The sequence below is a fragment of the Streptomyces sp. XM4193 genome, assembly GCF_023072595.1.
Classification (GTDB): Bacteria; Actinomycetota; Actinomycetes; order Streptomycetales; family Streptomycetaceae; genus Streptomyces.
Genome location: NZ_JALLGK010000013.1, coordinates 1 through 57,671 on the forward strand (window position 1 = coordinate 1; position 57,671 = coordinate 57,671).

Annotated in this window: 45 protein-coding genes and 1 rRNA gene (1 of these 46 running past the window's edge); 31 read left to right on the plus strand and 15 right to left on the minus strand. The window is 72.8% G+C overall.

What is annotated here, in order from left to right:
* Window positions 1-199: 199 nt before the first annotated feature.
* Both rrf and MTQ01_RS23985 read left to right on the plus strand, forming a co-directional pair.
* Window positions 200-316, plus strand: a 5S ribosomal RNA gene (gene rrf, locus MTQ01_RS23975).
* Window positions 317-1,672: 1,356 nt separating this feature from the next.
* Complete coding sequence (locus MTQ01_RS23985; protein ID WP_247493035.1) at window positions 1,673-2,398, plus strand: hypothetical protein; 726 nt, start codon at window positions 1,673-1,675, stop codon at window positions 2,396-2,398.
* 240 nt (window positions 2,399-2,638) lie between these two features.
* Here MTQ01_RS23985 and MTQ01_RS23990 read toward each other — a convergent pair whose 3' ends face one another.
* From MTQ01_RS23990 to MTQ01_RS24010, 5 genes are all read right to left on the minus strand, one after another.
* The gene (locus MTQ01_RS23990; protein WP_247492965.1) at window positions 2,639-4,453 is read right to left on the minus strand and encodes an IucA/IucC family siderophore biosynthesis protein; all 1,815 of its coding nucleotides are present in this window, start codon (window positions 4,451-4,453) and stop codon (window positions 2,639-2,641) included.
* Complete coding sequence (locus MTQ01_RS23995; RefSeq protein WP_247492966.1) at window positions 4,450-5,073, minus strand: GNAT family N-acetyltransferase; 624 nt, start codon at window positions 5,071-5,073, stop codon at window positions 4,450-4,452. The genes MTQ01_RS23990 and MTQ01_RS23995 overlap by 4 nt, the downstream gene beginning before the upstream one ends.
* Window positions 5,070-6,392: a lysine N(6)-hydroxylase/L-ornithine N(5)-oxygenase family protein gene (locus tag MTQ01_RS24000; protein WP_247492967.1), complete on the minus strand. Its 1,323-nt coding sequence runs from the start codon at window positions 6,390-6,392 to the stop codon at window positions 5,070-5,072. The genes MTQ01_RS23995 and MTQ01_RS24000 overlap by 4 nt, the downstream gene beginning before the upstream one ends.
* A gap of 29 nt (window positions 6,393-6,421) precedes the next feature.
* Window positions 6,422-8,086, minus strand: a complete 1,665-nt coding sequence (locus tag MTQ01_RS24005; RefSeq protein ID WP_308294439.1) for an aspartate aminotransferase family protein — start codon at window positions 8,084-8,086, stop codon at window positions 6,422-6,424.
* Window positions 8,087-8,663: 577 nt separating this feature from the next.
* Window positions 8,664-9,929 carry a DUF1015 family protein gene (locus tag MTQ01_RS24010; protein ID WP_247492968.1) on the minus strand — a complete coding sequence of 422 codons (1,266 nt, stop codon included), beginning with the start codon at window positions 9,927-9,929 and terminating at the stop codon, window positions 8,664-8,666.
* 217 nt (window positions 9,930-10,146) lie between these two features.
* Between MTQ01_RS24010 and MTQ01_RS24015 the strand changes: the two genes are divergently transcribed.
* Complete coding sequence (locus MTQ01_RS24015; RefSeq protein WP_247492969.1) at window positions 10,147-11,187, plus strand: HAD hydrolase-like protein; 1,041 nt, start codon at window positions 10,147-10,149, stop codon at window positions 11,185-11,187.
* Between the two features lie 200 nt (window positions 11,188-11,387).
* Here MTQ01_RS24015 and MTQ01_RS24020 read toward each other — a convergent pair whose 3' ends face one another.
* Both MTQ01_RS24020 and MTQ01_RS24025 read right to left on the minus strand, forming a co-directional pair.
* Window positions 11,388-12,251: a siderophore-interacting protein gene (locus MTQ01_RS24020; RefSeq protein ID WP_247492970.1), complete on the minus strand. Its 864-nt coding sequence runs from the start codon at window positions 12,249-12,251 to the stop codon at window positions 11,388-11,390.
* A gap of 164 nt (window positions 12,252-12,415) precedes the next feature.
* A complete protein-coding gene (locus MTQ01_RS24025) occupies window positions 12,416-13,474 on the minus strand; it encodes an ABC transporter substrate-binding protein (protein ID WP_247492971.1) in 1,059 nt (352 codons plus the stop codon).
* Window positions 13,475-13,641: 167 nt separating this feature from the next.
* On the opposite strand from MTQ01_RS24025, the gene MTQ01_RS24030 reads away from it, so the two are divergent.
* The 8 genes from MTQ01_RS24030 (at window position 13,642) to MTQ01_RS24065 (ending at window position 22,439) form a co-directional block, all read left to right on the plus strand.
* A complete protein-coding gene (locus tag MTQ01_RS24030; RefSeq protein ID WP_247492972.1) occupies window positions 13,642-14,703 on the plus strand; it encodes an iron ABC transporter permease in 1,062 nt (353 codons plus the stop codon).
* Entirely contained in the window at window positions 14,700-15,728 is a 1,029-nt protein-coding gene (locus tag MTQ01_RS24035) for an iron chelate uptake ABC transporter family permease subunit (RefSeq protein ID WP_247492973.1), read from the plus strand. Before MTQ01_RS24030 ends, MTQ01_RS24035 begins: the two co-directional genes overlap by 4 nt.
* Window positions 15,729-15,876: 148 nt before the next feature.
* Window positions 15,877-16,647 (plus strand): ABC transporter ATP-binding protein, encoded by a 771-nt coding sequence (locus MTQ01_RS24040; protein ID WP_247493037.1) that lies wholly within the window; start codon window positions 15,877-15,879, stop codon window positions 16,645-16,647.
* Window positions 16,648-16,656: 9 nt separating this feature from the next.
* A complete protein-coding gene (locus tag MTQ01_RS24045) occupies window positions 16,657-17,142 on the plus strand; it encodes a hypothetical protein (RefSeq protein ID WP_247492974.1) in 486 nt (161 codons plus the stop codon).
* A gap of 21 nt (window positions 17,143-17,163) precedes the next feature.
* The gene (locus tag MTQ01_RS24050) at window positions 17,164-17,970 is read left to right on the plus strand and encodes a TlyA family RNA methyltransferase (RefSeq protein WP_247493038.1); all 807 of its coding nucleotides are present in this window, start codon (window positions 17,164-17,166) and stop codon (window positions 17,968-17,970) included.
* A complete protein-coding gene (locus tag MTQ01_RS24055; protein WP_247492975.1) occupies window positions 17,967-18,893 on the plus strand; it encodes an NAD kinase in 927 nt (308 codons plus the stop codon). The genes MTQ01_RS24050 and MTQ01_RS24055 overlap by 4 nt, the downstream gene beginning before the upstream one ends.
* A gap of 102 nt (window positions 18,894-18,995) precedes the next feature.
* The gene (gene recN, locus MTQ01_RS24060) at window positions 18,996-20,741 is read left to right on the plus strand and encodes a DNA repair protein RecN (protein WP_247492976.1); all 1,746 of its coding nucleotides are present in this window, start codon (window positions 18,996-18,998) and stop codon (window positions 20,739-20,741) included.
* A 543-nt stretch (window positions 20,742-21,284) separates the two neighbouring features.
* Window positions 21,285-22,439 (plus strand): glycosyltransferase family 4 protein, encoded by a 1,155-nt coding sequence (locus MTQ01_RS24065; protein ID WP_247493039.1) that lies wholly within the window; start codon window positions 21,285-21,287, stop codon window positions 22,437-22,439.
* A 157-nt stretch (window positions 22,440-22,596) separates the two neighbouring features.
* On the opposite strand, the gene MTQ01_RS24070 is transcribed toward MTQ01_RS24065, so the two are convergent.
* The 3 genes from MTQ01_RS24070 to MTQ01_RS24080 all read right to left on the minus strand — a co-directional run bounded on the left by MTQ01_RS24070 (window position 22,597) and on the right by MTQ01_RS24080 (window position 27,233).
* Window positions 22,597-23,664, minus strand: coding sequence for a LacI family DNA-binding transcriptional regulator (locus MTQ01_RS24070; protein ID WP_247492977.1), 1,068 nt, complete (start codon window positions 23,662-23,664; stop codon window positions 22,597-22,599).
* 619 nt (window positions 23,665-24,283) lie between these two features.
* A complete protein-coding gene (locus tag MTQ01_RS24075; RefSeq protein ID WP_247492978.1) occupies window positions 24,284-25,174 on the minus strand; it encodes a hypothetical protein in 891 nt (296 codons plus the stop codon).
* A 289-nt stretch (window positions 25,175-25,463) separates the two neighbouring features.
* Complete coding sequence (locus MTQ01_RS24080) at window positions 25,464-27,233, minus strand: glycoside hydrolase family 15 protein (protein WP_247493040.1); 1,770 nt, start codon at window positions 27,231-27,233, stop codon at window positions 25,464-25,466.
* Window positions 27,234-27,687: 454 nt separating this feature from the next.
* Here MTQ01_RS24080 and MTQ01_RS24085 point away from each other — a divergent pair, with 454 nt between their 5' ends.
* The 12 genes from MTQ01_RS24085 (at window position 27,688) to der (ending at window position 43,011) form a co-directional block, all read left to right on the plus strand.
* Window positions 27,688-29,334, plus strand: a complete 1,647-nt coding sequence (locus tag MTQ01_RS24085) for a CTP synthase (RefSeq protein ID WP_247492979.1) — start codon at window positions 27,688-27,690, stop codon at window positions 29,332-29,334.
* Window positions 29,335-29,337: 3 nt separating this feature from the next.
* Entirely contained in the window at window positions 29,338-29,979 is a 642-nt protein-coding gene (locus MTQ01_RS24090) for an NUDIX hydrolase (protein ID WP_247492980.1), read from the plus strand.
* Between the two features lie 127 nt (window positions 29,980-30,106).
* The gene (locus MTQ01_RS24095; protein ID WP_247492981.1) at window positions 30,107-32,164 is read left to right on the plus strand and encodes a tetratricopeptide repeat protein; all 2,058 of its coding nucleotides are present in this window, start codon (window positions 30,107-30,109) and stop codon (window positions 32,162-32,164) included.
* A 235-nt stretch (window positions 32,165-32,399) separates the two neighbouring features.
* Window positions 32,400-33,524, plus strand: coding sequence for an alanine dehydrogenase (gene ald / locus MTQ01_RS24100; protein ID WP_247492982.1), 1,125 nt, complete (start codon window positions 32,400-32,402; stop codon window positions 33,522-33,524).
* 541 nt (window positions 33,525-34,065) lie between these two features.
* Window positions 34,066-35,262 carry a ParA family protein gene (locus MTQ01_RS24105; RefSeq protein WP_247492983.1) on the plus strand — a complete coding sequence of 399 codons (1,197 nt, stop codon included), beginning with the start codon at window positions 34,066-34,068 and terminating at the stop codon, window positions 35,260-35,262.
* Complete coding sequence (locus MTQ01_RS24110) at window positions 35,247-35,801, plus strand: hypothetical protein (RefSeq protein ID WP_247492984.1); 555 nt, start codon at window positions 35,247-35,249, stop codon at window positions 35,799-35,801. Before MTQ01_RS24105 ends, MTQ01_RS24110 begins: the two co-directional genes overlap by 16 nt.
* A 114-nt stretch (window positions 35,802-35,915) precedes the next feature.
* A complete protein-coding gene (locus MTQ01_RS24115) occupies window positions 35,916-37,160 on the plus strand; it encodes a ScpA family protein (RefSeq protein ID WP_247492985.1) in 1,245 nt (414 codons plus the stop codon).
* Between the two features lie 10 nt (window positions 37,161-37,170).
* Window positions 37,171-37,896, plus strand: a complete 726-nt coding sequence (gene scpB, locus MTQ01_RS24120; RefSeq protein WP_247492986.1) for an SMC-Scp complex subunit ScpB — start codon at window positions 37,171-37,173, stop codon at window positions 37,894-37,896.
* 27 nt (window positions 37,897-37,923) lie between these two features.
* On the plus strand, window positions 37,924-39,240 hold the full coding sequence (locus MTQ01_RS24125) for a pseudouridine synthase (protein WP_247492987.1): 1,317 nt from the start codon (window positions 37,924-37,926) through the stop codon (window positions 39,238-39,240).
* 145 nt (window positions 39,241-39,385) lie between these two features.
* A complete protein-coding gene (locus MTQ01_RS24130; RefSeq protein WP_247492988.1) occupies window positions 39,386-40,474 on the plus strand; it encodes a prephenate dehydrogenase in 1,089 nt (362 codons plus the stop codon).
* A gap of 158 nt (window positions 40,475-40,632) precedes the next feature.
* A complete protein-coding gene (gene cmk, locus MTQ01_RS24135) occupies window positions 40,633-41,358 on the plus strand; it encodes a (d)CMP kinase (protein WP_247492989.1) in 726 nt (241 codons plus the stop codon).
* Window positions 41,359-41,532: 174 nt separating this feature from the next.
* Entirely contained in the window at window positions 41,533-43,011 is a 1,479-nt protein-coding gene (der, locus tag MTQ01_RS24140; RefSeq protein ID WP_247492990.1) for a ribosome biogenesis GTPase Der, read from the plus strand.
* Between the two features lie 102 nt (window positions 43,012-43,113).
* Here the strand turns inward: der and MTQ01_RS24145 are convergent, their stop codons facing one another.
* Window positions 43,114-43,383 carry a hypothetical protein gene (locus MTQ01_RS24145; RefSeq protein ID WP_282614092.1) on the minus strand — a complete coding sequence of 90 codons (270 nt, stop codon included), beginning with the start codon at window positions 43,381-43,383 and terminating at the stop codon, window positions 43,114-43,116.
* A gap of 133 nt (window positions 43,384-43,516) precedes the next feature.
* Entirely contained in the window at window positions 43,517-44,293 is a 777-nt protein-coding gene (locus tag MTQ01_RS24150) for a hypothetical protein (RefSeq protein WP_247492992.1), read from the minus strand.
* Between the two features lie 425 nt (window positions 44,294-44,718).
* Between MTQ01_RS24150 and MTQ01_RS24155 the strand changes: the two genes are divergently transcribed.
* The 3 genes from MTQ01_RS24155 to MTQ01_RS24165 all read left to right on the plus strand — a co-directional run bounded on the left by MTQ01_RS24155 (window position 44,719) and on the right by MTQ01_RS24165 (window position 47,184).
* A complete protein-coding gene (locus MTQ01_RS24155; protein WP_247492993.1) occupies window positions 44,719-45,597 on the plus strand; it encodes a hypothetical protein in 879 nt (292 codons plus the stop codon).
* 149 nt (window positions 45,598-45,746) lie between these two features.
* Complete coding sequence (locus tag MTQ01_RS24160) at window positions 45,747-46,718, plus strand: YafY family protein (protein ID WP_247492994.1); 972 nt, start codon at window positions 45,747-45,749, stop codon at window positions 46,716-46,718.
* 250 nt (window positions 46,719-46,968) lie between these two features.
* Entirely contained in the window at window positions 46,969-47,184 is a 216-nt protein-coding gene (locus MTQ01_RS24165; protein ID WP_247492995.1) for an I78 family peptidase inhibitor, read from the plus strand.
* 151 nt (window positions 47,185-47,335) lie between these two features.
* Here MTQ01_RS24165 and MTQ01_RS24170 read toward each other — a convergent pair whose 3' ends face one another.
* Both MTQ01_RS24170 and MTQ01_RS24175 read right to left on the minus strand, forming a co-directional pair.
* Window positions 47,336-48,310: a phosphatase PAP2 family protein gene (locus tag MTQ01_RS24170; RefSeq protein ID WP_247492996.1), complete on the minus strand. Its 975-nt coding sequence runs from the start codon at window positions 48,308-48,310 to the stop codon at window positions 47,336-47,338.
* Window positions 48,311-48,551: 241 nt separating this feature from the next.
* Entirely contained in the window at window positions 48,552-49,736 is a 1,185-nt protein-coding gene (locus MTQ01_RS24175) for a mannosyltransferase family protein (protein ID WP_374207854.1), read from the minus strand.
* 396 nt (window positions 49,737-50,132) lie between these two features.
* On the opposite strand from MTQ01_RS24175, the gene MTQ01_RS24180 reads away from it, so the two are divergent.
* Window positions 50,133-51,881 (plus strand): MFS transporter, encoded by a 1,749-nt coding sequence (locus tag MTQ01_RS24180; RefSeq protein WP_247492997.1) that lies wholly within the window; start codon window positions 50,133-50,135, stop codon window positions 51,879-51,881.
* A gap of 44 nt (window positions 51,882-51,925) precedes the next feature.
* Window positions 51,926-53,113 carry an acyl-CoA dehydrogenase family protein gene (locus MTQ01_RS24185; RefSeq protein WP_247492998.1) on the plus strand — a complete coding sequence of 396 codons (1,188 nt, stop codon included), beginning with the start codon at window positions 51,926-51,928 and terminating at the stop codon, window positions 53,111-53,113.
* A gap of 290 nt (window positions 53,114-53,403) precedes the next feature.
* On the opposite strand, the gene MTQ01_RS24190 is transcribed toward MTQ01_RS24185, so the two are convergent.
* Window positions 53,404-53,850 carry a cell division protein SepF gene (locus MTQ01_RS24190; RefSeq protein WP_247492999.1) on the minus strand — a complete coding sequence of 149 codons (447 nt, stop codon included), beginning with the start codon at window positions 53,848-53,850 and terminating at the stop codon, window positions 53,404-53,406.
* Between the two features lie 265 nt (window positions 53,851-54,115).
* Here MTQ01_RS24190 and MTQ01_RS24195 point away from each other — a divergent pair, with 265 nt between their 5' ends.
* The 3 genes from MTQ01_RS24195 to MTQ01_RS24205 all read left to right on the plus strand — a co-directional run.
* Window positions 54,116-55,261: a DUF5685 family protein gene (locus tag MTQ01_RS24195; protein ID WP_247493000.1), complete on the plus strand. Its 1,146-nt coding sequence runs from the start codon at window positions 54,116-54,118 to the stop codon at window positions 55,259-55,261.
* Between the two features lie 248 nt (window positions 55,262-55,509).
* Entirely contained in the window at window positions 55,510-56,307 is a 798-nt protein-coding gene (locus MTQ01_RS24200) for a DUF1684 domain-containing protein (RefSeq protein WP_247493001.1), read from the plus strand.
* Window positions 56,308-57,100: 793 nt separating this feature from the next.
* Window positions 57,101-57,671, plus strand: the 5' portion of a protein-coding gene (locus tag MTQ01_RS24205) for a S1 family peptidase (RefSeq protein WP_247493002.1). The gene runs 506 nt beyond the window's last position; the window shows 571 of its 1,077 coding nt (coding positions 1-571); it begins with the start codon at window positions 57,101-57,103; its stop codon lies beyond the right edge, outside the window.

Genomic DNA, 57,671 nt, shown 5'->3' on the forward strand with positions numbered 1-57,671 from the left:
GGTTGATAGGCCGGATATGGAAGACCTGTGAGGGTTGGAGTTGACCGGTACTAATAGGCCGAGGGCTTGACCATAGATTTGCTCGCGTCCACTGTGTGGTTTCTGAGACAGCAACCCGTTCCGGTTGCTTCCAGAACAACTGAAGAGTGTGCTTGTTCACACCTTGTCAGATTTCCGCCTTGAACGGCGGTGATGGGGTTTCGGTGGTCATAGCGATGGGGAAACGCCCGGTTACATTTCGAACCCGGAAGCTAAGCCTGTCCGCGCCGATGGTACTGCATGCGGGAGCGTGTGGGAGAGTAGGTCGCCGCCGAACAATCATTAGAGGGCCGTTGGTCTCAGCACACTCGTTGCTGAGACCAACGGCCTTTTTGTTTTTCCCGCTCGTATCGCGTTCACGAAAAGTGGACGTGGGCACAGCTGCGCAGAGATTTCAGGACAGGAGCCACACATGTCGAACTCACCCGAGGACCGCAGGTCCCGGCCCGAGCGTTCGGATCGACCCAGGGGGCAACGGCCCGGCGGGGGCGGTGAGTTCCGCGGTGGCGGTCGCGGGGACGAGCGTTCGCGTCCGCGTCGGGACGACGGACACCGAGACTTCCGCCGTGACGCCGGCGACCGTGGTCCGCGTCGTGACGATGAACGTGGTGGGTTCCGTCGTGACCGTGACGACCGGGGCCCGCGTGGTGACGGCGATCGCGGTGGCTACCGGGGTGGTCGGGACGACCGTGGTCCGCGTCGGGACGACCGGCCTTCGAACGGTGGCCCGCGCCGTGACGGTGACCGCGGCGGCTTCCGCAGCGACCGGGGAGACCGGGGAGACCGTCCGACGGGCGGCCCCCGCCGGGACGGCGACCGCGGCGGCTACCGGGGCGGTCGGGACGACCGCGGACCGCGCCGCGACGACCGGCCGTACGGCGGCCCCCGCGGGGACAACGACCGTGGCGGGTTCCGTCGTGACCGGGACGACCGGCCTTCGGGCGGCGGCCCGCGGCGCGACGGCGAGCGTGGTGGCTACCGGAGCGACCGCGGCGACCGTGGTCCGCGTCGTGAGGACGACCGTGGTGGGTTCCGTCGGGATCGTGACGACCGGGGTCCGCGTGGTGACGGTGATCGCGGTGGTTACCGGGGCGGCCGGGACGACCGGGGCCCTCGTCGGGACGACCGGCCGCAGGCAGGTCCGCGTCGTGAGGACGACCGTGGCGGTTTCCGTCGGGATCGTGACGACCGGGGCCCGCGTGGTGACGGCGACCGTGGCGGTTACCGGGGTGGTCGGGACGACCGCGGACCGCGCCGCGACGACCGGCCTTCTGGCGGTGGCCCGCGACGCGACGGTGACCGGGGCGGCTTCCGCAGCGACCGGGGAGACCGTCCGACGGGCGGCCCCCGCCGGGACGGCGACCGCGGCGGCTACCGGGGCGGCCGTGACGACCGCGGACCGCGCCGCGACGACCGGTCCTCGGGCGGTGGTCCGCGCCGTGACGGCGACCGCGGCGGCTTCCGCAGCGACCGGGGAGACCGTGCGTACGCCGGTCCTCGGCGGGACCGGGACGACCGGCCGCGTCGGGACGACGACCGTGGCGGGCGGCGCCCGTACGGTCAGGGGCGGCCCGGTGGCGACCGTGGCGGGTACCGCGGTGGTCGCGAGGGTTTCCAGCGGGACGACCGCCGGATGGACCGTCCGCCGCTGCGTCGGCTGCCGATCCCCGAGGACGTCACCGGTGAGGAGCTGGACGCCTCGGTCCACCAGGAGCTGCGCACCCTGCCCAAGACGCTGGCGGAGGACGTCGCGAAGAACCTGGTGATGGTGGCCAGGACTCTGGACGAGGACCCCGAGGAGGCGTACGGGTACGCCAAGGTCGCGCTCCGGCTGGCGTCCAGGGTGCCGGCGGTGCGGGAGGCGATGGGCTTCGCGGCGTACGGCGCGGAGAAGTACGCGGAGGCGCTTGCGGAGTTCAGGGCGGCGCGGCGGATGACGGGCGCCCAGCACCTGTGGCCCGTGATGGCGGACTGCGAGCGCGGTCTGGGGCGTCCGGAGAAGGCGCTGGCGATGGCCGGCGAGCCCGAGGTACAGAAGCTGGACAAGGCCGGCCAGGTGGAGATGCGTCTGGTCGCGGCGGGTGCGCGGCAGGACATGGGCCAGGCCGAGGCGGCCGTGGTGACCCTGCAGAGCCCCGAGTTGGCGTCCGGTTCGGTTCAGCCGTGGTCGGCGCGGCTGCGTTACGCCTACGCGGACGCGCTGCTGGCGGTCGGCCGTGAGCAGGAGGCGCGGGACTGGTTCGCGAAGGCGGTGGAGGCGGACCAGAGCGGAGTGACGGACGCCTCCGACCGGCTCGCGGAGCTGGACGGCGTCGAGTTCACCGATGCGCTCGACCCCGAGGCGGATGACGAGGCGTGACTCCGGGCGCGTCGCGGACGCGACCGTCCGGTGCGGCTGAGCGTGGGGGCCACGAGTTCTGACGTGTGACGGCGGCTCCGGGTGCGGATACCGGGCCGGTGAGTCGCGGCGACGAGAGTGCAGGGGGCGGGACTTCGCGCTGAAGTCCCGCCCCCTGCTGCTGCGTTGGGCCGCCGTGTCGTGTGTTGGATCTCCGACGGCCGCTGCGACTCCTGCCCGACGGCCGCTGCGACTCCCGGGCTACGCGGCCGAGGGTTCGCGGGTGCGGGCGTGGACGGCGAGGGGGTTGTGCAGGGTTCCGCTGATCTGGATGGCGCTCGCCGGATCCTGGAGGTCGACCATCTGCTTGTTGTCCCTGAGCTGGAGGCGGTTGAGGCAGGAGCGTGCGAACTCTGCCGCGAACAGGTCGTACTGCTCGAACTTCGCGGCGAACTGCGGGGCGGACTCCTGGTAGTCGTGCACGCATTCGGCGACGCCGGCCCAGAACGCGTCCTCGGCCAGGACGCCCTCGGCGTCGAGGGTGGCGCCGAGGAAGCGGAAGAAGCAGTCGAAGACGTCGGTGAAGAGCGAGAGCAGTTTCATCTCGTCCGGGACGTCGGCGCGGATGCGCTCCACCTCGGGCGGCAGTACGGCGGTGGGGTCGAGCACCGCGATCTCCTCGGCGATGTCCTTGAGGATCGCGCTTTCGGGGACGCCGTCCCGCAGGACCAGGATGATGTTCTCGCCGTGCGGCATGTACACCAGGTCGTAGGCGTAGAAGCTGTGCAGGAGCGGGGTGAGGTAGGCCCGCAGATAGTGCCGCAACCACTGGGCCGGCTCCAGCCCCGAGCTGCGGATGAGGGCTGCGGCGAGGGAGTTGCCCTGCTGGTCGGTGTGGAGCAGCGAGGCCATGGTGGCGAGCCGCCGGCCGGGAGCGAGAGCGGGCACCGGACTCTCGCGCCAGAGCGCCGCGAGCATCTTGGGGTAGGGCGAGCTCTTGTCGGCCGCGGCGGCGTACTCGCGGTTTCCGTACCCGATGGCGGCGCGTTCGCGGATGACGCGGACGCCGGTGGCCCGCAGCAGCTCGTCGTCGGCGATCAGACGGGCCAGCCAGTCGTTGATGGCGGGAGTGGCCTTCATGTAGGCGGCGGACAGGCCGCGGACGAAGCCCATGTTGAGCACCGAGAGAGCGGTCTTGACGTAGTGCTTGTCGGGAGCGGTGGTGTTGAAGAAGGTGCGGATCGACTGCTGTGCCTGGTACGTGTCGTCGCCCTCGCCGAGGTGCACCAGCCGCCGGTGGGCCAGTTCGGCGGCGAAGGTGACGGAGATCTTGTGCCGCCACTGCCAGGGGTGGACCGGTATCAGGAGGTAGTCCTCCGGGTCGAGGCCGAGTGCGGTCAGCCGGTCGTGGAAGCAGCGCAGCAGATCCGGGCCGAGCTCCTCGGCGATCAGCGTCCGGTGGTCGAGGTCGTGGGAGCTGGTGAAGGTGGCGCGGTCGCGATGGGCGGCGAGCCAGACCAGACGTACCGGGGAGGCAGTCTCGGGCGCGTAGTCGAGGTACTCGTGGGAGCCGAAGCCGAGTCGGCCGTTGTTGGCGACGAAGCAGGGGTGGCCCTCGGTCATCGCGGCCTCGACGGTCTGGAAGTCCGCCTCGGCGAGCTGGGCGGCGGTGAGCCGGTGGTGCTCCAGTTTGTACGCGGTGCTCGCCAGGGTGGAGCTGATCTCCTCCAGGTAGACCGGCAGTACCTTCTCGGTCAGCCCGAGCGAGCCGCGCAGTTCGAGGAAGAACTCCAGGGCGTCGAGCGGGAGCGGGCCGCCGTCCCGTTCCCGGCTGATGCTGTCGTGATCGATACGCCAGTGGTCGAGTGCGCCGCGCGTCGCGGTGAAGCGGTACGCGGTCCGCCCGTCGTCGCTGGTGAGGACGTAGTGGCCGGTGGATTCCCCGACCGGGTGGAGCAGCCGCTCGTGGGCGAACTCGGCGAGGGCCTTGCGTATCAGCAACCTGCCTGCGCGGGCCCAGAGTTCGGGCGTCAGATGGGGGACGGTCTGCTGGTGCTGGTGCTGGTCGGTGCTCATCGGCTGACTCCTCGTGCTGCCTGGAACTGTTCGCGGGTGCAGGTGCTGAGGTACGCGTCCTTCTCCGGTTTGCTGATGCGTCGCTCGATCCGGAAGCCGACCGCCTCGTTGAGGCGGTGCACCGCCTTGTTGCCGACGTCGGGTTCCACGACGACACGGGCGGTGTCGGGGTCGGAGAAGAGCAGCTCCATCACGGTGGTGATGACCGCTAGGGTGAAGCCGTGCACGGGGGCGTCGGTCGGTGCGACCAGGAAGTGCATGCCCACATCGCCCGGCTGCGGCGGGTAGAGGCCCTTGAGTTCGAGCTCGCGGGGGTCGTATCGCTCGACGAGGAAGGCCGGTTCGCCGCGGTGGTGGCCGAGCCAGGCATCCGTGTGCGGTGAACGGGCGATCGCGCGGTACTCGCGTTCGACGTCGGCCGCGGTGGCGTCCTGCTGGAGCCAGTAGGCGGATTTGGGGTGGGTGAGCCAGCGGTGCAGCAGGGGTGTGTCGCGGTCCGGGTCGACGGGCCGTACGGTCAACTCGCCGACTCCGCCCGCGATGGTGCTGCGGTGGGCCGGCGCGGTGCCGGGCGCGGGTGGGGCGGCGGTGCCGGTGCCCGTGTTCGTGCGGGTGCTCATGCGGGGCTGGCCTCCAGCGGGTGGTCTGCGGCCTGCGGGGCGGCGAACTCCTGGAAGGCGATGGACCGTTCGACCGGGTAGTGCTCCCGGCCGAGCAGCTCGCGGATGATGCAGGAGTTGCGGTACGCCGCCATCCCCAGGTCCGGGGTGACGAAGCCGTGGGTGTGCAGCTCGGCGTTCTGGACGAAGATCTCCTCGCCCCGGTGGTCGATGCTGTAGTTCCGGGCGACGTCGTAGCGCTGTGCGTCGTCCCAGCGGATGCGGTCGGCGACGGGGGAGAGGAACGCCGGCACCTCGTAGCGGTAGCCGGTGGCCAGCACCAGGCCCTCGGTGTCCAGGGTGAAGTCCCGTTCCTGCTCGTGCTGGTGGAGCCGGAGCGTGTAGGTGCCGGTGGCCGGGTCGTGTTCGGCCGACTCCAGCGCGGTGTTGGTCAGCAGCCGGGTGGGGCGGTCGCCGCGCCGCTCGTGGGTGTAGAGCAGATCGAAGATGTCGTTGATCAGAGCCGCGTCGATGCCCTTGTAGAGGTGCTTCTGCTCGGCGTTGAGGCGGTCCCGGGTGCGGGGCGGCAGCGAGTGGAAGTAGTCGACGTACTCCGGCGAGGTCATCTCCAGCGTGAGCTTGGTGTACTCCAGCGGGTAGAACCTGGGGGAGCGGGTCACCCAGTTCAGGCGGTAGCCGTGGACGGAGATGTCCTGGAGCAGGTCGTGGTAGACCTCGGCGGCGCTCTGGCCGCTGCCGACGACGGTGATGCTGCTTTTCGCCCGGAGGGCCTCCCGGTGTGCGAGGTAGTCGGAGTTGTGCACCAGGTCGCCGCCGAGGCCGCGGCAGGAGTCGGGTATGTGGGGCGGAGTGCCGGTGCCGAGCACCAGGCGGCGGGCGTGGTGCACCCGGCGTTCGCCGGTGGCGCTCTCGAGCGTGTGGACCGCGTAGAGCGCGTCCTGCTCCAGATACCCGACCTCGGTGACCTGTTGGCCGAAGCGGACGGTGGACAGCTGGTGCGCCGCCCAGCGGCAGTAGTCGTTGAACTCGTTGCGCAGCGGGTAGAAGCTCTCGCGGATGTAGAAGGGGTAGATGCGTCCGGACTGCTTCAGATAGTTCAGGAAGGAGTACGGCGACGTCGGGTCGGCCAGGGTGACGAGGTCGGCGAGGAACGGGACCTGGAGCGTGCTGTGCTCCAGCAGCATCCCGGGGTGCCAGTCGAAGTCGGGTTTGCTCTCCAGGAAGAGGCCGTCCAGCTCGTCGATGGGTTCGGTCAGTGCGGCCAGGCCGAGGTTGAACGGGCCCAGCCCGATGGCGATGAAGTCGTGCGCGGGGGTCAACTGCTTCTCCAGTCCGGTACGGGCGCGGCTCAGCCGGCGCGGAGCGGGGCGAGCGGGCGGCCGTCCGCGGTGGTGGCCGTGCCCTCGGTCGAGTCGGCGGGTGCGTCGGCGGGTGCCTCGGTCGGCGCGGGCGGGGCGGCCGGTGTCCGCTGTTCCCCGGCGGCGGTGGCCAGACGGTGTTCGGCGTGGCCGGCGAGAAGGTCGAGTACGGCGCCGATGTCCCGCAGCGTGGTCTGCGGGTTGAGCAGGGTGAACTTCAGGTGGTGGGCGCCGTCGACCTTGGTGCCGGCGACCACCGCCAGGCCCGAGTCGAAGAGTGCCTGGCGGGCGTGGAGGTTGACCTCGTCCTGGAGCGCGGGCGGGGTGCCGCCCGGGGTCCGGTAGCGGAAGACCAGCGTGCTGAGGGTGGGGCGGGTGACCACCTCGAAGCGGTCGTCGGACTGCAGCAGGGCCCAGGCGTCGGCAGCCCGGTCCACCACCGAGTCGAAGAGTTCGCCGACGCCGGAGGCGCCCATGGTGCGCAGGGTGAGCCAGAGTTTGAGAGCGTCGAAGCGCCGGGTGGTCTGGATGCTCTTGTCCACCTGGTTGGGCGTCAGCTCACGGTCGGCGGCCTCCGGGTTGAGGTAGTCGGCGTGGTACGTGGCGTGCCGGAGCGTACGGCCGTCCCGTACCAGCAGGGCGCTCGAACTGACCGGCTGGAAGAAGGACTTGTGGTAGTCCACGGTCACCGAGTCCGCGTGCTCGATGCCCCGCAGCAGCGGCCTGCGGGTGCGCGAGACCAGCAGCCCGCAGCCGTAGGCGGCGTCCACGTGCAGCCATGCGCCGTGGCGTGCGCAGAGTTCGGCCAGCTCGGGCAGCGGGTCGATGCTGCCGAAGTCGGTGGTGCCCGCGGTGCCGACCACGGCCATCGGGACCAGGCCCTCGCGGGCGCAGCGCTCCAGCTCCTCGGCGAGGGCGCGGGTCGACATCCGCCGCTGCTCGTCGACGGGCACGGCGATGACCGCGTCGTACCCGAGCCCGAGCAGGGCGGCGGACTTGGCCACGCTGAAGTGGCCGGCCTCGGAGGTCAGGATGCGCAGTCTGGGCAGTGTCTCGGCGGTGCGAAGCGGGCGTTCGCTGCTCCTGGCGACGCGTCGGCAGGCCTCCTCGCGGGCGAGCAGCATGGCCTGGAGGTTGGACTGGGTGCCGCCGGAGGTGAAGACGCCGTCGGCCGCGTCGCCGAGGCCGATCAGCCCGGCGGTCCAGTCGACGAGACGGCGCTCGATGAGGGTGGCGCCGACGCTCTGGTCCCAGGTGTCGAGCGAGGAGTTGACCGAGGACAGCACGGCCTCGCCGAGCAGCGCGGGTATGACCACCGGGCAGTTGAGATGGGCGAGGTAGCGAGGGTGGTGGAAGTAGACGGCGTCGCGCAGATAGAGGGTTTCCAGCTCGTCGAGGGCTGCGCCGGCGTCTCCGAGCGGGGTGTCGAGGTCCACCTCGCGGACGAGGGGGCCGAGTTCGGTGGTGGAGACGCCGGTCAGCGGGCGGGTGGTCCGGGCGATCCTCGACGCGACGCGGTTCACCCCCTCGGTGACGGTGCGCCGGTACTGGTCGGTGGTGGTCGCGGCCAGCAGCTGGTCGCGGGGGTTGTCGTTCCGGCCGGTGGGGTCAGCCGGCGACTTGCGGTCCTCGGCCGGGTGCGCGAGGAAGCTCACGATCGGTCCTCCCGGAAGTGGGCGGGCGCCGTGCGGGCAGCACGAAGTCGCCTCACGGGCACGCGCGTTGACGGAGACGCGAGGTGGGGGAGCCCGTGGGCACGGCGCAGTGGACAGGTTTGAAGTGAGGTTAGCCTTCCCTAATTTGAAAAGCAAAAAGTGGAGCGTGGCGTTCCGCTCGGCCGGGTGACGGGACGCTCAACCGGCGCCCGGCGGCGGCAGGTTCACCCGAAGGTGGCCGGTTCGGGGAGCGTGCTGTCCGGCTCGCGCCCGTCCGCTGCTCCAAGACTGCGTCACCCCGGCAGGCCCGGTCCGGGGCGTCCGGTGCCGAACGGATGGGCTGCCGCGGTGGGTCCGGCGCGGCAGCACGGGGGATCGTGGACGCCGCCCGGCTCGCGGGCCGCGCGGCCTCCCGCGCGAGGACGGCACCTCGCGCGCGTCGCCCCCCGTCGCGCGGTTCGGCCCGGTCTGCCGGTGTGCGGCCGTGTGCCGAAGGGCCGGGAGGGGTACGGCCGTCACCGCCGAGAGCCGGGCCGGGCGGCGGCGCGGGAAGCGTGCACCGGTCGCCGGCGGGGGCTCACTCCGCGTCGGGCCCGTCCAGGGTGCGCAGCACCAGACCGGTCGCGGGCTTCGGGCCGAAGGAGGTGGACTTGCGGGGCATCGAAACGCCCTGGCGGGCCAGCTCCAGTACGGTCGCCTCGGTCACGGCGCGCAGCAGGACCGCGGTGCCCCCGGTGCGGTCGGCCTGCGAGAGCGCCGTGCGCGCGGAGTGCAGATAGCTGATGTCGGAGGGCTGGTCCGGCACCCGCCACACCTCGTCCAGCAGCGCCGAGTGCAGCACCGTCGCGTCCAACTCCCGCCAGGCGGCGGGCCGGTCGGCGCGCACCGTACGGGCGAGCAGCTCGGGCGAGACGCGGTCGACCAGAACGAACTCACCGTCGCCGTAGAGCAGGAACGCATTGCCCTCGGCCTGTTCCAGCTGCTCCAGCGCGTCCTGCGGCTGGCCGGGGAGCGGACGCAGTCGGGCCACGCCCTCCAGCAGCCGCCGGGCCTTGTCGGGGGCGAGGCGGGGCAGCACCCGGTGGATGGCGTGGACCTCCAGCGGATAGCGCTCGTTGTCCACCAGGAGCACGAGTCCGTACGCCCAGCCCGGGTCCTGCGGCTCCTCCTCGCGCAGCCGCAGATAGGTGGCCCAGCGGTGGTGGCCGTCGGCGATCAGCGCGCGCCTGGTGGCCAGGTCCTCGGTGACCTCGGCCAGCTCGGCCGGGTCGGTGACCGGCCAGAGGCGGTGGGTGAAGCCGTCCTCGGTGCAGGTGGTCAGCAGCGCCGGCCGCGCCACCGCGCGCTCGATCACCGCCGACGCGCCACGGTCGGCGGTGCCGCCCCGGTAGGAGAGCAGCAGCGGTTCCAGATTGGCCCGTGCCCGCAGCATCAGCCCGAGCCGGTCCTCGACGATCTGCGGCATCACGTCCTCGTGCGGCAGAACGACGCCGTCCTCGGGCGGGGTGAGCCGCAGGGTGCCGATGATCCCGCGTTGCAGCGTCCCGTCGCGGTGCTGCTCGTAGACGTAGAGCGTGGGAGCCGGATCGCGGCGCAGCACGCCCTCCCGCTCCCAGCGTCGCAACGTGTCGGCGGCCTGCCGGTGCCCGGCGTCCGCGTCACCGGTGCGGGGCAGGATCAGCCGCACGATGTTGTACGGGTCGGCCGTCTCCAACTGGTGCACACCGTCCGGCCGTACGACCACGTCGTACGGCGGCGAGGTGACGGCGGCGAGGCTGGTCACCCGCGCCGGGTCGTAGCGCAGGCCGCGGAAGGGGGTGAGGTGGAGGCCGTCGGGATGCATCCGGCAAATGCTAGTACCGCGCCCGGGCCCGGCAGGTGTGCGGAGCGTGCCGGGTGCCGCGCGCACCCGGAGCCGGCCCCGCGGCCGGCTCCGCCCCGAACGGGCTCCGCCCCGGGCCGCTGCCCGGATGCCCGGCGGGTGGGCGGGGCTGGGAGACTGACGGCCGGCCGGTACCCGCCCGCCCACGACCGTTCCGCGACCGAGGAGCCCCACACCCATGCTGCGAGCCTGCCCGCAGGAGCTGCACACCGCCCACGACACCGCGCTGCTCGACCTCGACGGAGTCGTCTACGCGGGCGGCCGGGCCGTACCGCACGCGGTCCGGGCGCTGGCGAGGGCCCGCAGCGAGGGAATGCGGCTGTCCTACGTCACCAACAACGCCGCCCGTACGCCCGAGACCGTCGCCGATCATCTGACGCGTCTGGGCGTGCCCGCGGAGGCGTCCGAGGTCGTCACCTCCGCGCAGGCGGTCGCCCGACTGATCGCCGACCAGGTGGAACCCGGCGCCCGGGTCCTGTGCGTGGGCGGCGAGGGGCTGCGGGTGGCGCTGACCGAGCGCGGACTGGTCGTCGTGGAGTCCGCGGACGACGGTCCGGCCGCCGTGGTGCAGGGCTACGGCGGCCCCGAGATGCCCTGGGCGCGGCTGGCCGAGGCAGCTCTGGCGGTCGGCGCCGGAGTGCCGTGGTTCGCCTCGAACACCGATCTGACGATCCCGGGCGAGCGCGGTATCGCCCCCGGCAACGGCGCCGCCGTGGAGGTCGTGCGGATCGCGACCCGATGGATGCGCGACGCCCCCGAGCCGCAGGTCGCCGGCAAACCCCGGCCGCCGATGCACCGGGAGACGATCCTGCGCACGGGCGCGCGCCGCCCGCTGGTGGTGGGGGACCGGCTCGACACCGACATCGAGGGCGCGAACGGCGCCGGGGTCGCCTCCCTGCTGGTGCTCACCGGTGTCACTGACGCGGCGCAACTGCTCACCGCCCGGCCGGTGCACCGGCCGACACATCTGGCCGCCGATCTGCGCGGTCTGCTGGTCGCCCACCCCGAACCCGTGCGTGCGCAGGGCCCGGACTCCCCCTGGGAGTGCGGCGGTTGGCAGGCGTCGGCGGACCGGGGCCGGCTGCTGCTGTCCGGCGGCGGTGATCCGGTGGACGGGCTGCGCGCCCTGTGCGCCGCGGCCTGGACCGCCGCGGACGAGGCCGGCGAGCCCGGCCGCGAGTGGGAGGCGACGGCCGCCGTCGACACGCTGGGACTGTAGCGACCGCTCCGACCGCTCCGACCTCGTCCTGTGCGGGAGCGCAGGGGCGCAGCCGTGACGCGGCCGGGTCGTGGGCGTGGGTTCGGCCGGTGTCCGGAGCGGGCCGTGGGCGCCGTACTCGTCCTCGCGCTCCGAGCCGTGCGCCCGCTGTCGTGCGCGGCTCGGCAGGGCGAGATACGGGCGCACGGGTGCGGGACGCTTCAGCCGGCGAGTGCCTCTCGGCGCAGATCCTCCTCGGTCGCGCCCAGCCGCCAGTAGCCGGAGAACTGCACCCGTGACCGGTCCAGTCCGCGTTCGCGCACCAGATGGCGGCGCATCGCCCGTACGGCACCGGCCTCGCCCGCCAGCCAGGCGTACGGGGCGCCCGCCGGGAACGGTGCCTCGCGCAGCGCCGCGAGCAGCCCACCGCGGCGGCTCGGACTGCCTTCGTGCACAAGCCAGTTGACCTCCGCGCCGGGGTGCTGGGGCAGCGCCCGCCTGTCGGCGCTGTCCGGAACCTCCAGCCACACCTGCGCGGGCACGGTGGGCGGCAACCAGTCGAGGATGCCGGCGACCGCGGGCAGGGCGGTCTCGTCGGCGGCGAGCAGCACCCAGTCGGCGTCCTGCGGGAGCCGGAAGCCGATGCTCTTGTTCTCCCGAACGGCCGGGCCCAGCAGGGTCGTTCGGTCGCCCGGGCGGGCGGCGCGCGCCCAGCGGGAGGCGGGGCCCAGGTCGCCGTGGAGCGCGAAGTCGACGTCCACCTCGTCGCCGCCGTCGCGCCCGTCGTGCCCGTCCGCGCCGCGGCGGTGCTCGCGGACGGTGTACGAGCGCATGATGGCCCGCACCTCGGGGTCCATCGCACGCCAGGCGGCGAACCAGCCGTCGCCGTCGACGTCCGGGAGCACGGGCAACTCCTGGCCCGGGTGCGGCAGGAAGAGCGAGAAGCTCTGGTCCCGTCCGCCGGAGTCGAAGTCCCGCAGACTCTCGCCGGCGAAGGTGATCCGCACCAGTGACGGGCTCAGCCGCGTCGACCGTGCCACGCGGACGGAGAAGAAGCGGAAGGCGGACGGCGCGCTGACGGCCATGGCGGCGAGTCCTTTCGACGGTGCGGAGCACTCTGTTCCCGGCGGGCGGGGCAGTGCGTGCGTGGCGGCGTGGGCGGGCCCTCCCGGTACGGGCCGCCCCCCGTTGCGGGCGGTCGGCCCGTACGGGCGTACGGCTCGGCTGCCGGTCAGGCCGGTCAGGCCGGTCAGTCCAGGCGCTTGGCCTCGCCGATCGCCTTGGTGATGTCCTCCAGCAACTCGGCGGCGCCCCCCCAGGAGTAGGGCGCGACGTAGTTCCAGCCGGTGACCTGGCCGGCCCGGACGGCGGGCAGATCGCGCCAACCGGGCTTGTCCTTCAGCTGTTCGGGCTGGAGGCTCATGGCGCGCTCGTCGAGCATGATCACGTCGGCGTCGTACTTGTCGGCGTTCTCCCAGGAAAGGCTCTCGAAGTAGTCCTGGCCCTTCATGGTGGGGCTGATGACGTCGACGCCGAGCTCCTTGAACTGCATCAACTCGGCCTGGATGGTGGGTCCTGCGACGTAGAGGGTGTCGTTGGTGGCGGAGACGGCGAGCACCCGGATGCGGGAGCCCTTGGCGGTGCGCCGCAGCCGTTCGGCCGCCGCCTCGTACCGGTCCTTGGCCTTGGTGACCCGCTCCGCGGACAGGTCCGCACCGAGCGACTCGGCGAGCTCGGCGTAGCGCTCGACGACCTTCTTGAGCGGGATGCGGCCGGTGGTGACGCCCACGCTCGGTGCGAGCTTGAGGATCTTGTCCTTGCTCTCCTCCGGCACGTACCAGAGCACGTCGGGGTCGTACATGTGCGTGATCAGCAGATCGGGACGGAGCTTCGCGTACCGCTCGACGCTGAACTCGCCGAAGGCGTTGCCGATCACCTCTACCCGGTCGACGTCGAGTCTGCCCGCCGCCGGGTCGGCCTTGCCGCCCTTGGTGCGCGTCTCGCCGAAGACTCCGGCCACCTGCGTGGTGACGCCGAAGTCGTGCAGGGCCGCGGCGGCGCCGGTGAAGGCGACGATCTTCTCGGGGCGGCTGTCGGTGGTGACCTTCTTCTTGCGGTCGTCGGTGAAGGACCAGCCGCCGTCGCCGCCGTCGGAGGAGCCGCTGCCGCCGGAGTCCCCGCACGCGGCGAGCAGCGCGGTCAGCCCCGCCGCGCCGCCGGCCGCGAGCAGCCCGCGCCGGGTCAACGAGCGGTGCGACGCGGTGGGTCGACCGGCGGGTGCCGGTGCGGTGGCGCGCGGTGTGGACATCTCAGTGCCTGCTTTCTGGCGGTACGGCATGCGGGCGGCCCGGGTGCGGGACGGCGCCTTCGACGGACCGCAACACGGGACGAATCGCGGTTAGGTTAACCTAACCGAAGATTTGTCCCCCACTCCGGCCGGAAGCATTCCGGTTGGCCGCTCCCGGGAGCTGGTACGTGTCCACCGTCAAGTCCCCGCAGAGGCCCGGGGCGTGTGCCGAGAGCCCGGCGCGGCCACCGCGCGCGCACTCCCGGAACGCGCTGCGTGCCCTCGGGCTGATCGCCGCCCTCGCGCTGCTGGTACTGGTCGTCGGGCTCGGCCTCGCGGTCGGCGCCAAACCGATCAGCCTCGGCGAGGCGTACGCCGGGCTCACCGACGAGTCCGCGCCGGCGCACAGCATCGTCACCGAGATGCGGATGCCGCGTACCCTGCTCGGCCTGCTGGCCGGTTTCGCGCTCGGCCTCGCCGGCTGCCTGATGCAGGCGCTCACCCGCAATCCGCTCGCGGACCCGGGCCTGCTGGGCATCAACGCCGGCGCCTCGGCCGCGGTGGTCTCCGCGATGGCCTTCCTCGGCGTCAGCACCTACACCGGCTACGTGTGGTTCGCCTTCCTGGGCGCCGCCGTCGTCTCGGTGCTGGTCTACGCGGTCGGGGGCGGGCGCGGCGCGACCCCCGCCAGGCTGGCCCTCGCCGGCACCGCCCTGAACGCGGCGCTGATCAGCTACGTCAACGCCGTGCAGCTGCTGGACACCGCGGCACTGGACCGGATGCGCTTCTGGACGGTCGGCTCGCTGGCCTCCGCCGACATGGACACGGTCGTGCGGCTGTCCGCCTTCGTCGGCGTCGGCACGCTGATCGCGCTGCTGATGGCGCGTCCGCTCAACGCGATGGCGCTCGGCGAGGACAGCGCCCGGGCGCTCGGCGCCTCGCCGGGCGCCACCAAGGGCTGGACGATCGCCGCGGTGACCGTGCTGTGCGGTGCGGCCACCGCCGCCTGCGGGCCGATCGTCTTCGTCGGGCTGATGGTCCCGCACCTGGTGCGTTCGCTGACCGGGCCCGATCTGCGCTGGATGCTGCCGTACTGCGCGGTGCTGGCGCCCGTCCTGCTCGTCGGGGCCGATGTGCTCGGACGGGTGCTCGCCCGGCCCGGCGAACTCCAAGTGGGCATCGTCACCGCGGTGTTGGGCGGACCGGTGTTCCTCTACTTCGTACGTCGTCGAAGGATGGCCCAGGCATGAGCGTCGTCCGCTACCGGCAGTGGTCGGTGCGCGCCCACCCGAGATCGCTGGCGGTGGGGCTGCTGCTCGTCCTGCTCGCCCTCGGCTCGTCCGTCTTCCTGGTGGGCAGCGGCGAGTACCCGATGAGCCCCGCCCGGGTGCTGGAGACACTCACCGGCCAGGGGCACCCGGCGGACGTCTTCATCGTGCAGGAGGTCCGGCTGCCGCGGGTGGTGACCGGACTGCTGGTGGGCGCGGCCCTGGGTCTGTCCGGTGCCGTCTTCCAGGCGCTGGTGCGCAATCCGCTCGGCAGCCCGGACATCCTCGGCTTCACCCACGGCGCCTCCGCCGGCGCGATCTCGGTGATCGTGCTCTTCGGCGGCAGCAGCGCCGCGCTGGCCGGCGGTGCGGTGGTCGGGGCCGCACTCACCGGAGTGCTGGTCTATCTGCTCGCCTGGCGGGGCGGACTCCACGGCAACCGGCTGGTGCTCGTCGGTGTCGGTGTCGCCGCGATCCTCACCGGCGTCAACGGATACCTGCTCACCCGCGCCAACATCAACGAGGCCGGCCGCGCCGTGCTCTGGCTCACCGGCAGCCTGGAGGGCAGCGGTTGGGGCAACGCGGTGCCGCTGCTGCTGGCGCTCTGCCTGCTGCTCCCGGTCGTCCTGCTCGGCTGCGCGCGCGGGCTGCGGGCGCTGGAGATGGGCGACGACGCCGCGTACTCGCTCGGGGTGCCGGTCGAGCGCGTACGACTGGCGCTGCTGGTCTGTGCGGTGCTGCTCACCGCCTTCGCCGCCGCCGCGGCCGGGCCGATCGCCTTCGTCGCACTCACCGCGCCCCAGCTCGCCCGCCGGCTCACCCGCGCGCCCGGCCCCAACCTGGTGCCCGCGCTGTGCATGGGGGCCGCCCTGGTGGTCTGCGCCGACCTGCTGGCCGGCCGCGCCTTCGGCGACCAGCCGCTGCCGGTCGGCGTGGTCACCGGCGTGCTCGGCGGCGCCTACCTCGTCTGGCTGCTGGCGACCCAGCGCAGGGCCGGCCGTATCTGAGGGCCGCCGCCGGCCCCCTCGAACAGGGCGTCCCCGCCCGACGCTTCAACGCCGAACACCGGGACCCGGAACCGACTCCGGGCCGCAGGACGGAAGGAACCCGACCGTGGACCACCGCAGCGACAGCGCCCGGCTGCGCGGCGAGGGCATGACTCTCGCCTACGACCAGCGCACCATCGCCCAGAAGTTGGACGTGACCGTCCCCGACGGCTCCTTCACCGTGATCGTCGGCCCCAACGCCTGCGGCAAGTCGACACTGCTGCGCGCGCTCTCGCGGATGCTGCGGCCCAAGGCGGGCCATGTGCTGCTGGACGGCACGGACCTGAGCACCATGCCCGCCAAGCAGGTCGCCCGCACCCTCGGGCTCCTCCCGCAGTCCTCGATCGCGCCCGACGGCATCACCGTCGGCGATCTGGTGGCCCGCGGCCGGTACCCCCACCAGGGCCTGCTGCGCCAGTGGTCGCGCGAGGACGAGCGGATCGTGCAGGAGTCGATGGCCTCCACCGGTGTCGCCGAACTCGTCGACCGCTTCGTCGACGAACTCTCCGGCGGGCAGCGGCAACGGGTGTGGATCGCGATGGCCATCGCCCAGCAGACACCGCTGCTGCTGCTCGACGAACCGACCACCTTTCTGGACATCCAGCACCAGGTCGACGTCCTCGACCTGTGCGCCGATCTCCACGAGCAGCAGGGGCGCACCCTGGTCGCCGTGCTGCATGACCTGAACCAGGCCGCGCGGTACGCCACCCATCTGATCGCGATGCGCGACGGACGGATCGTCGCGGAGGGCGAGCCGTCGGGGATCGTCACCGCCGAACTGGTCGAGGAGGTCTTCGGGCTGCGCTGCCAGGTCATCGACGACCCCGAGACGGGTACGCCGCTGGTCGTCCCGGCCGCCCGCAGACGGGCCGCCGTGTAGCGTCGGAGCATGCACGAAGCGACACCCGACGACGGGCCCGCGGCACCGCCGGTCACCCCCGGCGAGCAGCCCGCCGACGGCGCACCGCCCGCTGCGCCGCCCGCCGAGGACGTCCCGGAGAACGGACCGGCGCCGCACGGAAACGCGCCGGACGCGCCGGATTCGGACGGGCCGGCTCCTGACAGACGTGCGCCCGACGGGCCGGCTCCCCACGGACCGGCTCCCGACGGGCAGCCGGGCGGCCGGGAAGCATCCGACGGGCAGCCCACGGACGGGGAGGCCGCCGGGACGGGGCCGGCCGGAGAGCAGGCCGCGCCGCGCCCGCTCGGCCTCGTCGTCCAGCCCACCGGGCACGCCGAGGTGGACGCGGGGCTGCGGCGGCTGGGGGACGTCGATCACCTCGCCGTCTCCGGTCATCCGGAGGTGTACGAGGATGTGCACCGCGGTCTGCGGTCCACGCTGACCGCGCTCGACCAGCACGATCCCGGGAGCTGAACACAGGTGGCCGCAGCACGAATCCGGCGCGCCAGACTCGATGCCGAGCTGGTGCGCCGCAAGGTCGCACGCTCGCGTGAGCACGCCAGCCAGTTGATCGCGGCGGGCCGGGTGACGGTCGGCGGGGCGCTGGCCGTCAAACCCGCCACCCAGGTCGGTCTGGACGCGGCGATCGTGGTGCGCGAGGACAGCGAGGACCCGGACTACGTCTCGCGCGGCGGTCACAAACTGGCCGGCGCACTGGAGGCGTTCGGGGCGGACGGTCTCGACGTCCGCGGTCGCCGGGCCCTGGACGCCGGCGCCTCCACCGGCGGCTTCACCGACGTCCTGCTGCGGGCGGGCGTGCGCGAGGTGGTGGCTGCCGACGTCGGCTACGGGCAGCTCGCCTGGTCGCTGCGCAGCGACCCCCGGGTGGTGGTCAAGGACCGCACGAACGTACGGGAGTTGACGCTCGAACACCTCGACGGCGAACCGGTCGGCCTGGTCGTCGGCGACCTGTCCTTCATCCCGCTCGGCCTGGTGCTTCCCGCGATGGTGCGCTGCTGCGCCGCCGACGCCGACCTGGTCCTGATGGTCAAGCCGCAGTTCGAGGTCGGTCGGGAACGACTCGGCAGCGGAGGCGTTGTACGCAGTGGACAGCTACGCGCCGAGGCGGTGCGCAACGTGGCCGGGCAGGCCGCCGCGCTCGGCCTGGGCGCGCTCGGTGTCACCGCCAGCCCGCTGCCGGGCCCGTCGGGGAACGTCGAGTACTTCCTGTGGCTGCGCGCCGGGGCGCCCGACCTCGACCCGGCGGACGTCGACCGCGCCGTGAGCAAGGGGCCTTCGTGACGACCACACCACCCGAGCGCACCGTCTTCCTGCTGACCCACACCGGCCGCCGTGCGGCGCTGCGCAGCGCCGAGCTGCTCGCCGGCAGCCTGCTGCGCGAAGGCGTGGCCGTACGGGTGCCCGCCGACGAGGCGGCCCTGCTGCCGCTGCCGGACCAGCGGCCCGGCGTCCAGGTCGTCGAGCCAGGCGGGGAGCAGCTGGAGGAGTGCGAGCTGCTGATCGTGCTGGGCGGCGACGGCACGCTGCTGCGCGGCGCCGAGTTCGCGCGCGCATCCGGTGTGCCCATGCTCGGCGTCAACCTCGGCCGGGTCGGATTTCTGGCCGAGGCGGACCGGGACGATCTGGACGAGGTGGTGAGCCGGGTCGTGGCGCGGGACTACGAGGTCGAGGAGCGGATGACCCTGGATGTCGAGGTGCGCAACGGCGGGCCGGACGCCGACGTCTGCTACCGCGGCTGGGCGCTGAACGAGGCCTCGGTCGAAAAGGCCTCCAGAGAGCGGATGTTGGAGGTCGTCACCGAGGTCGACGGCCGCCCGGTGACCCGCTTCGGCTGCGACGGCGTCGTCTGCGCCACGCCCACCGGCTCCACCGCGTACGCCTTCTCCGCCGGCGGGCCCGTGGTGTGGCCGGAGGTGGAGGCGCTGCTGATGGTCCCGATCAGCGCCCACGCGCTGTTCGCCAAGCCGATGGTGACCGCGCCCGGCTCGGTGCTCGCGGTGGAGGTGCAGCCGCAGACCCCGCACGGAGTGCTGTGGTGCGACGGCCGCCGCACCGTGGAGCTGCCGCCCGGCGCCCGGGTGGAGGTGCGGCGCGGCGCCGTGCCGGTGCGCCTGGCGCGGCTGCACCGGGCACCGTTCACCGACCGGCTGGTGGCCAAGTTCGCGCTGCCGGTGGCCGGTTGGCGCGGAGCGGCGCACCGCTGACGGCGGCGGGGCCCCTATCACAGGAAGCCGCCGCACACCGCGATCGGCACGGGGAACCGCCGTGCTCACGGGGCACGTCGCGGCACGGACCGGGAACCTCGTATGGTCGTATCCGTGTTGGAGGAGATGCGGATCCAGGCCCTGGGCGTGATCGACGACGCCGCGTTCGAGCTGTCACCCGGTTTCACGGCGGTGACGGGTGAGACGGGCGCGGGGAAGACGATGGTCGTCACCAGCCTCGGGCTGCTGCTCGGCGGTCGCGCCGACGCCGGGCTCGTACGGGCGGGAGCCGACTCCGCCGTGGTGGAGGGGCGGTTCGCTCTCGGCCGGGACGCGCCGGCAGCCCGGCGCGCGGTCGAGGCCGGCGCCGAACTCGACGACGGCACCGTGCTGTTGATCAGCCGCACGCTCTCCGCGGAGGGCCGCAGCAGGGCCTACGCGGGCGGCCGGTTCGCACCGGTCGGGCTGCTGACGGAGCTGAGCGCGGACCTGGTCGCCGTCCACGGCCAGACCGACCAGCAGGGCCTGCTGCGCCCCGCACGCCAGCGCGAGGCGCTGGACCGCTACGCCGGCGATGCGGTGGCCGCACCGCTGGCCGCCTACGGCGAGGCGTACGGACGGTTGCGCCGGGTCGTCGAGGAGCTGGCAGAGCTCACCGACCGCGCCAGGGAGCGGGCCCAGGAGGCCGATCTGCTGCGGTTCGGGCTGGAGGAGATCGGTGCCGCCGAGCCCCGGCCCGCCGAGGACACCGAACTGGCCGCCGAGGCCGAGCGGTTGGGCCACGCCGAAGCGCTCGGCGCCGCGGCGGCGTCCGCGCACGCGGCCCTGGCGGGCGACCCCGCCGACCCCGAGTCCGTGGACGCGGGGACCGTGGTCGCCGGTGCGATCCGCGCCCTGGAAGCCGTGCGCGCCCACGACACCCGGCTCGCCGCCCTCGCCGACCGGCTCGGCGAGGTCCAGATCCTCCTCGGCGACATCGGCGGCGAACTCGCGGGCTACGCGGACGATCTGGAGGCCGACCCCCTGCGGCTGGCCGCGGTGGAGGAGCGCCGGGCCGCGCTGGCCCAGCTCACCCGCAAGTACGGCGAGGACGTCGCGGCCGTTCTGCAGTGGGCGCAGGACAGCGCAGCCAAGCTGACCGAGCTCGACGGCGACGACGACCGTATCTCCGCCCTCACCGAGGAGCGCGACGCGCTCCGTGTCGAACTGGCCCGGTTCGCCGAGCAGTTGACCCGTGCGCGCGCGGCGGCGGCCGAGTCGCTGGCCGTGGCGGTGACCGCCGAGCTCGGAGAGCTCGCCATGCCGCACGCCAGAGTGACGTTCTCGGTGCGCCAGAGCGAGGACCCGGAGGGCCTGGAGTGCGGCGACCGGGTACTGGCGTACGGGCCGCAGGGCACCGACGAGGTCGAACTCCTGCTCGCCGCCCACCCGGGAGCCCAGCCCCGGCCGATCGCCAAGGGCGCCTCGGGCGGTGAGCTGTCGCGGGTGATGCTGGCGGTCGAGGTGGTGTTCGCAGGCTCCGACCCGGTGCCCACCTACCTCTTCGACGAGGTCGACGCGGGTGTCGGGGGCAAGGCGGCGGTGGAGGTCGGCCGCAGGCTCGCCCGGCTGGCGCGCAGCGCCCAGGTGGTCGTGGTCACCCACCTCCCGCAGGTCGCCGCCTTCGCCGACCGCCACCTGGTGGTGGAGAAGACCAACGACGGCTCGGTGACCCGCAGCGGAGTGCAGTCCGTCGTCGGCGAGGACCGGGTCCGTGAACTCTCCCGGATGCTGGCCGGCCAGGAGGACTCGGAGCTGGCCCGCGCCCACGCCCAGGAGCTGCTCGCCGCCGCCCGCTCCGACGACTGAACGGGCGGACGGGGCGGCCGCCCGGGCGGTACGTGCTCGGTGGTATGCGCACGGCGGCCCTGGGCGGTACGCGCTGAGCGGTACGCGCACGGTGGTACGTCCGGGTGGTACGTGCGTGCCGGACGGGCGGGCACGGCCGGACGGCCGGGGCGGAGCCGACGGTGCGTGCCGAGCCGGTCCGCCGGGCCGGAAGGCCGAACTCGCCGACAGGGCACCGGTGTTGCCGCCGGCTCGGGCCGTCCGCGCCTCGTCCGCCCGGCCCGTACCGCCCGGCCCGTACTGCCCGGCCGGTACCGACCCGCGGGTACTGCCGCGGCGCACGGCCGTGCGTGTGGGCGGAGGCGAGCGCGCCCCGCTCCGCAGCTTCGCCGCGACCGGACTGACCAGTGTGATTGCCGTGTTGACGGCCGGGACTGGCATCCTTGACCGGGACACCCGGTCGAACAACGCGTCCGTACACTCCGGTGACGGCACACTCCCCGCGATCGGGGCACGCGTCCCCGTCCCCGCCGACGCTTTACCCGTTCCCGGAGCCCACCTGTGGTGAGTCGAACCCCGCGCTCCTCGCACCGCCGCGAGCCGCTGCACGTCGTCCAGGTCCTGAGCGGCCGTACCGACTCCGTGGGGGACCATGTCCGGTCGCTGGCCGCGGGATTGGTGGCCAGGGGCGTACGGGTGACCGTGTGCGCGCCGTCCGCGGCTCAGGCGCGGCACCGGTTCAGCGAGGCGGGCGCGGAGTTCGTGGCGCTGCCGTGCGGCCGTCCGGACCTCGTCGCGGCCCTCCGGTCCCTGTGCGCCACCGCGGACGTGGTGCACGCCCACGGGCTGCGTGCCGGTCTGCTCGGCGATCTGGCCCTGAGCGGCAGGCGACGGCGTGCGCCGCTGGTGCTCAGCTGGCACCACCGCGCCCCGCGGGGTGGTGCGCAGGCCCGGATGAACCGTTTGCTGGAGCGCAGGGCGGTGCGTGCCGCGCGCATCGTCCTGGGTGTCTCGTCGGACCTGGTGGCCAGAGCGCGGCACCGCGGCGCGCGGGACGCGAGGCTGGTGCCCGTCGACCTCGCAGCCCCCGCCCTGCGGGTGTCGCGGACTGAGCCGGGCGCGGAGCGGCGGGAGAAGATCCGGGCCGAACTGGGCGCGGTGGACCGCCCGTTGATCGTCGCCGCCGGTCCGCTGGAGGCGCACCAGGGGTGCGAGTCCCTGCTCACCGCGGCGCGCGCCTGGCGGCATCTCGACCCGGTGCCGCTGGTCCTGGTCGCGGGGGAGGGCAGCAGGCGCACCGCGCTCCAACGCCGTATCGACGACGAGGAGTTGCCGGTGCGGCTGCTCGGCGCGCTGCCCGGCGGCCCGCGGCCGGCCGACGACCTGCAGTGGGCCGGGGAGGTGCTGGAGGTCGCGGACGTGGCGATACTTCCCGCCCGCCGCTCGACCCGATCGCCGCTGGCGCGGCACGCCATGGAGTGCGGTGTCCCGCTGGTCGCCTCCGTCGAGGGCGTACCCGAACTGGTGGGCGCCGCGGCGGTGTTGGTCCCCTACGCCGATGCGGACGCGCTGAGCGCGGAGGTCGGGGCGCTGCTGGAGGACTCCGGCAGACGGGCCGCGTTGGCCGCGCTGGGCAGGGTGCAGGCCGCCGCCTGGCCGACCGAGGACGGCACCGTAAACCAACTCCTGGGAATCTACGACGAGTTGGTCGAGCTCTAGCACCGGCGCCCGGACCGCGTCCGTACGGCCCCGGCCCCGCTCGGGGCGTCCGGCCCTGCTGGGGCGGCGTCCGGGCCCTGCGCCGTGCGGCGTCCGGGCCCTGTGGTGCCCTGCGCGGGGGCCCGGTCCCGGAGCGCGATCCGTCGGGGCCCGGACCTCAGGTGGAGTCCCGAACGACCAGCCGTGCGGGGGTGATCACCGGCCGCAGTGCGGTGGCGTCCTGCGGGCCGCCGGTACCGCGGCCTCCGGACTCCAGCAGCCGCAGCAGGAGCTGGGCCATCATCCGTCCCATCTCCTCCACGTCCTGGTTCACCGTGGTGAGCGCGGGCTCCGACCAGTCCACCGCGGAGTCGAGATTGTCGTACCCGACCACGGCCACGTCCTCCGGCAGCCGACGTCCGCACGCCCGCAGCGTGCGCAGTGCACCGGACGCCATCAGATCGTTGCAGGCGAAAACCGCGTCGAGGTCCGGTCGTCGATCCAGCAGCGTGGCCATCGCCTTCTCGCCGCCCACCGCGGTGAAGCCGCCCCGGGCGACCAGCGACTCGTCGTAGGACAGCCCCGCGTCCGTCAGCGCCTGCCGGTAGCCGCTCAGCCGGTCCTGGGCGGAGGTCTGGTCCAGCGGGCCGGTGATCACCGCCACCCTGCGCCGCCCCCGCTCCAGCAGGTGCCGGGCGGCCTGCCGCGCGCCGTCCACGTTGTCGGTGTCGACGTAGAGCGGTCCGCCGCCGCTCTCGTGGTCGTCGGCGCCGACCCAGCCGGGGCGTCCGCCGAAGACGGTCGGCAGCCGGGAGTCGGCGACCATCGCCGGCAGCGGGTCGTCGTGGTGCAGGGAGAACATCAGCGCGCCGTCGACGTGCCCGCCCGACAGATAGCGACCGATGCGTTCGTAGTCCGCGCGCTGTTCGACCAGAAGCAGCAGCAGTTGGATGTCCTGCCGGGACAACTCCCGACTGATGCCCCGCAGTTGCTGGGCGAAGAAGGGGTCGGCGAAGACCCTGGTCTCCGGCTCGGCGATCACCACGGCCACCGCTCCGGTGCGACGGGTGACCAGGGAGCGGGCCGCCCGGTTCGGTACGTAGCCCAGCTCCTCGATCGACGCCGTCACCCGCGCCTGCACCTCGCCCCGTACGCCGGCGCCGCCGTTGACCACTCGCGAGACGGTGGCGCGTGAGACGCCCGCATGGGCGGCGACCGCTTCGAGTGTGGGCCGACTTCCGGACACTTTGTACTCCTTAGCTCTCACGGAGTCCCGCCCCTGTGACGGCGCACTCCGGGGAGCGCTCTCAGCCCCCGTGCTTCGAGCCTACGGCCCTCCTCGTCCGGCACCGACCCGCCCATGCCCTCCGAGCGCCGTACGCACGGCTCGCGGCTGCCCCGCAGGCGTGCGCCCCGCCCCGCGCCACGGTGTTCGCGCGCCTCCCACCACGCAAGAGGCTCTTCCCGCCCGGGGTCGAAAAGCCGGTCGCGACAGTGCCGGGCTGCGGTGCGGCGACGCCGGAACCCGGCTCCGTCCGGCTGACCGAAACACATCGACCCCGGCGCGCGGCGTGGTACCGGCACTCAGCTGCGGGCAGGTGACCGCCGAACCACGGACCCGGCCACCCGCCGGGCCGAAAACCGGACCTGCGCCCGGCCGGAACCCGGACCGCGAACGGGGCGCGCCGGGCCACGCGCCAGGCGCGGCCCCGGGCGGCCGCCGCGGAGCCCCACCGCTCTCTCGCTCGCCCGGCGCGCGGTACGGCCCGCGGTACGGCCCGCGGTACGGCCCGCGGTGCGTCTCCGGGGCCGAGCGGCGGAGAGTGCCGGCGCACTCGACCCGCGCGGGCGGGGCGGACGGGGGATCAGTGTGCGGGGTCGGTCCCCGGGGGCGGCGTTGCCGGCCGGCGCTCGCGCTGCGCCAGGAGACCGATGATCCCCTTGCGGACGAACTCCCGGGCCCGCAGCGCGCGTCGGGCCGGCCAGCCGTCGGAGGCAGCAGGACCGTCCGTCCCGTATCTGCGTCGGCGGATGTCCTCCACGACCGCCGCGGGCGCTCCCAGGGCACGCAGTTCGTCGAGGGCCTCCCCCTTGGTGATCAGCCGGCCGTCGCGGAGGGTCACCGATGCTCTGGCGAAGGTCAGCATTCCCAGGTCCACCCAGATGTCCTGGAGCCACAGGTCCGCCTTGGCGTCGGCCGTCACGGGCAGCCAGTAGTCCTCCAGCTCGGCACGGATGAACCCGGTCAGCTCCCGATCGTTCACCTCTGGCAGCACGTCGACCGGGGAGGGGCCGCTCAGGACGACTGCTCCCAGGGCCAGTTCGCGACGGCTCACGGGGGTGACGGGACGCTCGAACCACTCGCCCATGGCCCAGGTCGGATGCGCCCGCGCCGAATCAAACTCGTCGCCCCGGGGCACATAGGTGCAGTGCAGGGTCCGGGCGAGGGGGATGTCGGCGATCAATCGCCTGTGGACGGCTCGCAGCTCCTCCTGCTGCCCGTCGGTGGGTTCCGTGCCGACCAGCGCCACCAGATCGAGATCGCTGCGTCCCCCCTGATAGTCCCCCAGAGCCAGTGATCCGTGCGCCCACAGGGCCACCATCGGCACCACCGCACCGACATCGGAGGCGAAGCGTTCGAGCAGGGGCCCGACCTCGGCGGGGAGGTCGCTCACCGAGGTCGTCCTCGTACGGAGGCCGGTGGCGGAGGAGTTGAACGGGCCGCCCCGGACCGGGTCCTGTTCTTCGACGGACAAGGTGAAGGCTCCTTCTGTGCGTTCCTCAGCATCGAGCGGAGCAGAGATGCCCACAACGGATCCTCTGCCACCGCCCCATCGCCTGTCGAACGTCCGTCCGGGCCGAAGCGTCGGGCTCAGCCCCGGCCGGGCAGAACCCAGCCGCGCGCCCCTGCGACGACGTGACCAGCCCCGGAACCCTGCCGGCACGCCCCCGCCGCACGGGCGCGAACCCGGTCGCCGTGCCGGTCGCGACACGGCGCGACATCCCCGGTACCGAGAACGACACGGGAAACGGGCGCCGCCCGCCTCAACTGCCGTACGCGCCCGAGGTGGTGAGCCGCAGCGCGGTGTCGATCAGCGGCACATGGCTGAACGCCTGCGGGAAGTTGCCGACCTGGCGCTGCTCACGGGAGTCCCACTCCTCGGCCAGCAGACCCAGGTCGTTGCGGAGCGAGAGCAGCTTCTCGAACAGCTTTCGCGCCTCGTCCACCCGGCCGATCATCGCCAGATCGTCCGCCAGCCAGAACGAGCAGGCCAGGAACGCGCCCTCCTCGCCCTCCAACCCGTCGACCCCCGGGCCCTCGGCGGCGGTCGGGTAGCGCAGGATGAACCCGTCCTCGGTCGACAGCTCGCGCTGGATCGCCTCCACGGTCCCGATCACCCGTTTGTCGTCCGGCGGCAGGAAGCCCATCTGCGGGATGAGCAGCAGCGAGGCGTCCAGCTCCTTGGAGCCGTAGGACTGGGTGAAGGTGTTGCGCTCGCGGTCGTAGCCCTTGTCGCACACCTCGCGGTGGATGGTGTCCCGCAGCTCCTGCCAGCGCTCCAGCGGGCCGTCGACCTCGCCCGACTCGATCAGCTTGATCGTTCGGTCGACCGCGACCCAGGCCATCACCTTGGAGTGGACGAAGTGGCGGCGCGGCCCGCGGATCTCCCAGATCCCCTCGTCCGGCTCCTGCCAGTGGCCCTCCATGTACTGGATCAGCTTGAGCTGGAGCAGGCTCGCGTAGTCGTTGCGCGCCAATCCGGTCATGTGGCCCAGGTGCAGGGCTTCGGTGACCTCGCCGTAGACGTCCAGCTGGAGCTGCCCGGCCGCGCCGTTGCCCACCCGCACCGGGCGCGAGTCCTCGTAGCCGGGCAGCCAGTCCAACTCGGCCTCGCCCAGCTCGCGTTCGCCCGCGATGCCGTACATGATCTGGAGGTTCTCCGGGTCGCCCGCCACGGCGCGAAGAAGCCACTCGCGCCAGGCGCGCGCCTCGTCGCGGTAGCCGGTGCGCAGCAGCGAGGAGAGCGTGATCGCCGCGTCCCGCAGCCAGGTGAAGCGGTAGTCCCAGTTGCGGCTGCCGCCGATGGCCTCCGGCAGCGAGGTCGTCGGCGCCGCCACGATGCCGCCGGTGGGGGCGTACGTCAGCGCCTTGAGCGTGATCAGCGAACGCACCACCGCCTCCCGGTACGGACCGTGGTACGTGCAGTGGCTCACCCACTCCCGCCAGAACTCCTCCGTCGCCACCAGCGCCGCCTCGGGCTCGGGCATCGGGGGCGGGGGCAGGTGCGAGGGCTGCCAGCTGATGGTGAAGGCGATCCGCTCACCGGCGGCGACGGTGAAGTCGGCGTAGGTGGTGAGGTCTTTGCCGTAGGTCTCCACCTCGGTGTCCAGCCACACCGAGTCCGGACCGGCGACGGCGACGGTGCGCCCGTCGTCCGATCGGTGCACCCAGGGCACCACCCAGCCGTACGCGAACCGCATCCGCAGCGCGGAGGTCATCGGCACCCGGCCGCTGACCCCCTCGACGATCCGCGTGAGCCGCGGGGTCGCGCTGTCCCGGGGAGGCATGAAGTCGGTGACGCGCACCGTGCCCCGAGGGGTGTCCCACTCCGACTCCAGCACCAGCGAGTCGCCCACGTAGCGGCGCCGGGTCGCGTAAGGGGGAGCCGCGTCGCCGGCACGGGCCGGACCGAGCCGCCAGAAGCCGTGCTCCTCGGTGCCGAGCAGTCCGGCGAAGACGGCGTGGGAGTCGAACCGCGGGAAGCAGAGCCAGTCCGCCGTTCCGTCGCGGCGGATGAGGGCTGCGGTCTGCATGTCCCCGATGAGTGCGTAGTCCTCGATGCGCCCGGCCACGTGCTTCTCCAGTCGAACGGTGGTGGCCCCGAAGGGTGTACGGTCTGCGGGCTGTGCCCGCTCGGTGCTGCCCGGTGGAGTATCCGAGCAGGATAGCGAGGCGGGCCGCACCACCGCTCGATGGTGGACTCGGCGGGCGTCGCCGGACAAGCCGCGGACCCGTCGGCTTGTTCACACACCGTCGCGAACCCCGCCCCGACCGGACGGCCCCGCGGCACCCGCCGGTACGGTGCCGCCCCGGTGGACAGCGGGTTACCTGCACACCGCAGAGGCCCTCCGTCCGGCTGATACCCTGGTAGCCCGTGGACGGAGGGTGAAAATCCCCCGCACCGCAGCGACGGCGACCCCGCCGGAAGATCCGGCTCCAGGGACCGACCCGCACCTCACTCGCGACCACGGGAGCCCCCTCTTGGCCTTGCCACCTTCTTCCAGGACGACCAAGCACCTCTTCGTCACCGGGGGCGTCGCCTCCTCTCTCGGCAAGGGGCTCACCGCCTCCAGCCTCGGTGCGCTGCTGAAGGCGCGCGGCCTGCGGGTCACCATGCAGAAGCTCGACCCGTATCTGAACGTCGACCCCGGCACGATGAACCCCTTCCAGCACGGCGAGGTCTTCGTCACCGCCGACGGCGCCGAGACCGACCTGGACATCGGCCACTACGAGCGCTTCCTCGACGTCGAGCTGGACGCCTCGGCCAACGTCACCACCGGCCAGGTCTACTCCTCGGTGATCGCCAAGGAGCGCCGCGGCGAGTACCTGGGCGACACCGTCCAGGTCATCCCGCACATCACCAACGAGATCAAGCACCGCATCCGCCGGATGGCCACCGACGATGTCGACGTCGTCATCACCGAGGTCGGCGGCACGGTCGGCGACATCGAGTCGCTGCCGTTCCTGGAGGCGGTGCGCCAGGTGCGCCACGAGGTCGGCCGGGACAACGTCTTCGTCGTCCACATCTCGCTGCTGCCCTACATCGGCCCCTCGGGCGAGCTGAAGACCAAGCCCACCCAGCACTCGGTCGCAGCCCTGCGCAACATCGGCATCCAGCCGGACGCGATCGTGCTGCGCGCCGACCGCGAGGTGCCCACCTCCATCAAGCGCAAGATCTCGCTGATGTGCGACGTCGACGACGCCGCCGTGGTCGCCGCCATCGACGCCAAGTCGATCTACGACATCCCCAAGGTCCTCCACACCGAGGGCCTCGACGCCTATGTCGTGCGCCGCCTGGACCTGCCCTTCCGGGACGTGGACTGGACCCAGTGGGACGACCTGCTGCGCCGCGTCCACCAGCCCGCGCACGAGGTGAAGGTGGCGCTGGTCGGCAAGTACATCGACCTCCCCGACGCCTACCTCTCGGTCACCGAGGCCATCCGCGCCGGCGGTTTCGCCAACAACGCCCGGGCCTCGATCAAATGGGTCGCCTCGGACGATCTGAAGACCCCCGAGGGCGCCCGCGCCCAGCTCGGCGACGTGGACGCGATCTGTGTGCCCGGCGGCTTCGGCGACCGCGGTGTCGACGGCAAGCTCCAGGCCATCACCTACGCCCGGGAGAACGGCACACCGCTGCTCGGCCTCTGCCTGGGCCTGCAGTGCGTCGTGATCGAGGCCGCCCGCAACCTCGCCGGCATCGAGGGCGCCAACTCCACCGAGTTTGACCGGGCCGCCGCGCACCCGGTGATCTCCACCATGGCCGAGCAGCTGGACATCGTCGCCGGTGACGGCGACATGGGCGGCACCATGCGGCTCGGCCTCTACCCGGCCAAGCTCGCCGAGGGCTCGATCGTGCGCGAGGTCTACGGCGGCGAGCCGTACGTCGAGGAGCGCCACCGGCACCGCTACGAGGTCAACAACGCCTACCGCGGCGAGCTGGAGAAGAAGGCCGGCATCGTCTTCTCCGGCACCTCCCCGGACAACAAGCTCGTCGAGTTCGTGGAGTACCCCCGCCAGACGCACCCCTACCTCGTCGCCACCCAGGCCCACCCCGAGCTGTGCTCCCGCCCGACCCGGCCGCACCCGCTCTTCGCCGGGCTGGTCAAGGCGGCCGTCGAGCGCAAGGAGGCCTGAGCGATGGGCAGTCCGTTGCGCGACGCGCCGCAGGAGTGGACGGTCACCTCGACCAGCACTCCGTTCACCGGGGCCAAGACGGGCGTGGTCAGCGACGAGGTCGTGATGCCGGACGGCAGCACCGCCCGTCGCGACTACCAGACCCACCCCGGTTCGGTCGCGGTGCTGGCGGTGGACGACCGGGAGCGGGTGGTGGTGATCCGCCAGTACCGCCACCCGGTGCGGCACAAGCTGTGGGAGATCCCGGCCGGGCTGCTCGACGTCCCCGGCGAGAACCCGCGCCTGGCCGCGGTGCGCGAGCTCTACGAGGAGGCCCATCTGGAGGCCGCCCGGTGGCGCGTGCTGTGCGACATCTTCTCCAGCCCCGGCGGGACCGACGAGGCGGTGCGCGTCTTCCTGGCGACCGGGCTGACCCGGGCCTCGGGCGAGCGGTACGCCGTGAGCGAGGAGGAGGCCGACATGGAGCTGGACATGGTGCCGGTGGCCGACCTGGTGAGCGGTGTCCTCGCGGGCGAGCTGCAGAACAACGCGCTGGCGGTGGGCGTGCTCGGCTACGCGGCGGCGCGTGCGGGGGAGGGGCTGGAGTCCCTGCGCCCCGCCGACGCGCCCTGGCCGGCCCGCCCGTTCACCGGCCCGGGCGACTGAACGAGCCCGAGCGCGCACTCCCGCACGGCCCGCCCGGATCCCCGGTTGCGGGCCGTGCGGCGTACGAGCCCCCCGGCCCTCACCGGTGATCCACAAAAGTGCCGCGGCCAGGCCGTAGGCTCGCCCCGTGACGGATCAGGCGGTGCGAAGCAGCGTCCCCGGGGCCGCTGCCACAGGCGAAGGTTGGCTCGGCCGGGAGCGGGAGCTCGAAGAGCTGCGGGCCGATGTCGAACGGGCCGGGCTCGACACCCTCGGCGGCAGGCCCGCTGCCCGCGCCCGGGTGCTGCTCATCGCGGGGCAGCCGGGGTCCGGGCGGACGGCGCTGGCGGAGGAGTTCGCCCGCCAGGTGAGCGAGGAGTACCCGGGCGGGGTCGTACGGGCCGCGCTCACCGAACCGGGCGGCTCGGTCGTACCGCTGGAGCGCGTCGCCAGACAACTGCTGGAAGGGCTCGGGGTTCCGGCGCCCGCGGGCACCGCGGAGGACGAACTGCTCCAGGCCGTGCGCGCGGCCGTGCACGAGCGCCGCGCACTGCTGCTCCTGGACGAGGTGGCCGCGGCCGAACAGCTGTTGGAGCTCGTGCCCGACCATCGGGGCGCGCTGGTGGTGGCCACCGCCGAGGGGCCGCTGACCGGCGTTCCCGATGTGCGGCCGTGCACCATCGGCGGGCTCGACCCGCGCTCGGCCGTGACGCTGCTCTCCCGCCGTGCGGGCAGCGAGATCCGGATCACCGTGGACCCGACCGCCGCCCGCCGGGTGGCCGAGCTGTGCGGGATGCAGCCGGCCGCGCTGATCCTCGTCGGCGGCTGGCTCGCCGCGCATCCCCAGGTCTCGGTGCTGGAGGCGGCCCGCGCGCTCGCCGTCCACCGTGACGAACCCCGCGCGCTGGTACGGGCGTTCCGGCTCGTGATGGACGCGCTGCCGAGGAACGCGGCCCGGCTGGCGCGGCTGCTGCCGCTGGCGCCGGCGGGTTTCGTGGACGCCCAACTGGTCTCCGGGCTGGCGGGCTGCTCGCTCGCCGCGGCCCGGGCCGCGCTGGAGGACTTCGCCCGGCTCGGGCTGCTGCGGCCCGTGGGCGCGGGCGCCCACACGTTGCCGGCCTGCCTCCACCCGTTGCTGCTGGAGGTCGCCGAGCGGGAGGAGCGCCCCGCGGATCTGACGCTCGCGCGGGCACGCATGTGGGAGCGCACCGTGCGGCAGCTGCGGGCGTGCTGGGCGATCACCGAACCGCCGGGGTCCTCGGCGCGCACCGAGTTCGACGCGGAGCCGGCGGCGATCAGGTTCGTCTCCGAGGAGGCGGCCGAGCGCTGGCTGCGCTCCCGGCTCCCGGCGCTGATGGCGGCGGCCCGGGAGGCGGTGGCGGACGGCGAACTGGACACCCTCGCCCGGCGGTTGATCGCCGGACTGGCCCAGGCGCTGGCGGCCCACCGCAGCCCCGGGGAAGTGGAGCCCGACCAGTACCGGCTGCACGAACTCGTCCTGCGGGTGGCGGAGCGGCGGGAGTTGCACGCGGAGCGTTCGGCCGCCCTGCTCAACCTCGGCGACCTCGACGTGAGCGGCGGCCGTCCCGCGCAGGCGCTGCCCCGCTACCGCGCGGCGCTGGAGGCGGCCCGGCGGATCGCGGACGAGCCCGACCGGGACCGGGCCTCGATCCGTTCGATGACCTCCCTGGGCGGGACCTACGGCGAACTCGGCGACTGGGCTCGGGCCGCGGACTGGTACGGCAGGGCGCTGGTCCTCGTGCAGACCGGCGGCGACATCGCGGCCGGCACCGCGCTGCAGGCCCGTATCGGCGCGGTGCAGATGTGCGCCGGGCAGTGGACGGAGGCGCTGGCGGCCTGGCGCGCCGCGGCGTCCGGCCACCGCAGGCTGCGCGACGCGGGTGCCTGCGCCCACGCGTTGAGCGAGGTCGCCCGTGCCCAGGAGTACGCCGGCCGCCCGTACGAGGCGCTCCGTACCTGTCAGGAAGCGCTCAAATGGGCCGAGCAGGCGGGCGATCGGCGGATGCGTGCCGCGCTCCATCTGCGACTCGCGGACACCCTGGACCGGTTGGGCGAGCACGGGACGGCGCAGGAACACCGGGCGTCGGCCGAGCCGCTGACGGCAGCCGACCGACCGGTGGAGGGCTCCGATTCCGCGGCCGGGGCGGGGGATTCACCTGCGGTGGAGAGCCAGTCAATGGGCTGACCTGTGAAAGCCAAGGGAAGCTTCAAGAATCTAAGCGATTGCAAGGCTAGACACGAGGAGATCCTTCATTAGACTGGCTTAGTCGAGGCGGTACTGGCTACTCCCGGCTTTATCTCTTCTGTGCCGATGTGTACTGATGAGTACGGAGTTGCTCCGGTGCCGGCGTGTTCACCTCAGGTGCGAGGCCCCCAGTCGCCCGGCGCGACCGACGCCCCTCAGTACCCAGAACAGGACCGTGATCGACGTGAAGGTGGGCATCCCCCGCGAGGTCAAGAACAACGAGTTCCGCGTGGCCATCACCCCGGCCGGCGTGAACGAGCTCGTTCGCAACGGCCACCAGGTCGTCGTCGAGCGAGAGGCCGGTCTCGGGTCCTCCATCCCGGACGCGGAGTACATCGCCGCCGGTGCCGCCGTCCTGGACACCGCCGACGAGGTCTGGGCCGCCGCCGACCTGCTGCTGAAGGTCAAGGAGCCCATCGCCGAGGAGTACCACCGGCTGCGCAAGGACCAGATCCTCTTCACCTACCTCCACCTCGCCGCCTCCCGCGAGTGCACCGACGCGCTGCTCGCCTCGGGCACCACGGCCATCGCCTACGAGACGGTCGAGACGGCCGGCCGCGCGCTGCCGCTGCTGGCGCCGATGTCGGAGGTGGCCGGTCGTATCGCTCCGCAGGTGGGCGCGTACCACCTGATGCGCTCGGCCGGCGGCCGCGGTGTGCTCCCCGGTGGAGTGCCCGGAGTGCACGCGGGTCGCGCCGTGGTGATCGGCGGCGGCGTCTCCGGCTGGAACGCCACCCAGATCGCCGTCGGCATGGGCTTCCACGTGACCCTGCTGGACAAGGACATCAACAAGCTCCGCGAGGCCGACCGGATCTTCGGCACCAAGGTCCGTGCGATCTCCTCCAACGCGCTCGTGCTGGAACAGGCCGTGCTCGAGGCGGACCTGGTCATCGGCGCGGTCCTCGTCCCCGGGGCGAAGGCGCCGAAGCTGGTGACCAACGAGCTGGTCTCCCGGATGAAGTCGGGCAGCGTCCTCGTCGACATCGCGATCGACCAGGGCGGCTGCTTCGAGGACTCGCGGCCCACCACGCACGCCGAGCCCACCTTCCGGGTGCACGACTCGGTCTTCTACTGCGTGGCGAACATGCCCGGCGCGGTGCCCAACACCTCCACCCATGCACTCACCAACGCGACGCTCCCGTACATCGTCGAGCTCGCCAACCGCGGCTGGGTCGAGGCGCTGCGCAGGGACAGCGCCCTCGGGCTCGGCCTCAACACCCATGACGGCAAGGTGGTCTACGGCCCCGTCGCCGAGGCGCACGGGCTGGAGAGCGTCGAACTGGCGTCCCTGCTGGGCTGATTGCCGTACTCGGGCCGGCCGGTCCGGTGCGAGCCGGCCGGTCCGACGCCGTCGACCCGAAGCGCGTGTGTCCGGACGGGGATGAACCCGCTTCGGCGGTGACACGGCTTCACACGGCCGGGGTGTCGACAAAGCTCCGAACTCGAATCGTCGACATTCGAGAGGCGTGCGACGTCAACTTCGCGTAGGTGTCGCGTACTTCGAAAGTGGGATCCCTCTCGGTCCGACCGGAGTCCGTGAAGTGTCGCCGGTGTGCCCCGACTTGACGGGGCGCACCGGCGACATCTGTGTGAGGTGCGATTTCCGGACTCAACTCGCCGCGAACATCACAGTTTTACCGATTCGCCCCGCGCGACCGGCGCTTCGAGGGACTCTGTGCGCCCTTGACAAGTGTGTGTTCACTCACTGACGGATCGCGTCGTGTCCGGTGGATTGTGTTGCTGCGAACGGCCGACACGCCATAGAGTCGCAGACCGTCGGCATGGTGCCACGCTGACCTTGTCGATAAGGATCCTGGTCACCCAAGGAGGCGAAACGGCTTGTGAATGAGTCGACATTTTCTCCCGGGGGAGAACGACCAGGGGCACTCGCGCCGGGCCAGGGGTCCGTGGGGACCGCAGACGTCGGCTCCGTCGCTGTACACACCCACCCCGCCCCTCAGGACCCATTGAGCATGACTGTCCATCACAACACCCAGCAGGGCGCCAACGCGCACGACGGCGCCGCCATCGGTGAACACCCGGGGGGATCGGCTCAGTTGTCCGATACCGGAGACACGCACAGCAGGGACCACGCAGGGATGCCCGACGCCCAGTTCTACGACCCGGACGCGGAGTTCGAGCCCGACCCGGAGTACGCGGCCACGCTCGCGCCCGACGCCGCGCGTCAGCGGCGCGAGCGCATCGGCCCGACCGGACGCCCGCTCCCGTACTTCCCGATCCCCGGACCGGTGTCCGAGCACGGGCCGGCCAAGGTCATCGCGATGTGCAACCAGAAGGGCGGGGTCGGCAAGACGACCTCGACCATCAACCTGGGTGCCGCGCTCGCCGAGTACGGCCGCCGCGTACTGCTCGTCGACTTCGACCCGCAGGGCGCGCTGTCGGTGGGTCTGGGCGTCAACCCCATGGAGTTGGACCTCACCGTCTACAACCTGCTCATGGAGCGGGGCATGACGCCCGACGAGGTGCTGCTCAAGACGGCGGTCGCGGGGATGGACCTGCTGCCGAGCAACATCGACCTCTCCGCCGCCGAGGTCCAGCTGGTCAGCGAAGTGGCCCGGGAGTCCTCGCTGCAGCGTGCGCTCGCGCCGCTGATGTCCGAGTACGACTTCATCGTCATCGACTGCCAGCCCTCGCTCGGCCTGCTGACGGTCAACGCCCTGACCGCCGCGCACAAGGTGATCGTCCCGCTGGAGTGCGAGTTCTTCGCGCTCCGCGGTGTCGCGCTGCTCACCGAGACCATCGAGAAGGTGCAGGAGCGGCTCAACCCGGCCCTCAACCTCGACGGCATCCTCGCCACGATGTACGACTCGCGCACGGTGCACAGCAGAGAGGTGCTGGCACGGGTGGTCGAGGCGTTCGACGACAGCGTCTACCACACCGTGATCGGCCGCACCGTGCGCTTCCCCGAGACCACGGTCGCGGGCGAGCCCATCACCACGTACGCCTCCAACTCCGTCGGCGCCGCCGCATATCGCCAGTTGGCCAGGGAGGTGCTCGCCCGGTGCCACGCCGAGTGAGCCTCCCGGCGGCCGACGAGCTGTTCCGCAACACCGGAGGACCGGGCGTACAGCCGTCCGCGCCGTCGAGCGGCGAGGACAACGCCCGTGCCAGGGCGGCCTCCAGAGTGCCCGCGCCGGGCGGCGACTCCGAGCCCACCGAGCACGCCACCGCCGAGGACCAGAGCGAGGAGGCCGAGCAGTCGCGCCGCGGTACCGCCCGTACGCCCCGGCAGACGCGTTCGGCCGCGGGCGGCGAGAGCCGCACCGCCCGGCAGGGCAGCGCCACCGGCTCCGGCGGCGGTACGGACAGCGCCGGCCGCCGCCCCCGTGCGGCACGCAGGCCCAGCGGCCGCGAGCGACACGACGAGAAGATCACCGTCTATGTCTCCGCCGAAGAGCTGATGGACCTGGAGCACGCACGACTCGTACTGCGCGGCGAGTACGGACTCGCGGTGGACCGCGGGCGGATAGTGCGCGAGGCGGTGGCCGTGGTGCTGGCCGACCTGGAGTCGCGCGGCGACGCCAGCATCCTGGTGCGCCGGCTGCGCGGTCGCTGACCGCGATCCGCACACCACGAGCGGTGGGGCCGGTTGATGCCTGCGCCGACGGGCCGCTGCGCCGCGTCCCCGCCCCGGCCGGGCGGCGGAGTCCGGCGCGGTAATGTGCCAGCGATGACCGTGCCCGAGGAGCCCGCCGACCGCGTACGCCCCACCCGCCGCCTGCTTGGGCGCGGCCCGCAGGAGGCGTACGGCGGCGAGGCGTCCGAGGGCGGGGAGCGCGGCGGCCGGGCGCTCGAACAGCCCGCGCACGAGCCCTCGGAGGACCGCACGGCGGACGAGGACTTCGGGCCCCCTCCGCCCAACGCACCTGCTCCTCCCGCGATTTCGCCCACCGAGACCTCCGGGGAGCCCGACCCCGTCCAGCTCCCCGACGCGCCCGCCGTCCCGCCGGCCACACCAGACGCACCTGTCGCGCCCGACGCGCCTGCCGGGGCGACACCGACGGCGGCTCCCGCGGGCTCCGCCGCGTACACCGCGCCCGCGTACACCGCGCCCCCGGACGCCGAAGCGGCGGCGGACGACGGCCGGTTCAAGGTGGTGCTGGAGAACTTCGAGGGCCCTTTCGATCTCCTGCTGCAGCTCATCGCCAAACACAAGATGGACGTCACCGAGGTCGCGCTCTCCCGGGTGACCGACGAGTTCATGGCGCATCTGCGGGCGATGGGACCGGACTGGGATCTGGACCAGACCACCGAGTTCCTGGTGGTGGCGGCGACTCTGCTGGATCTGAAGGCGGCCCGGCTGCTGCCGGCCGCCGAGATCGAGGACGAGGCGGACCTCGCGCTGCTGGAGGCGCGCGATCTGCTGTTCGCCCGGCTGCTCCAGTACCGCGCGTACAAGGAGATCGTGGAGATCCTCTCCGAGCGGATGGCCGCCGAGGCGCGTCGCCACCCGCGGACGGTCGGCCTGGAACCGCACCACGCGGAGCTGCTGCCCGAGGTGGTCATCCGGCTGGGGCCGGAGGGTTTCGCCGCGCTCGCGGTGAAGGCGATGCAGCCCAGACCACGGCCCGAGGTGTACGTCGACCACATCCACGCGCCGCTGGTCAGCGTGCGCGAGCAGGCCGAGCTGATGGTCGAACGTCTCCGCGCGGGCGGGGAGTTGAGCTTCGCCGAGCTGACCGAGGACGTCGAGGACACCCTCACCGTGGTCGCCCGCTTCCTGGCGCTGTTGGAGCTCTACCGCGAACGCGCGGTGGCTCTCGACCAGCCGGAGGCGCTGGGGGCGCTCATGGTGCGCTGGAGCGGCGAAGGCAGTCAACGGCCCGTCGTGAGCGACGAGTTCGACCAGGAGACGAGGCCGCAGTCGGACGCTCCGGCCGCGGTCGGCACACAGGACCGGGGCACACACGTATGAGGGCGCAACCATGACCGAGCACAGCAGCGCGGACCCCGTCGGCCGCGTCGACACGTACCGCGCGACCGGTGTCGCGGACCCGGCTGCGCTGCCCGAGCAGCAGTCCGGCCCGCCGGCGGGGGAGAGCGCCGTCGCGGAGCTGGATCTGCGCCCGGCGCTGGAGGCCGTGCTGATGGTGGTCGACGAGCCGGCGAGCGAGGAGCTGCTGGCCAGGGTGTTGCAGCGGTCGCGGCGGGCGGTCAGCGGTGCGCTTCGGGAGCTCGCCGAGGAGTACACCGCCCAGGGCCGGGGCTTCGAGCTGCGCGAGGTCGCCGGCGGATGGCGCTTCTACAGCCGCGCCGCGTACGCGGACGCGGTGGAGGGGTTCGTCCTGGACGGTCAGCACGCCCGTCTCACCCAGGCCGCGCTGGAGACGCTGGCGGTGGTCGCCTACCGTCAGCCCGTCAGTCGTTCCCGGGTCTCCGCGGTCCGCGGGGTGAACTGCGACGGCGTGATGCGTACCCTTCTACAGCGCGGGCTGGTGGCCGAGGCGGGCACCGAACCCGAAACAGGTGCGATCCTGTATGTGACGACGCACTACTTCCTGGAGCGAATGGGCCTGCGCGGCCTGGACGAGCTGCCGGACCTTGCCCCCTTCCTCCCGGAGGCGGAGGCGGTCGAGGGCGAGAGTCAGGAAGGTGTGCCGTCGTTCGACGTAGACGACGACAGCGACGAGCCGACGCGGCCCGCCGGCTGAGCCCCGACAGTTAAGACGGAAGACGTAATGCGAAGCAGCGGCAACGACAGCAACCGGAATCCCCGCGGCGGGAACCGGAACCCCGGGGGCGCGGGCAAGGGCCGCGACGAGCAGCGCAAGCGCCGTCCCCGTCCCGAGGAGCGGCGCTACGACGTCGGCGAGGGCGGACCCGGCCAGGGCCCACGGGGCGGCGCGGGCCAGGGCGAGCGCGGCCGCAGCGACCGGAGCCGGGACGACCGGGGCCGGGGCGGCCGGAGTCAGGGCGGCCGGGACGGCTGGAGCCGGGACGACCGGGGCCGGGACGACCGGGGCCGGGACGACCGGGATCGTGGCGGCCGGGACGACCGGAACCGGGACGACCGGGACCGGGACCGGGACCGCGGCGGAGCCGGCGGTTCGGGCCGGCCGAAGCCCGCGTACAAGGCCGGCGGCAAGCCCACCGGCGGACCCAAGGGCTCCGGCGGGCCGAAGGGCTTCGGCGGACCCAGGGGCGGCAAGGGCCAGCCGGGCCGCAAGCGGACCGCTCCCGCACGGCCCCGCGAGTACGAGGCGCAGATCGAGGAGCGCAACCGCGCCCGGCACGACAAGCCGATCGCCAAGCTGCCCAAGACCTTCGGCGAGGTCGAGGGCGAGCGTCTGCAGAAGGTGCTGGCACGCGCCGGCATGGGTTCGCGCCGCGCCTGCGAGGAACTGATCGAGCGGGCCAGGGTCGAGGTCAACGGCCAGATCGTGCTGGAGCAGGGCCTGCGGGTCGACCCGGAGAAGGACGAGATCAAGGTCGACGGACTGACTGTCGCGACCCAGTCGTACCTCTTCTTCGCGCTCAACAAGCCGGCCGGTGTCGTCGCCTCCATGGAGGACCCGGACGGCCGCCAGTGCCTCGGCGACTACGTGCAGAACCGTGAGACGCGTCTCTTCCACGTCGGCCGGCTCGACACCGAGACCGAGGGCATCATCCTGCTCACCAACCACGGCGAGCTGGCCCACCGCCTCACCCACCCCCGCTACCACGTGCGCAAGACGTATCTGGCCGCGATCCAGGGGCCGTTGCCGCGCGAGCTGGGCAAGCGCCTCAAGGACGGCATCAAGCTGGACGACGGATACGCCCGCGCCGACCACTTCCGCGTGGTGGAGAACACCGGAAAGAACTACCTCGTCGAGGTCAGCCTGCACGAGGGCCGCAAGCACATCGTGCGCCGGATGCTCGCCGAGGCGGGCTTCCCGGTCGAGAAGCTGGTGCGGACGAAGTTCGGCCCGATTCCGCTGGGCGACCAGAAGTCGGGCTGGCTGCGCCGGATGACCAACACCGAGGTCGGGATGCTGATGAACGAGGTCGGCCTCTGAGCGCAGCCGGTACGGCCGGGCCGATCACCTGTTGGACATCGGGTGACGCGGCCCGGCCGGTCCGTATCCTGGCAGCACTCGGCACCGGACCAGGGCCGTACCGCCCGGGGGCGGGGCCCGTACAGCGCAAGGACACCGCACGCACATGCGAACCGCACTCGTCATCGGCACCGGACTGATCGGCACCTCGGTCGGTCTGGCCCTCTCCGCCCGGGGCGTGGCGGTGCGGCTGCGCGACGTCGATCCGGCCAACGCCTCGCTCGCCGCCTCGCGGGGCGCGGGGTCGGACGCCGAGTCGCGGGAGCCGGTCGACCTCGCCGTCATCGCGGTGCCGCCGGCGCACATCGCCGCCGCGGTGGTGGCGGCCCAGCAGGAGGGCGTCGCTCGCGGGTACCTCGACGTGGGCAGCGTGAAGAGCGGTCCGCGCGGCGAACTCGCCTCGCTCGGCGGCGACTTGAGCACCTACCTCGGTACGCACCCGATGGCCGGCAAGGAGAAGGCGGGCCCGCTCGCCGCCACCGCCGACCTCTTCGAGGGCAGGCCGTGGGTGCTCACCCCCACCCCCGCCACCGAGACCGAGGTGCTGAACCTGGCACTGGAACTGATCTCGCTGTGCCGCGCGGTGCCGGTGGTGATGGAGGCCGAGGCGCACGACCGCGCGGTGGCGCTGGTCTCGCACACCCCGCAGCTGCTCTCCAGCCTGGTGGCCGCCAGGCTGGAGGAGGCCGACGAGACGGCGGTGCGACTCTGCGGCCAGGGCATCAGGGACGTCACGAGGATCGCGGCGTCCGACCCCGACATGTGGCTGGACATCCTGGCCGCGAACCCCGACCCGGTCGCCGACGTGCTGGCGGCCGTCGCCGAGGACCTGACCGCGACGGTCGCCTCGCTGCGGGCGCTCGCCTCCGCCGACGGCGCCGAGCGCTCCGAGGGCGGGGCCGGCATCTCCGACATACTGCGCCGCGGCAACACCGGCAGGGCGCGGGTGCCGGGCAAGCACGGCCAGGCGCCGACGGCGTACGAGACGGTCACCGTGCTGATCTCCGACGAACCGGGCGAGCTGGCCCGGATCTTCGCCGACGCGGGCCAGGCGGGGGTCAACATCGAGGACGTGCGCATCGAGCACGCCGCCGGCCAGCAGGCGGGGCACGTACAGCTGATGGTCGAGCCGCGTTCGGCCGCCTCGTTGGCCGCCGCGCTGCGGGCCAGGGGCTGGGCGCTGCGGGCGCGCTGAGGCCGTGCCGAGGGCGCGGTCCCCGGGGGATACGCGTTTCAGGACCGGTGGGGCTAGCCGGTAGCCTTGGGCCGGTCGCCCGTCGCGCCCGCGTACCGACGCCGACGCCGACGACACCGCCTCGCGACTCCCCGCGTTCACGAAAGGTCCCTGTCACCGTGGCTGCATCCCCCCAGGAGACGAACCCCGTACGCCCTGGTGCCCAGGCTCCCGTCGTCGTCGCCATCGACGGCCCGTCGGGGACGGGCAAGTCCAGCACCTCCAAGGCGGTCGCCGCCAAGCTGGGGCTGCGCTACCTCGACACCGGCGCGCAGTACCGCGCGATCACCTGGTGGATGCTCACCCACGGCGTGGACGTGAACGACGCGGCGGCCGTGGCCGAGGCCTCCGGCAGGCCCGCCATCGTCTCCACCACCGACCCCGCCGCCCCCGGCATCACCGCCGACGGGGAGGACGCCTCCGGGCCGATCCGCACCCAGGAGGTCACCGCGGCGGTCAGCGCGGTCAGCGCGGTGCCCGAGGTGCGCAGCCGGATCACCGAGCTCCAGCGCTCCATCGCCGCCTCGGCGCCCGAGGGCATGGTCGTCGAGGGCCGGGACATCGGGACCACCGTGCTGCCGAACGCCGATCTCAAGATCTTCCTCACCGCCTCTCCCGAGGCGAGGGCCGAGCGCAGGGGCGGCGAACTCAAGGCCAAGAACGGCCAGGCCGATCTGGCCGCCACCCAGGAGGCGCTGCTCAAGCGCGACCGGGCCGACTCCAGTCGAGCCGTGTCACCGCTGCTGAAGGCGGAGGACGCGGTGGAGGTCGACACCACCGAGCTGACGCTGGAGCAGGTCATCGAGTGCGTCGTCACCCTGATCGTGGAGAAGCAGCGGGCCTGAGCGTGCCTCGCGGCCGGGCGGGAGCACTCCGTCACGCGGCCGGCGGCCGGACTCCCGGCCAGTGCGCCGGACGTCGGCGGCGGGCGCGGCAGCAGCGAGGGGCGCGAGCGCCCAGGCCGTACGGGTCGGCCCGTACGGCCACCCATTGACTGATGAGAACAGGGACAGGACTTCATGAACGACCAGATCCACTCCGGCGACGACGGGCACGGTGAGCTCGGCGACGCCGAGTACGCGGAGTTCATGGAGCTCGCCGCGCAGGAGGGCTTCGACCCCGAGGACATCGAGGGCGCGCTGGACGAGGCCGGCCACGGGCCGCTGCCCGTGCTCGCCGTCGTGGGCCGCCCCAACGTCGGCAAGTCGACGCTGGTGAACCGCATCCTCGGCCGCCGCGAGGCAGTCGTCGAGGACCGTCCGGGCGTCACCAGGGACCGGGTGACCTACGAGGCCGAGTGGGCCGGCCGCCGCTTCAAGGTGGTCGACACCGGAGGTTGGGAGCAGGACGTCCTCGGCATCGACGCCTCGGTGGCCGCCCAGGCCGAGTTCGCCATCGAGGCGGCCGACGCGGTAATCTTCGTGGTCGACGCCGGAGTCGGCGCCACCGACACCGACGAGGCCGTCGTCAAGCTGCTGCGCCGCGCGGGCAAGCCCGTGGTGCTCTGCGCCAACAAGGTCGACGGCCAGTCCGGCGAGGCGGACGCGGCGATGCTGTGGTCGCTGGGTCTCGGCGAGCCGCACCCGGTCTCCGCACTGCACGGCCGCGGCACCGGCGACATGCTCGACGAGGTGCTGAAGGTCCTGCCCGAGGCGCCCGCCCAGACGTTCGGGCAGGTCCTCGGCGGCCCGCGCCGCATCGCCCTCATCGGCCGCCCCAACGTCGGCAAGTCCTCGCTGCTGAACAAGGTCGCCGGCGAGAACCGCGTGGTGGTCAACGAGGTCGCCGGCACCACCCGTGACCCGGTGGACGAGCGCATCGAACTGGCCGGCCGCACCTGGACGTTCGTCGACACCGCAGGCATCCGCCGCCGCGTGCACCTCACCGAGGGCGCGGACTACTACGCCTCGCTGCGCACCGCGGCCGCGCTGGAGAAGGCGGAGGTCGCGGTCGTGCTGATCGACGTCAGCGAGCCGATCAGCGTGCAGGACACCCGGATCATCAGCATGGCGGTGGACTCCGGCCGTGCCGTGGTGATCGCGTACAACAAGTGGGACACCCTCGACGACGAGCGCCGCTTCTACCTGGAGCGCGAGATCGAGCGCGATCTCGTCCAGGTCCAGTGGGCGCCCAGGGTCAACATCTCGGCCGCCACCGGCCGGCACACCGAGAAGCTGGTGCCGGCCATGGACACCGCGCTGGAGGGCTGGGAGACGCGCGTCCCGACCGGGCGGCTGAACGCCTTCCTCGGCGAGATCGCCGCCTCCCACCCGCACCCGGTGCGCGGCGGCAAGCAGCCGCGTGTGCTGTTCGGCACCCAGGCCGGCACCCGCCCGCCGCGGTTCGTGCTCTTCGCCTCGGGCTTCCTGGAGGCGGGCTACCGTCGGTTCATCGAGCGCCGGTTGCGCGAGGAGTTCGGCTTCCGCGGCACCCCGATCCAGGTGTCGGTACGGGTTCGGGAGAAGCGCGGCCGGGGCGGACGCAACGCCCGCAAGTAGCAGCGGCAGCAGGGGAGTCCGGGCCGTGTGCCCGGACCGCCCGCCGCCGGGCCCGCGCGCACCCGGCCGGAGTGCGCGGGCCCCTGGACGGGTGCCTCCGGGTCAGAGCCCGTGCTCGCGCGCCTCACCGCGCCCGGGCGGCAGTGCGGCCGGCCGCGAGTGGCCCCGCAGTCGGCGGTCTTCGTGCCAGGAGCCGGAGAGACCGGTGCTGTACAGCGTGCCGAAGCCCTCGAAGCGCAACGATTCCTCGCCGGACCGGTCGCCGGGCAGAGTGCGGAAGAGCCGTCGGTACTCCGCGTAGAGCGCGTCGTAGATGGGGGTGTTGGAGCGCTCCCGGGAAGCGCGGTCGGCGGTCTCGCGGGCGGGTCGCATGCCGGGGATCTGGCTGTGGACGGGCTGCGGACGGGGTCGGGAAGGTTCGTATGGCTGCACACCGTGGCCAACGACCGCACGGCCCCGCTGGATGCGGGGCCGTGCGGGCGAACGTGTGCCGGACTACCACCGGTCAGGTGCCCGCCAGCGGCATCGCGGCGGCCACCAGGCTGCCGTTCGCCGCGGCCTTCTCCAGCGCCTGGCGCATCAGGTCCTCGCGCGGCTGGTCGCCGACCCAGCCGGTGGGGGTGGCGTACACGAGCACCGTGCTGTTGCGGTTGGCGGTGCTGCGCCACTCGTCGGTCACCGGCAGCGGCTGGTGCGCCTGCCACCACGACTCGGTCGGAGTGCCCTCCGGGCCGGGCTGGAGCACCGCGTGCAGCTGCCCGGCCGCCATCAGGACCGACCAGCCGGGAATGGCCGCGGGCATCCGGTCGATGTCGCCGAGCGTGCTGAACCCGTGCTCCAGCAGCAGGGTGAGGAACTCGTCCTGCGTACCCGTCGAGCCGGGACGGACGATCGCGGCGCTCGGCTCGACGACGATCGCCGCGCGCAGCTGGTCGCCGACCAGCACCTGGCCGCACGTGACCTTCAGAACCGCCTGCTCGCCCGGGCTGCCGGGGGCTTCGGCGGAGTCACCGGTGATGGTGCGCACGGCACCCTGGATCTGCTCCTCGCTGACCCGCACGATCTGCGAGGGCACGCAGGTGGCGTGGGCGAAGGCGAGCACGGCCGTCTCGTCGCCGATGAACAGTACGGTGCTGGTGCGCTCCTTGCCGGTGTCGCCCGGAGTGCGGCAGGAGGTGCAGTCGTAGCTGCCGGGGGCGGTCTCGCCGGCGAGGAGGCGGGTGACCTCTTCTTCGCCGATCTCGGCGCGTACGTCGTCACTGACGTCAAGGATGGGGGACACAGGAGACTCCTGGCGTTCGGTGCTGTTTCACAAGGACAACGGGTCTGCGGCCCCTCGGTCACGCAACCGGCCCCGCCGGTATGACATCCGCGGCTCGCACCCGCCCCTCCGCCGACCGGGTGGCCGCCTGCCGTACGCCCGACCGGTCGGCGGCGCGAGCGGTCCGGCGTCCGCGGCGTGGGCTCCGCCCGCAGCTCCGCCCGCAGCTCCGTCACGACGGCTGCTTCACCGACTGCGCACAACTTCCCAACAAAACCCGTCGATCGGGCCAACCCGAGAGGCCTCTGGGGCGTCTGACTTCTTGAAGGGCGGAGGAAGCGGACGCGCTCCCCGCACCGCACCACGGACAGAGGACCCATGTTCAGCGCCCTCCCGCAGCTCATCGCCCCCGCGGTCGGCGGCACGCCCGGAAGGAGAGGCGCCCTGTGACCACCGCTGCCCGCCGCTCGGTTCCGGGCCCCCGCCCCACCGCCGGCGCTCCGGTCGCGGACTGCACCGCGGACACCGCGGGAGGGCTCACCTTCGACATCGCGCTGGGAGGCCGCAAGGAGCGGTGGGACGCCGGTCTGCTGCTGCACGGCGCGCAGGACGGCGCGGACCCCGTGCGCCTGCCGCTGGTGCCCGCGGGGGCGGAAGTGCTGCGCGCGGTGCTGCCGAGCACCATGCGGCTCGCCGAGGGCCGTTGGCGCGCAAGTCTGGTGCTGGGCGACCGGGCGCCGCGCAGACTCCGGTCCGGCGCGCACGATCTGCGCTCGCTGGTGGCCAGGGTGCCGCGAACCGGACGCACCTGGCTGGGGGTTCGCATCCCGTACCGCACCCAGGGCGGAGGTCTCTCGGTGCGGTCCTGGCACCGCTGGCCGCATGCCGAGGCGAGCGAACTGCGGGTGGAGGACGGCGGGATGACGGTCCGCGGCCGGTTGCACGGCGCGGACTTCGCGGACGGGGCACGGCTGGAGGTCCGTGCCCGCGACGGCGGCGCGGTCGCGCTGGGCGTTCCGCTGGTCAGGGACGAGCACAGCTTCACGGCGCGGCTGCCGCTGGAGGGGCTGGCCGAACAGCCGCAGGAGAGCGGCTGGTTGCTGTGGCTGCGTCCGGGCGGTGACGTCCCCGCGGTACGCGTCGCCCGCATCCTCGACGATCTGGTGGACAAGCGTCATGCGGTCCGCTACCCGGCCGTTCCGCTGCTCTCCGGCACCAAGGGCGTACGCCCCTGCTACACCGGGGACAACGACCTGGCCATCCGCTGGGAGAGCCGCACGCCCGCCGACGATCTGCGCACCGGCCGGACCGCCCTGCCCGGCTGAGCCGCACCCGCTGAGCCGCGGCCGCCCTCGTACCCGTACCCGTACGCGCCGCCACCGCCCCGGGCCCGCCGGCCGGCGCAACGGGCCCGGGCGGGCGGCGCAACGGGCCTGGGGCGGGCGGCGGCACGGCCTGCTGGCAGACTCCTCCCATGGTCGAGACCTCCGCGCGCCTGCTGCGTCTGCTGGCTCTTCTCCAGACGCGACGGGAGTGGTCCGGCGGCGATCTCTCGGCCCGTCTGGGAGTGAGCCCCCGCACGGTGCGACGCGACGTCGAACGCCTGCGCGGGCTGGGCTACCCGGTGCACTCGGCCACGGGCACCGCCGGCGGCTACCGGCTGGGCGCGGGCGCCCAGTTGCCGCCGCTGCTGCTGGACGACGAGGAGGCGGTGGCGGTCGCGGTCGGGCTGCGTGCGGCGGTCAACAGCGGTGTGGCGGGCGTGGAGGAGTCCTCGGTGCGCGCTCTCGGCAAGCTGGAACAGGTCCTTCCGCACCGGCTGCGTCGCCGGGTCGGCGCGCTGAACTCCTTCACCGCGCCCATGCGGCACCGCGTCGAGGGACCTTCGATCGACGCGGCGACGCTGGTCGAGCTCGCCCACGCCTGCCGCGACCACAACCGGCTGCGGTTCCACTACGAATCCCACGACGGCAGCGCCACCGCGCGCGTCGTCGAGCCCTGCGGGCTGGTGAGCAGCTACCGGCGCTGGTACCTGGTCGGCTGGGACACCGACCGCGGGGACTGGCGCACCTTCCGGGTCGACCGACTGACGCTCGCGCCGCCGCACGGTCCGCGGTTCGAGCCCCGTACGCCCCCTGCCGACGACCTGGCCGCCTACGTCTCGGAGGGGGTCTCCACCCGCGCCCACGCGGTGCGCGCCACCGTCCTGCTGCGGATGCCCGTCGAGGAGGCGGCGGCGCTCGTGCGGCCGTCGACCGGCTCCCTGGAGGCCGTGGACGCGGACAGCTGCCTGCTGCGCACCGGGTCCTATTCGCTGGAGTCGGTGGTGATCCACCTGCTCTTCTACGGGGTGGACTTCACCGTGCTGGAGCCGGTCGAGATGCTTGATCAACTGGTCGCATTGCGGGACCGGTTGAGCCGTTCGCTGGACTCCTCGAAGAGCTGAGCGAACCCCCGTCCTTTCCCGCGGGCACAGCCGGGAGCAGGCGCACGGTTTATTCCGCGGGCCATTGCGGGGGAGGTGCGGAACCCGCTCGTGGAGGCCGTCGGAATAACGCTCGAATCCCGTGCCGGACGTCTACGGAAAATACTTCGGACCGCCGGGTGAATGGCGTCCCGACTGTGACACAAGCGTGACGGCTCGAAGATCCGTGCGGCACTTCCGTGTGGTGCGCCCGGCCCGTACGGTGGCGGACATGGATGACCGACCCGCAGAGCCGACCGAACGGACCGACGACCCGGAGGCCTACGTCGGGCTGCCCGGCGGAGAGGCCGAGGAGCAGGCGCGCAGCCGCGGCTGGGCCAACGTACGGAGTCTGCCGCCGGGCGCGATGATCACCATGGAGTACGTGGAGGGCCGGCTGAACTTCACCGTCGAGGACGAGAAGGTGGTCCGCTGCTGGCAGGGCTGACGCCTGTCGCCGCTTCGGCCGCAGACCCCGCCGCGACCGCCCGAGCAGGCGGCCCCGCCCCGTGTTCCGCGACGGAGCACGGGGCGGAGTGCGTCCCGCTGTGCGGACGCCCACCGGCTCCCGGGCGCCGGTCGTGCGGCGCCGGCGGGGGTCAGTTCCACGGCGCCGGCGAGAGCGCGCGGCCGGTGCGCCCGTCCTGCGGTCTGCGCCGCGTGCCGCGCAGCGCGGGGGCCCGTACCGCGTGGGTGCGGGTGCCGCCGTGCGGCGGCCCGCCCGTACCGCCACGGTGCCGGTCGGACGCGGCCGGGCTGCTGCTCGCCCGGTCGGCAGCCGGACGCACCGGCCAGGGCGTCCCGGTGCCGACCGGCGGCGGGGAGAGGAACGGCAGCCGCACAGCGCCGCGCATTCTGGCCCAGTAGACCTCGATGTGCTCCTGGATGCGGGCGATCACCGGTTCGCCCCAGGGCAGGGCCAGCAGGATCAGCAGCCCGGCGGCCCAGCCGAGGAGGACGTCGCTGACCCAGTGCGTACCGAGGTAGACCGTGGTCGTGCCCACCCCCAGGGCGAAGACCGCGGCGAGGATCGAGAGCCAGCGGCGGGCTCTGGGCGTACTGGCCAGATAGGCGAGCACGCCCCAGGTCACGACGGCGTTGGCCGTGTGACCCGAGGGAAATATGTCCCCGGTCAGGAACATCTCGTTGGAGCCCATGATGTTCGCGTAGTGCGGTCCTTCGCGGCCCATGCCCAGCTTGGCCGCTCCGACGGTCACGTTCAGCGCCAGCAGCGCCGAGGCCAGTACGAGCAGCGGCCGTATCGTCCGCTGCCGCCAGGAGCGCCAGCCGAGCCAGGCGGCGACCAGCACCGCGGTCGGCCCGCGCTGCCCCATCACGACGAAGTAGTCGAGGAACGCGTGCAGCTCCGGCCACTGCTTGTACGGGCGGAAGAGCATCACCTGCCAGTCCATCCGGACCAGGAGCGAGGTGTTCAGCACGGCCACGACGATCGCCACGTAGAACCCCAGCGTCGCCGCGAACAGCGACCGGCGCACGGCACTCATGCCGGGGGGCGGGATCGTTGGCCGCACTGGCTCCTGCTCCAGGCGGGCGAGGACACGGTCGGTACGCACGCAATAGAGATTACAGCGGGTGACGGCAGTCGCCGCTCTCGGGACGGCCTTCGTAATCTCGATGTGATGTGGAATGTGGTCTGCGCCGCACTTCCGGCCTGCGGTGTTACCGCCTTTATGGACTCCCGGTTTACCTATCCACGGATAATCCGGAGAGCGCGGTACTTGGATTCTCCTTTACTTACCGTGCAGTCCATCGAGGATTAACCGGAAAAGCACCGGCCACTTCCCGCTCCGCCGCTCACGGCGGACCGGATCCGTGCAGCCAGAACGCTCCGTACACCGCCGCCACCGCGCTCAGCAGACCCAGTGCGAGGACCGCGGTCCGGGTCCGCGACCGCGCCATCGCCACCGCGAGCGGCAACAACAGCGGAAAGGCCGGCAGCAGCAGCCGGGGCTTGGAGCCGAAGTACCCCTTGGCACACAGCGCGAGTGCCACCACCAGCGCGGTGTACGCCAGCAGCGCCGGCGGCTGGCCCCCGCGGAAGCAGAGCACCAGCGCCCACACCACCAGGCCCACCCCGGCGATCAGCGCCAGCCCGGCGAGCAGCTGGAGCGGGCCGCCGACCAGGAACCCGCCGACGAACCGGGCGAAGGCGAGCCCGCCGTCGAAACCGTTGCCCCATTCCCCCTGCACGTCCAGATAGCCGGTGACGCTCTCCCGGCGCACACCGACCCAGGTCGCGTAGCCGAGGAAGCCGACCGGTGCCACCAGCAGCCCGCACACCGCGCGCACCGGCAGACGTCGTTCGCGGTACAGCCGCAGCGCCGCGGTCACCCACAGCGCGGCGACCAGCGCCGCACCCACCGGCCGCGTCAGCCCGGCCAGCGCGGTCAACCCGCCGGCCCACACCCAGCGATCGGTGAGAACCGCGTACAGCGCCCACGCGGCAAGCGCGGTGAAGAGCGATTCGCTGTACGCCATCGACTGCACGATGCCGACCGGAACCGCGGCCCACAGCACGGCGAGCAGTGTGCCGGCCCGGCGCCCGTGCAGCAGATCGCCGATCGCGAAGAGCCCCCAGGCCGCGGCCAGGGAGGCGACCGCGGACACCAGCAGGCCCGCGTCGGCGACCGAGAGGGAGGTGACCTCGGCGATGCCGCGTTCCAGCCAGGGCAGCAGGGGGAAGAAGGCGAGATCGGGGTGGGTGGCGCCGTCGTCGAGCACGGCGGTGTAGCCGTAGCCGTTCTCGGCGATGCGGGAGTACCAGAGCGAGTCCCAGCGGGCGGAGAGCAGTTGCCGGCCGTCGCGGTCGCTCAGCCCGGCCCAGACCAGCAGCACCACGGCGACCAGCGTCCGTACGGCCGCGTAGGCCAGCAGGGCCGGCGCCGCGTGGCGCAGCGCGCGTACGGCGCGGTGCCCGGTCCCGCCCGGGGCCGGGCCGCCCGCGGACGGCGGCGCCGGGGAGCGACGCGGCCGGGGCACGGGGCGCGGGCCGGTGTCGCGGCCGGTCTCGGGGGTCCGGTACGGGCCCGGGATCCGGCTTCGGGGTATGTGGCCCGTCCCGGTCTTCGGGCGGCCGTCTGGATCGCTCACCCGCCCGATTATCGGCCACCGCCGGACGGGCTCCGAGAGCGGGCCGCGACGTCGCCGCGCACCGGTCGGGCTCTCACGGCCCGCCCGTTGTTGCCGACCTGCGCTCGGGGCGGCGACCGGGCCTCGCGTACGCTGTTGCGGCACCCGCCCCTCCGGCAGCCCTGACGCCCTATCAAGGGGCCCGGCGCCGACGCGGGTGGTGGAGCGGCTGTACGGACACCGGACGGTTGTGTGCGCCGGCGGCTCGCGACAGCCCCTAGAGAAGCGACGGGTCAACAAACAGGTATGGGTGCCAAGTCAAACCGCTGGACCGTGCTGGTCGTTCTGTGCGCGAGTCTGCTGCTGGTGACCGTCGACGCCACCGTGCTGCACGTGGCGATACCCGAGGTGTCGGCCGATCTGCGCCCGGGGCCGATGGAACTGCTGTGGATCGTCGACGCCTATCCGCTGGTGTGCGCCTCGCTGCTGATCCTCTTCGGCACGCTCGGCGACCGGATCGGACGACGCAGGGTGCTGCTGAGCGGCTACGTCGTATTCGGGCTCGCCTCCACCCTCGCGGTGGTGGCCGACAGCCCGGCGCTGCTGATCATCGCCCGGGCGCTGCTCGGCGCGGGCGGCGCGATGATCATGCCCGCCACGCTCTCGATCCTGCGGCAGGTCTTCCCCGACCGGCGCGAACGCGCCCTGGCCATCGGCATCTGGAGCGCGGTCGCGGCGATCGGCGCCGCGATCGGGCCGCTGGTGGGCGGGGCGCTGCTGGAGCACTTCTGGTGGGGCTCGGTCTTCCTGCTCAACATCCCGCTGATGATCCTGAGCGTCCCCGTCGGCCGGATGCTGCTCCCCGAGTCCACCGGCGACCGGGAGGGCCCCTGGGACGCGGCCGGCGCGCTGCTCGCCGCCGTCGGCCTGTTCGCGGTCATCTTCGCGATCAAGCGCGCCGGCGGCGGTGACCCGCTGGCGCCCGACACCGCGGCCGCCCTGGTGCTCGGCGCCGGCCTGCTCACCTTCTTCGTGGTGCGGCAGCGGAGGCTGGCCCACCCGCTGATCGACTTCACCGCGTTCGCCCGGCCCGCCTTCGGCACGGCGGTCGGCTGCATTGTGCTGACGGTGATGGCACTGGTCGGGCTGGCCCTGATCGCCGCCCAGTACCTCCAACTGGTCCTCGGCCTCTCGCCGTTGGAGACCGGTCTGCGGCTGCTGCCGCTCTCCGTCGCCGCCGTCACCGCGGGACTGCTCGGCCCCCGCGTACTGCCGCTGATCGGGCCCCGCCGGATGGTCGCGCTCGGCTTCCTGGCCACCGCCGTCGCCGTGCTCGCCCTCAGCTCGCTCGGTGCGGACGATAACCCGGCCGTGATGATCTCCGGTTTTGTCCTGCTCGGCTTCGGGCTGGAGACCACTCTCTTCGGCTGCTACGAGTCGATGCTCAGCGATGCGCCTCCGCGCGAGGCCGGTGGCGCCGCGGCGATCGGCGAGACGGCCTACCAACTCGGCGCCGGACTCGGCATCGCGGCACTGGGCAGCGTCATGCACGGTGCGTACGCCGCCGCGTTCCGCCGCGACGAGGAGATCGCCGAGAACAGCGGAGCCGCGGGCAACTCGCTGAGCGAGGCGTACGCCGTCGCGGACGATCTGGGCGACGCGGCCGGCGCCGCACTGCGCGACCACGCCCAACTCGCCTTCGTGCACGGGATGCGGGCGGCGCTGGTGGTCAGCGCCGTACTGCTGCTCGGCGGTGCGCTCGCCGCACTGCGACTGCCCCGGGCCCTCGCGCCGCGGCGCACCCCGGTGCCCGAGCAGAGCCGTGCCGAGCCCGATTCCGGCGGCAGCCCGCGCAGTGTGCCGAGCCAGGGGGCCGGTCGCCGCGACCCGGACCGCGGTGAGCGGCCAGGCCGCCGGGCAGAGCTCGCCCACCAGGACCGCGAGGACCCGGACGACGTCCTCCCGGGCCGCGACGAGCCGGGCGAGGACGGCACCGGTACGGCCCGGGGCGGCGACGGCGGGACCCGCTTGCCGAGCCGGATTACCCGGCCGTAACGTCGGTCGAACCCTCGTCCGATCCACGCCGCCGGAGGCCGCCGATGTCCCGTTCGACCCTGCCGCCGTTCGACCCCGCCGATCCGCTCGGCATCGACGACCTGCTGTCGCCCGAGGACCTGGCCGTCCGCGACACCGTACGGGCCTGGGCCACCGACCGGGTGCTGCCGCACGTCGCCGACTGGTACGAGCGCGGAGAGCTCCCCGTCATCCGCGAGCTCGCCCGGGAGCTCGGCGCGATCGGCGCCCTGGGCATGCCGTTGGAGGGTTACGGCTGCGCGGGCGCGTCCGCGGTCCAGTACGGACTGGCCTGTCTCGAGCTGGAGGCCGCCGACTCCGGCATCCGCTCGCTCGTCTCCGTCCAGGGCTCCCTGGCGATGTACGCGATCCACCGCTTCGGCTCGGAGGAGCACAAGCAGCGCTGGCTGCCGGGAATGGCCGCGGGCGAACTCATCGGCTGCTTCGGTCTGACCGAGCCCGACCACGGGTCGGACCCCGCGGGGATGCGCACCCGCGCGCGCCGCGACGGCGGCGACTGGGTCCTCGACGGCCGCAAGATGTGGATCACCAACGGTTCGGTTGCCGCGGTCGCGGTGGTCTGGGCGCAGACCGAGGACGGCATCAGGGGCTTCGTCGTGCCCACCGACACCCCCGGCTTCTCCGCGCCGGAGATCAAGCACAAGTGGTCGCTGCGGGCGTCGGTGACCAGCGAGCTGGTGCTGGAGGGCGTACGGCTGCCCGCCGACGCCGTACTGCCGGAGGCGGTCGGTCTGCGCGGCCCGCTCAGCTGCCTCAGCCACGCGCGGTACGGCATCGTCTGGGGTGCGATGGGGGCGGCCAGGGCGAGCTTCGACGCCGCTCTCGACTACGCCGGTGCCCGCGAGCAGTTCGGCCGGCCGATCTCCGGATTCCAGCTGACCCAGGCGAAGTTGGCGGACATGGCCGTCGAGCTCCACAAGGGAGTGCTGCTCGCCCACCACCTCGGGGTGCGGATGGACGCGGGCAGGCTCCGCCCGGAGCAGGTGAGCTTCGGAAAGCTGAACAACGTGCGGGAGGCGATCGAGATCTGCCGCACCTCGCGCACCATCATGGGTGCGAACGGGATCTCGCTGGAGTACCCGGTGATGCGGCACGCGACCAACCTGGAATCGGTTCTGACCTACGAAGGCACCGTGGAGATGCACCAGTTGGTGCTGGGGAAGGCGCTCACCGGCCAGGACGCGTTCCGCTAGGGAGCGCGGCCGCGGGCGTCGGCGCAGCCGGGCGGAGAGCGCGCGGGCGGGCGGCGGGAAGGCGCGCGTTCCGGGTGCTCGCCGGTCGATGAGGGCGCTTGCGTCCGGCCGTCGGCCGGCCTTCGCGCCGGTGCGCGCGTCCGCCGGAGATTCGCCGGACCGATTACCGCCAACGCAGGTGGTTGCGGTGGGCAGTTGGACGTATGCCGTCTACGCCGAACGCGGCAGACCGCGTCCAGCAGATCGTGACCGCACCCGCTGCCGCCCTCCTCGGCGGCAGCGGACGCGGGTCAGCTCTGGTTGAAGAATCCGCCTTCGGTCGTTCTGCGATCCTCGCCGGTGAGGATCTCGTAGTCGGGCGGGGTCAGCAGGAAGACCCGGGTCGCCACCCGCTCGATGGAGCCGCGCAGCCCGAAGGTCAGTCCGGCCGCGAAGTCCACCACTCGCTTGGCGTCGCCCGGCTCCATCGCGGTCAGGTTCACGATCACCGGAACGCCGTCCCGGAACAACTCGCCGATGCCCCGGGCGTCCCGGAAGCCGTCGGGAGTGACGGTCGCGATCCTGGTGCCCTGGTCCTGGGCCGTCTCCGCGGTCGCACGGATACGGGGGTCGGTCACCCACGTCTCGCGTGCGGCGTCCCCGGGCTCGGGCCCCTCGGCGTAGTCATCGTCGTAGTAGCGCATTTCGCTGTCGTCGACGAGCCCAAGCCATGCACTCGCCTTACGCACCGATCCCATGACGCCTCCTCTCGCGTGCGGTCTGTGCTGTCCGCACGCCTATCGTCCTGCATGAGGCGGATGATGCGCCAAGCGGATATGCGCCTCGGGCGGGTTTCGTGACAGTTCTGGTGCAGAACGGCAGCTCCCGGAGCTGCGGTGTTGCGGTATACGAGTGGTGGTGGAGGGAAAGATCACGTCTCTCCCGCCGCAAGGGTGAGTGACAGCCCAAAAGAGTGAGTCACACACCACCATGACGCGTTGCCAGTTCGACGGGGTGGGTTGAGTGTTCGGAATCATCAGACCGTGTTCACACCGGCTGAGTAAACGGTTGCGCACGGAATGGATGGCCCATCTGTGCGGCCTCTGCCTCGCGTTGCGCGCCGATCACGGCCAGTTCGCGCGCGTGGCCACCAACTACGACGGGCTCGTGCTCTCCGTTCTGACGGACGCTCAGCTTCCGCGGGAACTGGCGCCCGAGCGCCGTACGGCCGGACCGTGCCCGCTGCGGGGGATGCGCACCGCCTCGGTCGCCAAGGGGCAGGGAGCACATCTGGCGGCGACGGTCTCGCTGGTGCTGGCCTCCGCCAAGCTGCGCGACCACGTCCTGGACGGCGACGGCGCGATGAGGCGGCGGCCGGTCGCCGCCGCCGCGGAGCGCGTCGCGCGCAGCTGGGACCTCGGCGGCGAACGTGCGGGCGCCGGGCTGGGGTTCGACACCGCGGTCCTGCTCGACGCGGTCGGCCGCCAGCAGGAGCTGGAGTCGGCGGCGGGCCCCGGCACCTCCGTCCTGACGGTGACCGAGCCGACCGAGCTGGCGACCGCGGCGGCGTTCGCGCACACCGCGGTGCTCGCCGGCAGACCCGGCAACTCGGCGCCGCTGCACGAGGCGGGCCGGCTCTTCGGTCGGCTGGCCCATCTGCTGGACGCCGTGGAGGACCGTGCCGCCGACCAGCAGGCCGGCGCGTGGAACCCGCTCACCACCACCGGCACCGACGCTGCCGAGGCGCGTCGCCTGTGCGACGACGCGGTGCACGGTATTCGACTGGCGCTCGCGGAGGTGGAGTTCACGGACTCGGCGCTGGCGCACCGGCTGCTGGTGCACGAGCTGGAGCACGCGGTGCAGCGCACCTTCCAGCCCCACGCCCACACTCCGCATCCCGCCTCGCCGTGGGTGAACCAGCCGCCGGGCGGCTGGCCGCCGCCCCCCGAGCCGCCGCGCCGTCGAGGACTGCTGGCGGGCTGTCTGGTGTGGAGCGGCCTGTGCTGCACCTGCCAACTGTGCTGCCGCAGCGAGTACCAGGACCCCTGGACGGGAGAGCCGCGCGAGGGCTGGTGCGACAAGTGCGACTGCTGCTGCGAGGGCTGCGACTGCTGCAGCAGCTGCAGCGAGTGCTGCAACTGCTGCAACTGCTGCAACTGCTGCGACTGACGCGGGTGGAGACGACCCCGCGGTGACGGTCCCGCGGTGACGACCCCGTCCCGTGCCCTGGTTCTGCCCTCCCGCGCTGCTCCTCCCGCACCGCCTCTCCTGTCCGTCCCGGTTCCCGTCCGTCCTGTCCGTTCGGTGAGCCCTGTCCGTTCGGTGGTCCTCGCTTCCGCCGACCGAGCGGGTGTGCCGCACGGCGGGCCGGGGCCGGTCGCGCACCCGCACCGAGCCGCTGTGGCAACTTGACCGGCATGACTACTGAGGAAGAGGCGGTGCGGCGGGCCTGGCAGGAGTGGCACCAGCAGCGGTTGGACGTCGTACGCGCCCCCTACGGTCCGCTCTCGGTCACCGGGACCCACTGGCTCGCCGACGCGGACTCCGAGGGCCGGTTGGCCGACGTGCCCGGACACTGGGCCGCCTCGGGCGACGGGGTGCGTGTGCACGCGGACGTCCTCGAGGGCCTGTTCCACCGGGGCGAGCCGCTGGTGGGCGGCACACTGCTGGTGCCGGAGGCGAACGATCCCGCCGCCGCGCGGCTCGCCCACGGGGAGCGCCGCTTGGAGCTGCTGCGGCGCGAGGGGGAGTGGGCGGTGCGGGTGCACGATCCCGACGCGGCGGCCCGACGGACCTTCAGCGGTGTGCGCACCACGCCCTTCGACCCGCGGTGGGTGCTGCGGGGCACCTTCCGGTCGTACGGGGAGCGGCGAACGGTCCGGGTGGCGAACGCCGACGGTCGGGAGCGCGGTCTGGAGCTGGCGGGCACGGTGGAGTTCACGCTGCCCGACGGCGGCTCGGCCGGCCTGCGGGTGTCCTCGGTGGGCAGTGGTGCGCTCTGGGCGGTCTTCGCCGACGCCACGAGTGGCGGGACCAGTTGCCGCTTCCGTTTCCTGCGGACCGGGGTGCCGGCCGCGGACGGCACCGTCACGGTCGACTTCAATCGGTCGACGCTTCCGCCGTGCGCTTTCAGCGACCATTTCCTCTGCCCTTTCCCTCCGCCCGGCAACACCCTGGGAGTGCCGGTGCCGGCCGGGGAGCGCGACGTGGCGTAGAGCCGTGGTGCGCGCCGGAGTGCGGGCCGGTGCAGCCCGACCGTCCGAGCCGGTGCGTGCGCGGGCGCCCCCGGCTTCCGTTGCAGGGCGAAGCCTCGGCGAGTGAGCGCTCAAGGCCCTGCGACTCCCGGGCTGGTGACGGAGCGTGATGGTGGGCCGGAGTCGGACGAGGTCCGGTTCGGGGGTCCGCCCGCGCCGTCGCGGGGCTCTTTCGGCGGTTGGCCCGGGGCGGCGGGGGAGCGGGCGACGGGCGTGAGGGGTGTGGTTTCGGCCGCGGGTTGAGTGCGCCGGAGAAACGAACTGCGGTCGGACGCGGGTGGGTGTCGGGGTGCTGGCGGGTGACAAGTGCGGGTCGGGCCGTCCGCTTTGCCCCTGAGCGCCTCCACTGAACAGTGGAAATCAGTCAAAAGCAGGAAACAATGCCGATGGTGGATACGCCGCCCGGACTCGCTGCGGAGGCCCGGGAGATGGGCCGACGAGCAGCGCCGAGAACAGCGATTTCAAGACAGGTGTAGACCTCACCCCCGGGTGATCTTCGATCGCGGCGGGTATGCGAGACCTCAAGCGCGGCAGACTGACGTGCACAACTGTCGGATCCTCAGAAGCGGAATTCTGCCCATCACTTCATCGCTCAGTGACGTGAACTCGACCTTGTGTGTGCCGAGTCACCCTGTCCATACTCCAACCCACTGCTTGGCATGGACGCGATCGTGTCCCGGCCGGGCAGTTGTCCGGAACAACCTCCGGAAGCGCTCCGCCCGGAGCGATTCCCTCCCCCCACAGGAGGCATGAGTTGAGAACACGACGGATCAACAAGCGGCGCATGACGATCGCCGGTGCAGGTGTGGCAGCACTGGTGGCCGGCTCGTTCACCGTGGCCAACGCCAATGCCGCTGAGCCCGTCTTCACGGCGGACACCCTGACCTCCTCCGCCGCTGGTGAGCTGGCGACGACGCTCGAGGGCAAGCTGGGAGCGGACACCGCCGCCGGCACGTACTACGACGCCGAGAGCAAGAAGCTCGTCGTCAACGTGACCTCCGAGTCCGCGGTCAAGACCGTGCAGAACGCCGGCGCCGAGGCGAAGGTCGTCGAGCACAGCATGGCGGAGCTCAAGACCGCCAAGTCCGCGATCGACAAGGCCGACATCGTCGGTACCGCTCGCTCCGTCGACCCGAAGACCAACAAGGTCGTCGTGACGGCGGACAAGACGGTCAGCAAGGCGAAGTTCGCCGAGCTGGAGAAGCTGGTCACCGCCCAGAACGGCAAGGCCGAACTCAAGCGCAGCGCGGGTGAGTTCAGCCTCCGCATCCAGGGTGGCGACGCCATCTACAGCAGCGGCGCCCGCTGCTCGCTCGGCTTCAACG

Bases quoted from the DNA above. Each gene is read 5' to 3' on its own strand.
- MTQ01_RS24015 (WP_247492969.1), top strand. From the start codon at position 10,147: ATGCTGCGAGCCTGCCCGCAGGAGCTGCACACCGCCCACGACACCGCG.
- MTQ01_RS23990 (WP_247492965.1), bottom strand. From the start codon at position 4,453: ATGAGCACCGACCAGCACCAGCACCAGCAGACCGTCCCCCATCTGACG.
- MTQ01_RS24125 (WP_247492987.1), top strand. From the start codon at position 37,924: ATGCGAAGCAGCGGCAACGACAGCAACCGGAATCCCCGCGGCGGGAAC.
- MTQ01_RS24025 (WP_247492971.1), bottom strand. From the start codon at position 13,474: ATGTCCACACCGCGCGCCACCGCACCGGCACCCGCCGGTCGACCCACC.
- MTQ01_RS24035 (WP_247492973.1), top strand. From the start codon at position 14,700: ATGAGCGTCGTCCGCTACCGGCAGTGGTCGGTGCGCGCCCACCCGAGA.
- MTQ01_RS24115 (WP_247492985.1), top strand. From the start codon at position 35,916: ATGACCGTGCCCGAGGAGCCCGCCGACCGCGTACGCCCCACCCGCCGC.
- recN (WP_247492976.1), top strand. From the start codon at position 18,996: ATGGTCGTATCCGTGTTGGAGGAGATGCGGATCCAGGCCCTGGGCGTG.
- der (WP_247492990.1), top strand. From the start codon at position 41,533: ATGAACGACCAGATCCACTCCGGCGACGACGGGCACGGTGAGCTCGGC.
- MTQ01_RS24010 (WP_247492968.1), bottom strand. From the start codon at position 9,929: ATGCATCCCGACGGCCTCCACCTCACCCCCTTCCGCGGCCTGCGCTAC.
- MTQ01_RS24185 (WP_247492998.1), top strand. From the start codon at position 51,926: ATGTCCCGTTCGACCCTGCCGCCGTTCGACCCCGCCGATCCGCTCGGC.
- MTQ01_RS24020 (WP_247492970.1), bottom strand. From the start codon at position 12,251: ATGGCCGTCAGCGCGCCGTCCGCCTTCCGCTTCTTCTCCGTCCGCGTG.
- MTQ01_RS23985 (WP_247493035.1), top strand. From the start codon at position 1,673: ATGGACCGTCCGCCGCTGCGTCGGCTGCCGATCCCCGAGGACGTCACC.
- MTQ01_RS24145 (WP_282614092.1), bottom strand. From the start codon at position 43,383: ATGCGACCCGCCCGCGAGACCGCCGACCGCGCTTCCCGGGAGCGCTCC.
- MTQ01_RS24165 (WP_247492995.1), top strand. From the start codon at position 46,969: ATGGATGACCGACCCGCAGAGCCGACCGAACGGACCGACGACCCGGAG.
- MTQ01_RS24090 (WP_247492980.1), top strand. From the start codon at position 29,338: ATGGGCAGTCCGTTGCGCGACGCGCCGCAGGAGTGGACGGTCACCTCG.
- MTQ01_RS24045 (WP_247492974.1), top strand. From the start codon at position 16,657: ATGCACGAAGCGACACCCGACGACGGGCCCGCGGCACCGCCGGTCACC.
- MTQ01_RS24160 (WP_247492994.1), top strand. From the start codon at position 45,747: ATGGTCGAGACCTCCGCGCGCCTGCTGCGTCTGCTGGCTCTTCTCCAG.
- MTQ01_RS24130 (WP_247492988.1), top strand. From the start codon at position 39,386: ATGCGAACCGCACTCGTCATCGGCACCGGACTGATCGGCACCTCGGTC.
- MTQ01_RS24080 (WP_247493040.1), bottom strand. From the start codon at position 27,233: ATGCAGACCGCAGCCCTCATCCGCCGCGACGGAACGGCGGACTGGCTC.
- scpB (WP_247492986.1), top strand. From the start codon at position 37,171: ATGACCGAGCACAGCAGCGCGGACCCCGTCGGCCGCGTCGACACGTAC.
- MTQ01_RS23995 (WP_247492966.1), bottom strand. From the start codon at position 5,073: ATGAGCACCCGCACGAACACGGGCACCGGCACCGCCGCCCCACCCGCG.
- MTQ01_RS24190 (WP_247492999.1), bottom strand. From the start codon at position 53,850: ATGGGATCGGTGCGTAAGGCGAGTGCATGGCTTGGGCTCGTCGACGAC.
- MTQ01_RS24180 (WP_247492997.1), top strand. From the start codon at position 50,133: ATGGGTGCCAAGTCAAACCGCTGGACCGTGCTGGTCGTTCTGTGCGCG.
- MTQ01_RS24040 (WP_247493037.1), top strand. From the start codon at position 15,877: ATGACTCTCGCCTACGACCAGCGCACCATCGCCCAGAAGTTGGACGTG.
- MTQ01_RS24200 (WP_247493001.1), top strand. From the start codon at position 55,510: ATGACTACTGAGGAAGAGGCGGTGCGGCGGGCCTGGCAGGAGTGGCAC.